The sequence below is a fragment of the Pseudomonas sp. RIT778 genome (assembly GCF_019718735.1).
GTDB classification, from domain to species: Bacteria; Pseudomonadota; Gammaproteobacteria; order Pseudomonadales; family Pseudomonadaceae; genus Aquipseudomonas; species Aquipseudomonas aphyarum.
Genome location: NZ_JAIHBA010000022.1, coordinates 1 through 54,755 on the forward strand (window position 1 = coordinate 1; position 54,755 = coordinate 54,755).

At 61.0% G+C, this 54,755-nt stretch carries 58 protein-coding genes (1 of these 58 running past the window's edge); 31 read left to right on the forward strand and 27 right to left on the reverse strand.

Annotated features, from left to right (window positions below; translation table 11 throughout):
* Window positions 1–472: transposase (locus K5E37_RS16140; RefSeq protein ID WP_221534473.1), on the forward strand; the 472-nt coding region annotated here is incomplete at its 5' end.
* A 96-nt stretch (window positions 473–568) separates the two neighbouring features.
* Here the strand turns inward: K5E37_RS16140 and K5E37_RS16145 are convergent.
* Window positions 569–1,879 carry an FAD-binding oxidoreductase gene (locus K5E37_RS16145; RefSeq protein ID WP_221534475.1) on the reverse strand — a complete coding sequence of 437 codons (1,311 nt, stop codon included), beginning with the start codon at window positions 1,877–1,879 and terminating at the stop codon, window positions 569–571.
* Window positions 1,880–2,024: 145 nt separating this feature from the next.
* Here K5E37_RS16145 and K5E37_RS16150 point away from each other — a divergent pair, with 145 nt between their 5' ends.
* On the forward strand, window positions 2,025–2,378 hold the full coding sequence (locus tag K5E37_RS16150) for a YkgJ family cysteine cluster protein (RefSeq protein WP_007954485.1): 354 nt from the start codon (window positions 2,025–2,027) through the stop codon (window positions 2,376–2,378).
* Window positions 2,379–2,382: 4 nt separating this feature from the next.
* On the opposite strand, the gene K5E37_RS16155 is transcribed toward K5E37_RS16150, so the two are convergent.
* The gene (locus tag K5E37_RS16155) at window positions 2,383–2,871 is read right to left on the reverse strand and encodes an Lrp/AsnC ligand binding domain-containing protein (RefSeq protein ID WP_003177284.1); all 489 of its coding nucleotides are present in this window, start codon (window positions 2,869–2,871) and stop codon (window positions 2,383–2,385) included.
* Between the two features lie 154 nt (window positions 2,872–3,025).
* Here K5E37_RS16155 and dadA point away from each other — a divergent pair, with 154 nt between their 5' ends.
* The 6 genes from dadA (at window position 3,026) to K5E37_RS16185 (ending at window position 9,118) form a co-directional block, all read left to right on the forward strand.
* Window positions 3,026–4,330: a D-amino acid dehydrogenase gene (gene dadA / locus K5E37_RS16160; protein ID WP_007954487.1), complete on the forward strand. Its 1,305-nt coding sequence runs from the start codon at window positions 3,026–3,028 to the stop codon at window positions 4,328–4,330.
* Window positions 4,302–4,655, forward strand: a complete 354-nt coding sequence (locus K5E37_RS16165) for a RidA family protein (RefSeq protein WP_039765240.1) — start codon at window positions 4,302–4,304, stop codon at window positions 4,653–4,655. The genes dadA and K5E37_RS16165 overlap by 29 nt, the downstream gene beginning before the upstream one ends.
* Before the next feature lie 95 nt (window positions 4,656–4,750).
* A complete protein-coding gene (alr, locus tag K5E37_RS16170) occupies window positions 4,751–5,824 on the forward strand; it encodes an alanine racemase (RefSeq protein WP_221534476.1) in 1,074 nt (357 codons plus the stop codon).
* A gap of 88 nt (window positions 5,825–5,912) precedes the next feature.
* A complete protein-coding gene (locus K5E37_RS16175) occupies window positions 5,913–6,461 on the forward strand; it encodes a cupin domain-containing protein (protein ID WP_003229444.1) in 549 nt (182 codons plus the stop codon).
* A gap of 181 nt (window positions 6,462–6,642) precedes the next feature.
* Window positions 6,643–7,059: a cytochrome c5 family protein gene (locus tag K5E37_RS16180; protein ID WP_085606091.1), complete on the forward strand. Its 417-nt coding sequence runs from the start codon at window positions 6,643–6,645 to the stop codon at window positions 7,057–7,059.
* Between the two features lie 136 nt (window positions 7,060–7,195).
* The gene (locus K5E37_RS16185; protein WP_221534478.1) at window positions 7,196–9,118 is read left to right on the forward strand and encodes an acetyl-CoA hydrolase/transferase C-terminal domain-containing protein; all 1,923 of its coding nucleotides are present in this window, start codon (window positions 7,196–7,198) and stop codon (window positions 9,116–9,118) included.
* A 139-nt stretch (window positions 9,119–9,257) separates the two neighbouring features.
* On the opposite strand, the gene K5E37_RS16190 is transcribed toward K5E37_RS16185, so the two are convergent.
* Window positions 9,258–9,830, reverse strand: coding sequence for a xanthine phosphoribosyltransferase (locus K5E37_RS16190; protein WP_003229440.1), 573 nt, complete (start codon window positions 9,828–9,830; stop codon window positions 9,258–9,260).
* Between the two features lie 57 nt (window positions 9,831–9,887).
* On the reverse strand, window positions 9,888–11,897 hold the full coding sequence (rep, locus tag K5E37_RS16195; protein WP_007954499.1) for a DNA helicase Rep: 2,010 nt from the start codon (window positions 11,895–11,897) through the stop codon (window positions 9,888–9,890).
* 264 nt (window positions 11,898–12,161) lie between these two features.
* On the opposite strand from rep, the gene K5E37_RS16200 reads away from it, so the two are divergent.
* Complete coding sequence (locus K5E37_RS16200; RefSeq protein ID WP_221534480.1) at window positions 12,162–13,832, forward strand: bifunctional diguanylate cyclase/phosphodiesterase; 1,671 nt, start codon at window positions 12,162–12,164, stop codon at window positions 13,830–13,832.
* Between the two features lie 107 nt (window positions 13,833–13,939).
* Here the strand turns inward: K5E37_RS16200 and K5E37_RS16205 are convergent, their stop codons facing one another.
* Entirely contained in the window at window positions 13,940–15,334 is a 1,395-nt protein-coding gene (locus K5E37_RS16205) for a NorM family multidrug efflux MATE transporter (RefSeq protein ID WP_085606085.1), read from the reverse strand.
* A 158-nt stretch (window positions 15,335–15,492) separates the two neighbouring features.
* Here K5E37_RS16205 and K5E37_RS16210 point away from each other — a divergent pair, with 158 nt between their 5' ends.
* Together K5E37_RS16210 and K5E37_RS16215 are read left to right on the forward strand one after the other, a co-directional pair.
* A complete protein-coding gene (locus K5E37_RS16210; RefSeq protein WP_085606083.1) occupies window positions 15,493–16,413 on the forward strand; it encodes a LysR substrate-binding domain-containing protein in 921 nt (306 codons plus the stop codon).
* A 180-nt stretch (window positions 16,414–16,593) separates the two neighbouring features.
* The gene (locus K5E37_RS16215) at window positions 16,594–18,570 is read left to right on the forward strand and encodes a methyl-accepting chemotaxis protein (protein ID WP_221534482.1); all 1,977 of its coding nucleotides are present in this window, start codon (window positions 16,594–16,596) and stop codon (window positions 18,568–18,570) included.
* Window positions 18,571–18,675: 105 nt separating this feature from the next.
* On the opposite strand, the gene K5E37_RS16220 is transcribed toward K5E37_RS16215, so the two are convergent.
* Window positions 18,676–20,169, reverse strand: a complete 1,494-nt coding sequence (locus tag K5E37_RS16220) for a YifB family Mg chelatase-like AAA ATPase (RefSeq protein ID WP_085606079.1) — start codon at window positions 20,167–20,169, stop codon at window positions 18,676–18,678.
* A gap of 488 nt (window positions 20,170–20,657) precedes the next feature.
* On the opposite strand from K5E37_RS16220, the gene K5E37_RS16225 reads away from it, so the two are divergent.
* The gene (locus K5E37_RS16225) at window positions 20,658–20,912 is read left to right on the forward strand and encodes a HigA family addiction module antitoxin (RefSeq protein ID WP_221534484.1); all 255 of its coding nucleotides are present in this window, start codon (window positions 20,658–20,660) and stop codon (window positions 20,910–20,912) included.
* A 759-nt stretch (window positions 20,913–21,671) separates the two neighbouring features.
* On the opposite strand, the gene K5E37_RS16230 is transcribed toward K5E37_RS16225, so the two are convergent.
* The gene (locus K5E37_RS16230; RefSeq protein ID WP_007920416.1) at window positions 21,672–21,932 is read right to left on the reverse strand and encodes an accessory factor UbiK family protein; all 261 of its coding nucleotides are present in this window, start codon (window positions 21,930–21,932) and stop codon (window positions 21,672–21,674) included.
* 398 nt (window positions 21,933–22,330) lie between these two features.
* On the opposite strand from K5E37_RS16230, the gene glnK reads away from it, so the two are divergent.
* The 4 genes from glnK (at window position 22,331) to sutA (ending at window position 25,114) form a co-directional block, all read left to right on the forward strand.
* Entirely contained in the window at window positions 22,331–22,669 is a 339-nt protein-coding gene (gene glnK, locus K5E37_RS16235; RefSeq protein WP_002555808.1) for a P-II family nitrogen regulator, read from the forward strand.
* A 37-nt stretch (window positions 22,670–22,706) separates the two neighbouring features.
* Window positions 22,707–24,044: an ammonium transporter gene (locus K5E37_RS16240; RefSeq protein WP_007951904.1), complete on the forward strand. Its 1,338-nt coding sequence runs from the start codon at window positions 22,707–22,709 to the stop codon at window positions 24,042–24,044.
* Between the two features lie 215 nt (window positions 24,045–24,259).
* A complete protein-coding gene (locus K5E37_RS16245) occupies window positions 24,260–24,685 on the forward strand; it encodes a secondary thiamine-phosphate synthase enzyme YjbQ (protein ID WP_011336526.1) in 426 nt (141 codons plus the stop codon).
* Between the two features lie 102 nt (window positions 24,686–24,787).
* Window positions 24,788–25,114 (forward strand): transcriptional regulator SutA, encoded by a 327-nt coding sequence (gene sutA, locus K5E37_RS16250; protein ID WP_007951900.1) that lies wholly within the window; start codon window positions 24,788–24,790, stop codon window positions 25,112–25,114.
* Window positions 25,115–25,179: 65 nt separating this feature from the next.
* Here the strand turns inward: sutA and K5E37_RS16255 are convergent, their stop codons facing one another.
* The 6 genes from K5E37_RS16255 to lptM are packed head-to-tail and all read right to left on the reverse strand — an operon-like array spanning window position 25,180 to window position 29,787.
* On the reverse strand, window positions 25,180–25,884 hold the full coding sequence (locus tag K5E37_RS16255) for an HAD family hydrolase (protein WP_221534485.1): 705 nt from the start codon (window positions 25,882–25,884) through the stop codon (window positions 25,180–25,182).
* Window positions 25,881–26,780: a tyrosine recombinase XerC gene (gene xerC, locus K5E37_RS16260; RefSeq protein WP_221534487.1), complete on the reverse strand. Its 900-nt coding sequence runs from the start codon at window positions 26,778–26,780 to the stop codon at window positions 25,881–25,883. The genes K5E37_RS16255 and xerC overlap by 4 nt, the downstream gene beginning before the upstream one ends.
* A 2-nt stretch (window positions 26,781–26,782) precedes the next feature.
* On the reverse strand, window positions 26,783–27,508 hold the full coding sequence (locus K5E37_RS16265) for a DUF484 family protein (RefSeq protein WP_007951894.1): 726 nt from the start codon (window positions 27,506–27,508) through the stop codon (window positions 26,783–26,785).
* Between the two features lie 13 nt (window positions 27,509–27,521).
* On the reverse strand, window positions 27,522–28,352 hold the full coding sequence (gene dapF, locus K5E37_RS16270) for a diaminopimelate epimerase (RefSeq protein ID WP_011336523.1): 831 nt from the start codon (window positions 28,350–28,352) through the stop codon (window positions 27,522–27,524).
* 4 nt (window positions 28,353–28,356) lie between these two features.
* Complete coding sequence (gene lysA / locus K5E37_RS16275; protein ID WP_007951889.1) at window positions 28,357–29,604, reverse strand: diaminopimelate decarboxylase; 1,248 nt, start codon at window positions 29,602–29,604, stop codon at window positions 28,357–28,359.
* Between the two features lie 9 nt (window positions 29,605–29,613).
* Complete coding sequence (gene lptM / locus K5E37_RS16280; protein ID WP_007951888.1) at window positions 29,614–29,787, reverse strand: LPS translocon maturation chaperone LptM; 174 nt, start codon at window positions 29,785–29,787, stop codon at window positions 29,614–29,616.
* Window positions 29,788–30,026: 239 nt separating this feature from the next.
* Between lptM and cyaY the strand changes: the two genes are divergently transcribed.
* From cyaY to rnk, 3 genes are all read left to right on the forward strand, one after another.
* Window positions 30,027–30,359 carry an iron donor protein CyaY gene (cyaY, locus tag K5E37_RS16285; RefSeq protein ID WP_007951887.1) on the forward strand — a complete coding sequence of 111 codons (333 nt, stop codon included), beginning with the start codon at window positions 30,027–30,029 and terminating at the stop codon, window positions 30,357–30,359.
* A 4-nt stretch (window positions 30,360–30,363) separates the two neighbouring features.
* A complete protein-coding gene (locus K5E37_RS16290; protein WP_045121669.1) occupies window positions 30,364–30,588 on the forward strand; it encodes a DUF1289 domain-containing protein in 225 nt (74 codons plus the stop codon).
* A gap of 128 nt (window positions 30,589–30,716) precedes the next feature.
* Window positions 30,717–31,127 (forward strand): nucleoside diphosphate kinase regulator, encoded by a 411-nt coding sequence (gene rnk / locus K5E37_RS16295; RefSeq protein WP_007951886.1) that lies wholly within the window; start codon window positions 30,717–30,719, stop codon window positions 31,125–31,127.
* Between the two features lie 6 nt (window positions 31,128–31,133).
* On the opposite strand, the gene K5E37_RS16300 is transcribed toward rnk, so the two are convergent.
* The 3 genes from K5E37_RS16300 to K5E37_RS16310 all read right to left on the reverse strand — a co-directional run bounded on the left by K5E37_RS16300 (window position 31,134) and on the right by K5E37_RS16310 (window position 34,894).
* Window positions 31,134–33,977, reverse strand: coding sequence for a class I adenylate cyclase (locus K5E37_RS16300; RefSeq protein WP_221534489.1), 2,844 nt, complete (start codon window positions 33,975–33,977; stop codon window positions 31,134–31,136).
* Window positions 33,978–34,171: 194 nt separating this feature from the next.
* Window positions 34,172–34,417, reverse strand: coding sequence for a TIGR02647 family protein (locus tag K5E37_RS16305; RefSeq protein WP_007951883.1), 246 nt, complete (start codon window positions 34,415–34,417; stop codon window positions 34,172–34,174).
* Window positions 34,418–34,609: 192 nt separating this feature from the next.
* Window positions 34,610–34,894, reverse strand: a complete 285-nt coding sequence (locus K5E37_RS16310; RefSeq protein ID WP_007951881.1) for a hypothetical protein — start codon at window positions 34,892–34,894, stop codon at window positions 34,610–34,612.
* A gap of 123 nt (window positions 34,895–35,017) precedes the next feature.
* On the opposite strand from K5E37_RS16310, the gene K5E37_RS16315 reads away from it, so the two are divergent.
* A complete protein-coding gene (locus K5E37_RS16315) occupies window positions 35,018–35,677 on the forward strand; it encodes a glutathione S-transferase family protein (RefSeq protein WP_221534490.1) in 660 nt (219 codons plus the stop codon).
* 43 nt (window positions 35,678–35,720) lie between these two features.
* Here K5E37_RS16315 and K5E37_RS16320 read toward each other — a convergent pair whose 3' ends face one another.
* The 5 genes from K5E37_RS16320 to argH all read right to left on the reverse strand — a co-directional run bounded on the left by K5E37_RS16320 (window position 35,721) and on the right by argH (window position 38,862).
* Entirely contained in the window at window positions 35,721–35,957 is a 237-nt protein-coding gene (locus K5E37_RS16320; protein ID WP_221534492.1) for a hypothetical protein, read from the reverse strand.
* Window positions 35,944–36,351, reverse strand: coding sequence for a hypothetical protein (locus K5E37_RS16325; RefSeq protein ID WP_221534493.1), 408 nt, complete (start codon window positions 36,349–36,351; stop codon window positions 35,944–35,946). Before K5E37_RS16325 ends, K5E37_RS16320 begins: the two co-directional genes overlap by 14 nt.
* Window positions 36,352–36,361: 10 nt before the next feature.
* On the reverse strand, window positions 36,362–36,709 hold the full coding sequence (locus K5E37_RS16330) for a hypothetical protein (RefSeq protein WP_221534495.1): 348 nt from the start codon (window positions 36,707–36,709) through the stop codon (window positions 36,362–36,364).
* A gap of 104 nt (window positions 36,710–36,813) precedes the next feature.
* Window positions 36,814–37,122 (reverse strand): hypothetical protein, encoded by a 309-nt coding sequence (locus K5E37_RS16335; protein WP_221534497.1) that lies wholly within the window; start codon window positions 37,120–37,122, stop codon window positions 36,814–36,816.
* Between the two features lie 345 nt (window positions 37,123–37,467).
* Window positions 37,468–38,862 carry an argininosuccinate lyase gene (gene argH, locus K5E37_RS16340; protein ID WP_085606067.1) on the reverse strand — a complete coding sequence of 465 codons (1,395 nt, stop codon included), beginning with the start codon at window positions 38,860–38,862 and terminating at the stop codon, window positions 37,468–37,470.
* Window positions 38,863–39,336: 474 nt separating this feature from the next.
* Between argH and K5E37_RS16350 the strand changes: the two genes are divergently transcribed.
* From K5E37_RS16350 to K5E37_RS16380, 7 genes are all read left to right on the forward strand, one after another.
* Window positions 39,337–40,083: a LytTR family DNA-binding domain-containing protein gene (locus K5E37_RS16350; protein ID WP_085606065.1), complete on the forward strand. Its 747-nt coding sequence runs from the start codon at window positions 39,337–39,339 to the stop codon at window positions 40,081–40,083.
* Window positions 40,084–40,221: 138 nt separating this feature from the next.
* The gene (gene hemC, locus K5E37_RS16355; RefSeq protein ID WP_007951874.1) at window positions 40,222–41,163 is read left to right on the forward strand and encodes a hydroxymethylbilane synthase; all 942 of its coding nucleotides are present in this window, start codon (window positions 40,222–40,224) and stop codon (window positions 41,161–41,163) included.
* Window positions 41,160–41,927, forward strand: coding sequence for a uroporphyrinogen-III synthase (locus K5E37_RS16360; RefSeq protein ID WP_085606063.1), 768 nt, complete (start codon window positions 41,160–41,162; stop codon window positions 41,925–41,927). The genes hemC and K5E37_RS16360 overlap by 4 nt, the downstream gene beginning before the upstream one ends.
* A 16-nt stretch (window positions 41,928–41,943) precedes the next feature.
* Entirely contained in the window at window positions 41,944–43,086 is a 1,143-nt protein-coding gene (locus K5E37_RS16365; RefSeq protein ID WP_221534498.1) for a uroporphyrinogen-III C-methyltransferase, read from the forward strand.
* Entirely contained in the window at window positions 43,083–44,321 is a 1,239-nt protein-coding gene (locus K5E37_RS16370; RefSeq protein ID WP_221534500.1) for a heme biosynthesis protein HemY, read from the forward strand. Before K5E37_RS16365 ends, K5E37_RS16370 begins: the two co-directional genes overlap by 4 nt.
* Window positions 44,322–44,541: 220 nt before the next feature.
* The gene (locus tag K5E37_RS16375) at window positions 44,542–45,093 is read left to right on the forward strand and encodes a disulfide bond formation protein B (protein ID WP_007951865.1); all 552 of its coding nucleotides are present in this window, start codon (window positions 44,542–44,544) and stop codon (window positions 45,091–45,093) included.
* 185 nt (window positions 45,094–45,278) lie between these two features.
* Window positions 45,279–45,737: an Rsd/AlgQ family anti-sigma factor gene (locus K5E37_RS16380; protein ID WP_007951863.1), complete on the forward strand. Its 459-nt coding sequence runs from the start codon at window positions 45,279–45,281 to the stop codon at window positions 45,735–45,737.
* Between the two features lie 60 nt (window positions 45,738–45,797).
* Here K5E37_RS16380 and K5E37_RS16385 read toward each other — a convergent pair whose 3' ends face one another.
* Entirely contained in the window at window positions 45,798–46,463 is a 666-nt protein-coding gene (locus K5E37_RS16385; RefSeq protein WP_007951860.1) for an FKBP-type peptidyl-prolyl cis-trans isomerase, read from the reverse strand.
* A gap of 192 nt (window positions 46,464–46,655) precedes the next feature.
* Here K5E37_RS16385 and K5E37_RS16390 point away from each other — a divergent pair, with 192 nt between their 5' ends.
* Window positions 46,656–47,837, forward strand: a complete 1,182-nt coding sequence (locus K5E37_RS16390) for an AlgP family protein (protein WP_221534502.1) — start codon at window positions 46,656–46,658, stop codon at window positions 47,835–47,837.
* Here K5E37_RS16390 and K5E37_RS16395 read toward each other — a convergent pair.
* Window positions 47,834–48,295 (reverse strand): TIGR02444 family protein, encoded by a 462-nt coding sequence (locus K5E37_RS16395; protein ID WP_007951857.1) that lies wholly within the window; start codon window positions 48,293–48,295, stop codon window positions 47,834–47,836. The two genes, K5E37_RS16390 and K5E37_RS16395, sit on opposite strands and share 4 nt — an antisense overlap.
* Before the next feature lie 50 nt (window positions 48,296–48,345).
* On the opposite strand from K5E37_RS16395, the gene K5E37_RS16400 reads away from it, so the two are divergent.
* The 3 genes from K5E37_RS16400 (at window position 48,346) to K5E37_RS16410 (ending at window position 52,427) form a co-directional block, all read left to right on the forward strand.
* On the forward strand, window positions 48,346–51,099 hold the full coding sequence (locus K5E37_RS16400; RefSeq protein ID WP_221534504.1) for an ATP-binding cassette domain-containing protein: 2,754 nt from the start codon (window positions 48,346–48,348) through the stop codon (window positions 51,097–51,099).
* Window positions 51,099–51,680 carry a mechanosensitive ion channel family protein gene (locus tag K5E37_RS16405; RefSeq protein ID WP_007951853.1) on the forward strand — a complete coding sequence of 194 codons (582 nt, stop codon included), beginning with the start codon at window positions 51,099–51,101 and terminating at the stop codon, window positions 51,678–51,680. The genes K5E37_RS16400 and K5E37_RS16405 overlap by 1 nt, the downstream gene beginning before the upstream one ends.
* 114 nt (window positions 51,681–51,794) lie before the next feature.
* Complete coding sequence (locus K5E37_RS16410; protein ID WP_007951851.1) at window positions 51,795–52,427, forward strand: LysE family transporter; 633 nt, start codon at window positions 51,795–51,797, stop codon at window positions 52,425–52,427.
* A gap of 124 nt (window positions 52,428–52,551) precedes the next feature.
* On the opposite strand, the gene K5E37_RS16415 is transcribed toward K5E37_RS16410, so the two are convergent.
* The 4 genes in view from K5E37_RS16415 to K5E37_RS16430 are tightly spaced (at most 36 nt apart) and all read right to left on the reverse strand, a layout consistent with a single transcriptional unit that may run on beyond the window.
* Complete coding sequence (locus tag K5E37_RS16415) at window positions 52,552–53,295, reverse strand: hypothetical protein (protein ID WP_007951850.1); 744 nt, start codon at window positions 53,293–53,295, stop codon at window positions 52,552–52,554.
* A gap of 3 nt (window positions 53,296–53,298) precedes the next feature.
* Window positions 53,299–53,886: a penicillin-binding protein activator LpoB gene (lpoB, locus tag K5E37_RS16420; RefSeq protein WP_007951848.1), complete on the reverse strand. Its 588-nt coding sequence runs from the start codon at window positions 53,884–53,886 to the stop codon at window positions 53,299–53,301.
* A 36-nt stretch (window positions 53,887–53,922) separates the two neighbouring features.
* Window positions 53,923–54,297: a YcfL family protein gene (locus tag K5E37_RS16425; protein ID WP_221534505.1), complete on the reverse strand. Its 375-nt coding sequence runs from the start codon at window positions 54,295–54,297 to the stop codon at window positions 53,923–53,925.
* A 15-nt stretch (window positions 54,298–54,312) separates the two neighbouring features.
* Window positions 54,313–54,755, reverse strand: partial view of a COG3014 family protein gene (locus K5E37_RS16430; RefSeq protein WP_085606055.1) — the 3' portion only. Its footprint extends 952 nt past the window's final position; 443 of the gene's 1,395 nt are visible here — the last part of the coding sequence; the start codon falls outside the window, past its right edge — the gene reads right to left on this strand; its stop codon occupies window positions 54,313–54,315.

Below are 54,755 nucleotides of genomic sequence, written 5' to 3' on the forward strand. Positions count from 1 at the left end.
GCATTTCAAACAGCTTGATCAGGCCATTCAGGAATTACTTCGCAAAGTCAGCCAAGAGGCCGGCATTAGCGAAAACATCAGACGCTGCAAAGCGATTGAAGGGATTGGTGAACTCACGGCAACGGGCTTGGCAACTACGTATATGCGAGGTGAGTTCGCCAGCGCCGATGCGTTCATCGCCTTTCTGGGAATGGATTTGAAGGCAAAGGACTCAGGCAAGAAACACAGTCCTCGCCACTTGAGCAAAAAAGGTGACGGGGAATTACGGCGTCTTGCACACAATGCAGCTATGGCAGCTTGTCGGTCCCCTGTTTGGAAACCGTTCTATGAATCCTATCTGGCAAGAGGTCTAGCCAGAACCCAGGCTTTGGTCATCCTCGCCCGTAAGCTTTGCCGGGTGGCATTCGCCCTTATGAAAAATCAGAGCGAATACCAACCCAATTTAAGGTTGCAGGGTTCCCCTGCAACATAGAATCTCCCACATTCGACCGTGTCTGGCAGGCAGATCGCGGTCAACTGTGGGAGCGAGCTTGCTCGCGAAGTCGTCTTCAGGGACGCTGAAAGTCCATCAGACCAACTCTTTAAGTCGGTGCCACAACATCCCCAACGCCAACAGCTGCGAACGCAGATGCTTGCCGCCGGGGAAGGTGATGTGTGGCACTTTGGCGAACAGGTCGAAGCCGCCGCTATGCTGGCCGCTGATGGCCTCGGCCAGCAGCTTGCCCGCCAGGTGCGTGGCATTCACGCCGTGACCGGAATAAGCCTGGGCGTAATACACATTCGGCTGATCCGCGAGCCGGCCAATCTGTGGCAGACGGTTGGCACCGATGCCGATCATCCCGCCCCACTGATAATCGATCTTCGCTGAAGCGAGCTGCGGAAACACCTCCAGCATCTTCGGCCGCATGTACGCGCCGATGTCTTTCGGATCACGCCCCGAGTAATGGCAGGCGCCGCCGAACAGCAGGCGACGGTCCGCCGAGAGGCGGTAGTAATCGAGCGCCACCCGCTGGTCGCAGACCGCCATGTTCTGCGGCAGCAGGGCGTGGGCCTGTTCTTCGCTCAGGGGTTCGGTGGCGATGATGTAGCTGCCGGCCGGCAGCACCTTGCCGCTGAGTTGCGGATTCAGATTGTTGAGATAGGCGTTGCAGCCTAGTACCAAGGTCTTCGCCCGCACCGAACCTTGCGCTGTATGCACCCGGACTTCCGGGCCGTAGTCGATACGGGTGACCGCCGATTGCTCGAACAGCTTCACCCCGAGTTGCTGCGCTGCTGCGGCTTCGCCGAGTGCCAGGTTCAGCGGGTGCAGATGCCCGGAACCCATGTCGATCAAACCGCCGACGTAGCGGTTGGAACCGACCACGGTGTGCATTTCGTTCGCTTGCAGCAGTCGGGTTTCGTAGCGATAACCGAGGCCGCGCAGCTCTTCGGCGTCCTCGGCAAAACCTTCCAGATCGGAAGGTTTGTTGGCGAGGTCGCAGTAACCCCAGGTCAGGTCGCAAGGGATCTGAAATTTTTCGACGCGCTGGCGGACGATTTCCACCGCTTCCAGCCCCATGAGTTTCATCTGACGCACGCCGTCGGCGCCGATCACGTTGGCGAACTGATCGAGGCCGTGACCGACCCCGCGAATCAGCTGCCCGCCGTTGCGGCCGCTGGCGCCCCAGCCGATCCGGTGCGCCTCCAGCAACACCACGCTCAAACCCCGTTCAGCCAGTTCCAGCGCGGTGTTCAGCCCGGAGAAACCGCCGCCGACCACGCACACGTCCGCGATCAGTTCACCTTGCAGCACCGGTTGGTCGGGCTGCGGCAGGCTGCTGGCGGCGTAATAAGAGGCAACGTGGGGTTGGCTCGCGGTGGCTTGGGCGCGGGCATTCATGGGCGTCATCCTGAGCGGGTGTCGAGAAAATTTGACGGAGCATAAGCCGCAGGCCCGAGGCCGGGCAACATTGGTCGGCCCGTGGTGTCTGGATCACGGCTTTTGCGGCACAATTACCGCCTATTTCGCTCCGGTTACCGCTGCAATGAGCTGCAACAGTCAGAAAATCCGCACCCTGCGTCAGCAGATTCCCACGTTCGAATGCGTGCCGGGCTGTCATGACTGTTGCGGGCCGGTGACCACCTCGCCCGAGGAAATGTCCCGCCTGCCGCGCAAGACCCGCGCCGAGCAGGACGCAGCGATGGAAGAGCTCAACTGTGTGCACTTGGGACCGAATGGCTGCACGGTGTATGACGAGCGGCCGCTGATCTGCCGGTTGTTCGGCACCACCCAGACCTTGCCGTGCCCCAACGGCCGGCGGCCGGTGGAGCTGATTCATCCACGGGTCGAGAAGCAGGTGTTCGAGTACATGGCTGAAAACCGGCAGGTGCTGGTCTGAGCGTTCAGTCCGGAATCGGCAGGCTCAGACTCTCTTTCACTTCTTCCATCACGATGTAGCTCTTGGATTCACGCACGTGCGGCAGCTTGAGCAGGATGTCGCCCAGCAGCTTGCGGTACGAGGCCATCTCGGAAATCCGCGCCTTCACCAGATAGTCGAAATCCCCTGACACCAGATGGCATTCCAGCACGTGGGGCAATTTCAGCACCGCACGTCGGAACTCTTCGAAAGTATCACCGGATTTGTAGTCGAGGCTGATCTCGACGAACACCAGCAGACTACCCTTCAAGTGCTGCGGATTCAGGCGGGCGTTGTAGCCCATGATGATCCCCTCGCGCTCCAGGCGCCGCACCCGCTCCGTGCATGGCGTGGTGGAGAGCCCGACCTTCTCGCCCAGCTCGGTGAATGAAATCCGCCCGTCCGCCTGCAGGATCCGCAAGATGTTGCGGTCGATCTTGTCCAGCTCACGTTTGGTCTGAGTGTTGGTACGCATAGGGGATGCGCCTCCGTGAAAAGGGTTTTTGCCGAGAATTGTCGCCAAATATAGGCGCTTATACAGTGAAAAGCACTGGCAAATCTTTTTTACACTGCGCGCATCATTGCTCTAACAACAGACGTACGCGGCACGCCGCGATGAGGGATACAAAATGCGCGTTATGGTCTTGGGTAGCGGCGTCATCGGTACCGCCAGTGCTTACTATCTGGCCCGTGCCGGGTTTGAAGTGGTGGTGGTCGACCGGCAGCCCGCCGCGGCCATGGAGACCAGTTTCGCCAACGCCGGCCAGGTTTCGCCGGGCTACGCCTCGCCGTGGGCTGCGCCGGGCGTGCCGCTCAAGGCCATCAAGTGGCTGTTGCAACGCCACGCGCCGCTGGCGATCAAGGCTACCGCCGACATCGACCAGTACCTGTGGATGGCGCAGATGCTGCGCAACTGCACCGCCAACCGTTACGCGGTGAACAAGGAACGCATGGTGCGTCTGTCCGAGTACAGCCGCGACTGCCTCGACGAATTGCGCGCCGAAACCGGCATCGCCTACGAAGGCCGCAGCCTCGGTACGACCCAGTTGTTCCGCACCCAGGCGCAACTGGATAACGCCGCCAAGGACATCGCCGTTTTGAAAGAATCCGGCGTACCGTTCGAAGTCCTCGACCGCGCCGGCATTGCCCGCGTCGAACCGGCGCTGGCCGGTGTCACCGACATCCTCGCCGGTGCCCTGCGCCTGCCGAACGACCAGACCGGCGACTGCCAGATCTTCACCACCCGCCTCGCCGAAATGGCCACCAAGCTCGGTGTGGAGTTCCGCTTCGGCCAGGACATCCAGCGCCTCGACTTCGCCGGTGACCGCATCAACGGCGTGTGGATCGACGGCAAGCTGGAAACCGCTGACCGCTACGTGCTGGCCCTCGGCAGCTACTCGCCGCAACTGCTCAAGCCGCTGGGCATCAAGGCCCCGGTGTATCCGTTGAAGGGCTACTCGCTGACCGTGCCGATCACCAACCCGGCGATGGCCCCGACTTCGACCATTCTCGACGAGACCTACAAGGTCGCGATCACCCGTTTCGACAACCGCATCCGCGTTGGCGGCATGGCGGAGATCGCCGGTTTTGACCTGTCGCTGAACCCGCGTCGGCGCGAAACCCTGGAGATGATCGTCAACGACCTTTATCCTCAGGGCGGCAATCTGGCCGAAGCGAGCTTCTGGACCGGCCTGCGCCCAACTACCCCGGATGGCACGCCGATCGTCGGCGCCACCCCGTTCAAGAACCTGTTCCTGAACACCGGTCACGGCACCCTCGGCTGGACCATGGCGTGCGGCTCCGGTCGCTTGCTGGCTGACCTGATGGCGAAGAAAAAGCCACAGATCAGCGCCGAAGGCCTCGATATTTCCCGTTACGGCAACACCACCCAGGAGTCCGCAAAGCATGGCAATCCAGCGCCAGCTCACCAATGAGCGCATGAGTCAGATCGTCAGCCACAACGGTACGGTGTATCTGTCCGGGCAGGTCGGCGATGACTTCAACGCCGGTGTCGAACAGCAGACCCGCGACGTACTCGCCAACATCGAGCGTCTGCTCGATCTGGCCGGCACCGACAAACAGCATCTGCTGTCGGCGACGATCTACCTGAACGATATCGAAGCGCACTTTGCCGGCATGAATTCGGTGTGGGATCAGTGGCTGCCCAAAGGCGCCGCCCCGGCGCGTGCCACGGTTGAAGCGAAGATGGCCAAGCCGAGCATCCTGGTCGAGATCTCCATCGTCGCCGCGTTGCCGTAACCCGTTGTAAAGATCCCTCTCCCGGTGCTGTTGGCGGTTCACGCCGTCAGCCAGCGCCGGTTTTTATTCCCATGACCGCCAAGAAGTCTGCTGCCATGCGTCCTGCCCGTGCCCTGATCGACCTTCAAGCCCTGCGTCACAACTACCGTATCGCCCGTGAAGTCACCGGTGCCAAGGCACTGGCAGTGATCAAGGCCGATGCCTACGGCCATGGCGCAGTGCGTTGCGCCCAGGCGCTGGAGGCTGAAGCGGACGGCTTCGCGGTGGCGTGCATCGAAGAAGCCCTGGAGCTGCGTGCCGCCGGCATCCGTGCGCCGGTGCTGCTGCTCGAAGGCTTTTTCGAGGCGGACGAGCTGGCGCTGATCGTCGAGCACGATTTCTGGTGCGTGGTGCATTCGCTGTGGCAGCTTGAAGCGATCGAGCAGGCGGCGTTGGGCAAACCGATCACCGTGTGGCTGAAGCTCGACTCGGGCATGCACCGGGTTGGCCTGCATCCGAAAGATTACCCGACGGCCTACCAGCGTCTGCTGGCCAGCGGCAACGTGGCGAAAGTCGTGCTGATGAGCCACTTCGCCCGGGCCGATGAGCTGCACGAGCAGAGCAGCGCCGATCAGGTCGCAGTGTTCGAAGCCGCGCGTCAGGGCCTGGCGGCCGAAGTCAGCCTGCGCAACTCGCCGGCGGTGCTGGGCTGGCCGCAGATTCACAGCGACTGGGTGCGTCCGGGCATCATGCTTTACGGCGCCACCCCGTTCGAAGAAGCCAACGCCGTGGCCGAGCGCCTGCAACCGGTGATGACGCTGGAATCGAAAGTTATCAGTGTGCGTGAACTGCCGGCCGGCGAGCCGGTGGGCTACGGCGCGAAATTCATCACCGACAAACCGATGCGCATCGGCGTGGTCGCCATGGGTTATGCCGACGGTTATCCGCGTCAGGCGCCGACCGGCACGCCGGTACTGGTGGCCGGCCAGCGCAGCCGCATTCTTGGTCGGGTGTCGATGGACATGCTGTGCATCGACCTGACCGACGTGCCGCAAGCCGGCCTCGGTTCGACTGTCGAGTTGTGGGGCAAGAACATCCTCGCCAGCGACGTGGCGAAGTGGGCGGACACCATTCCGTACCAGATCTTCTGCAACCTGCGTCGAGTGCCAAGGCTCTATTCCGAGGGTTGAAGCGCAAGCGGGGCCCAAGTGTTGTAAATACTGAACGCTGTCGCCATGATAACGCTCAATATTTCTACAGCATCAGGAGGCTCCAGCCTTGGACGTCGGTGAACGACTGCAATCGATCCGCAAGCTCAAAGGGCTTTCCCAGCGTGAACTCGCCAAGCGCGCGGGCGTCACCAACAGCACCATTTCGATGATCGAAAAGAACAGCGTCAGCCCTTCGATCAGTTCGCTGAGGAAAGTTCTGGGCGGGATTCCCATGTCCATGGTCGAGTTCTTTTCCGAAGAGATCCTGCAGGAAAAACCGACCCAGATCGTCTACAAGGCCAACGAGCTGATCGACATTTCCGACGGCGCCGTGACCATGAAACTGGTCGGCCGCGCGCACCCGAGCCGGGCCATCGCGTTCCTCAATGAAATCTACCCGCCGGGCGCCGATACCGGCGAAGAAATGCTCACCCACGAAGGCGAGGAAACCGGGATTCTGGTGGAAGGGCGCCTGGAGCTGGTGGTGGGTCTTGAAACTTTTATCCTCGAAGCCGGCGACAGCTACTACTTTGAAAGTACCAAGCCGCATCGTTTCCGTAATCCGTTCGATGCACCGGCGCGACTAATCAGCGCAGCCACGCCGGCGAATTTCTAAACAAAGAGGCGCCAGGCCATATGGCGAAGGCACCCGAAACGTTTTTCCACAGCGCGATATAACCCCTTCGACTTTGGGGTTGTTTCAGTGAAGCGGGCTAACCGCTATACTTGCGCCCGCCTGCGAACCGTGGCCGCAGGCGTGAATAGCCACCATTGAGGGTGAACGCGTGAACCTAATTATGAAAATGCTGGCTGCACCAGCAACCGTACTGGCCCTCTGGGCTGTCAGCGCTCAAGCTGCGACGAATGACGACATTGCCAAACGCCTCGAGCCGGTCGGCCAGGTGTGTGTTCAAGGGCAAGAGTGCAAGGGGATGGAAGTCGCTGCTTCGGCAGGCGGCGGTGGCGGCGCCAAGACGCCGGACGAAGTGATTGCCAAACATTGCAACGCTTGCCACGGCACCGGCCTGTTGGGCGCACCGAAAATCGGTGACGCCGCCGCCTGGAAAGAGCGCGCCGATCACCAGGGCGGCCTCGACGGCATCCTGGCCAAGGCCATCACCGGCATCAACGCCATGCCGCCGAAAGGCACCTGCGCTGATTGCTCGGATGACGAGCTGAAGGGCGCCATCCAGAAGATGTCCGGCCTGAAATAAGCTGCGCTTCTGACGAAAAAAACCGTCTCCGGACGGTTTTTTTGTGCCCGCGATTTGGGCCTGAGGCTGTTCTTTGCAGCAAACAACCGGCAATCTCGGTCGTACCTCTATTCACGGAACGGGCAGGAGGCTTCAGATGGTGCAGTTGTGTTCGATCGAACAGGCAGTGGACGACGTGCTGGCGCGGTTGCCGGCGCACATCCACATGGGCCTGCCGCTGGGGCTGGGCAAACCCAATCCCTTCGTCAACGCGCTGTACCGGCGGGTCGCCGGGTTGCCCGACCGGCAGCTGACGATCTACACCGCCCTGTGCCTCGGCCGTCCGGCCCTGGGCGACGGTTTGCAGAAGCGCTTCATCGAACCCTTCGTCGAGCGGGTGTTCGGTGATTACCCGGAACTGGAATTTCTCGCCGACCTGCACCGCGACAGCCTGCCGTCCAACATCCGCATCGAGCAATTCTTCATGCAGCCCGGCAGCCTGCTTAACAGCGCGCCGGCCCAGCAGGATTACGTCAGCAGCAACTACAGCCACGCCGCCCGCGACATCAACGCCGCCGGCCTGAACCTGGTGGCGCAGTTGCTCGCCAGCAGCAGCGAACATCCGGATCGGCTGAGCCTGAGCTGCAACCCGGACATCACCCTCGACCTGTTTCCAATGATCGCCAAACGCCGGGCGGCGGGGGAGACCATTCTGCTGGTCGGCCAGGTGCACACCGAGTTGCCGTACATGCCCGGCGATGCGGAAGTCGATATCGATACCTTCGACCTGCTGATCGACGAGAAAGACAGCAGCACGCTGTTTTCCACGCCAAACATGCCTGTCGGCTTTCAGGATCACTTCATCGGATTACACGCCAGTACGTTGGTACGCGATGGCGGCACCTTGCAGATCGGCATCGGTTCGATGGGCGATGCGCTGACCGCTGCGTTGCTGGCGCGTCAGGCGGACAACGCCGGATACCTGGACTTGCTGGCCGATGTGAACCTCAGCCAGTGGGCGCAGTTGATCGAACGCGAGGGCGGCATCGAGCCTTTCGCCAAAGGCCTGTACGGTTGCAGCGAAATGTTCGTCAACGGCCTGCTGGTGCTGGCCGAAGCCGGGATCATCCGGCGCAAGGTCTACCCGGATGTGCAGACTCAGGAGCAGGCCAACGCCGGGACTCTCGACGAGGCGGCGCAAACCGATGGCCTGTCGATCCACGGCGGTTTCTTCCTCGGGCCGCGCAGTTTCTATGAGCGCTTGCGTGAATTACCGCTGAGCAAACGCCTTGAATTCAACATGACCCGCATCAGCTACATCAACGAGCTGTACGGTCAGGAAGAGCTCAAACGCCTGCAGCGTCTGGATGCGCGGTTCATCAATACCGTGTTCACCATGACTCTGCTGGGGGCGGGGGTGGCGGATCAACTGGAGGATGGACGTGTGCTCAGCGGCGTCGGCGGGCAATACAACTTCGTTGCCCAAGGCCATGCGCTGCACGATGCGCGCTCGATCCTGCTGCTGCGCAGCTGGCGCGAATCCGGCGGCGATGTCAGTTCAAACATCGTCTGGGAGTATGGCCACTGCACGATTCCACGGCACCTGCGCGACATCGTGGTCACCGAGTACGGCATCGCCGATCTGCGCGGCAAGTCGGATGCGATGGTGATCGAGGCGCTGTTGAACATCAGCGACTCGCGCTTCCAGCAGGGCCTGATCGAGCAGGCGCAGAAAGTCGGCAAGCTGCCGAAGGATTTCCGCCTCGATCCGCGCTTTACCGACAACACCCCGCAACGCTTGCAGGCGATTGCCGCGCGGCATCCGAACCTGTTTCCGGAGTATCCGCTGGGTTGCGATTTCACTGAGGTCGAGAAGGATCTGTTGCGGGCGCTGAACTGGCTCAAGAGCAAATTCAAGCTGACGGAGATTCTGGAACTGGGCAAGGCAGCACTGGATGCGCCTGAGGCTTCGCTGTATCCGGAGCATCTGGCACGCATGCAGCTCACCAGCCCGGAAGGTCTGAAGGAAGACCTGTTTCAGCGGTTGCTCCTCACCGGCCTCAAAGCTACCGCGCAATAACTCCCGGCACAAAACCACTGTGGGAGCGGGCTTGCTCGCGAAAGCGGTTAGTCAGACACCGAAGATGGAGACTGAACTGACGCATTCGCGAGCAAGCCCGCTCCCACAGTTATTGCGGCAAGCTTGCGCCTTTCAGCGATTACTCGATGAAAGTCACCACACCATCCTTCAGCGACTTCACGCGAGCCAGCGACTCGACGCGGTAACCCTGCGAATCCAGCTCCGCACGGCCGCCCTGGAACGACTTCTCGATCACGATGCCCAAGCCCGCGACGGTGGCGCCGGCCTGTTTGATGATCGAGATCAGCGCCTGGGATGCCTTACCGTTGGCCAGGAAGTCGTCGATGATCAGCACGCGGTCGCTGCTGGTCAGGTGACGCGGGGAGATGGCCACGGTGCTTTCGGTCTTTTTGGTGAACGAGTAGACGGTCGCCGACAGCAGGTTTTCAGTCAGGGTCAGGGACTGTTGCTTGCGGGCGAAGATCACCGGCACGCCGAGGTTCAGACCGGTCATGATCGCCGGGGCGATGCCCGAGGCTTCGATGGTGACGATCTTGGTGATGCCCGAATCCTTGAACAGCGTGGCGAATTCGTCGCCGATCAGCTTCATCAGGGCCGGGTCGATCTGGTGGTTCAGGAAGGCGTCGACCTTCAGGACCTGGTCGGAAAGCACGATGCCTTGTTCGCGGATTTTCTGGTGCAATGCTTCCATGAAGCTGTCCTCATTTGACGCTTTGTGCGTCGAAGGTCTAGTAAAAAGTGGTCAATTCTAGCGCTTTAACATCGCGCGTATATCAGCCAATGCGCTGTTGCCCCGCACGGCTTTGACTTCGGTCGGTGTGTCGTCGTTGCCTTCCCAGGCCAGGTCGTCCGGCGGCAGTTCATCGAGGAAGCGGCTTGGCGCGCAGTCGATGATCTCGCCGTACTGTTTGCGCTTGGCGGCGAAGGTAAACGCGAGGGTCTGGCGCGCGCGGGTGATGCCCACGTAGGCCAGGCGGCGTTCTTCTTCGATGGTGTCGGCTTCGATACTGGAACGGTGCGGGAGGATTTCCTCTTCCATGCCCATGATGAACACGTAAGGGAATTCCAGGCCCTTGGACGCATGCAGCGTCATCATCTGCACGCCTTCGGCGCCGTCTTCCTCTTCCTGCTGACGTTCGAGCATGTCACGCAGGACCAGTTTGCCGATGGCGTCCTCGACGGTCATTTCGCCGTCTTCGTCTTTTTCCAGGGTGTTCTTCAAGGCTTCGATCAGGAACCAGACGTTGCTCATCCGGTAGTCCGCAGCCTTGTCGCTGGAGCTGTTGGTGCGCAGCCAGTTCTCGTAGTCGATGTCCATGACCATGCTGCGCAGGGCGGAGATCGGGTCTTCGCCGGCGCACTGCTCGCGCACCTTGTCCATGAAGCGCTTGAAGCGCGACAGGCGATCGGTGAAGCGGCTGTCCAGATGCTCGCCCAGGCCGAGTTCGTCGGTGGCGGCGTACATCGAGATCTTGCGTTCGGTGGCGTAGTTGCCGAGTTTTTCCAGGGTCGTCGAGCCGATTTCACGGCGCGGCACGTTGATCACCCGCAGGAAGGCGTTGTCGTCGTCCGGGTTCACGATCAGGCGGAAGTAGGCCATCAGGTCTTTCACTTCCTGACGGCCGAAGAAGCTGTTGCCGCCGCTCAAACGGTACGGCACCTGATGGTGCTGCAGTTTCAGCTCGATCAGCTTGGCCTGGTAGTTGCCGCGATAGAGGATCGCGAAATCGCTGTACGGGCGGTCGGTGCGCAAGTGCAGGCTGAGGATTTCCATGGCCACGCGCTCGGCTTCGGCGTCCTCGTTGCGGCAGCGGATCACGCGGATCTCGTCGCCGTGGCCCATTTCACTCCACAGCTGCTTCTCGAATTCGTGCGGGTTGTTCGAGATCAGCACGTTGGCGCAGCGCAGGATGCGGCTGGTGGAGCGGTAGTTCTGCTCCAGCATCACCACTTTCAGGGACGGGTAGTCGTCCTTGAGCAGCATCAGATTTTCCGGCCGCGCGCCGCGCCAGGCGTAGATCGACTGGTCGTCGTCGCCCACCACGGTGAACTGGTTACGCTTGCCGATGAGCATTTTCACCAGCAAATACTGGCTGGCGTTGGTGTCCTGGTATTCGTCGACCAGCAGGTAACGCACCTTGTTCTGCCACTTTTCGAGGATGTCGGCGTGCTCTTCGAAGAGTTTCACCGGCAGCAGGATCAAGTCGTCGAAGTCCACCGCGTTGAACGCCTTGAGCGTGCGCTGGTAGTGGGTGTAGACGATGGCGGCGGTCTGTTCCTTGGGGTTGCGGGCGTTTTCCAGGGCCTGGGCCGGCAGGATCAGGTCGTTTTTCCAGGCGCCGATCATGTTCTTGATCTCGTCGACGCCGTCGTCGCCTGCATATTCCTTCTGCATGATGTCGGTCATCAGCGACTTGACGTCGGTTTCGTCGAAGATCGAGAAACCGGGTTTGTAGCCCAGCCGTTCATGTTCCTTGCGGATGATGTTCAGGCCCAGGTTGTGGAAGGTGCAGACCGTCAGGCCGCGACCTTCGCCGGCACGCAGCAGCGTGCCGACCCGTTCCTTCATCTCGCGCGCGGCCTTGTTAGTGAAGGTCATGGCGACGATGTACTGGGCACGGATGCCGCAGTTCTGGATCAGGTGCGCAATCTTGCGCGTGATCACGCTGGTCTTGCCGGAGCCAGCACCGGCGAGCACCAATAGAGGGCCGCCGACGTAGTTCACGGCTTCTTGCTGCCGGGGATTGAGTCGGGACATACGAAAATTCGGGAGTCGTTGACGAAATGGGCCGGCATTTTAACAGGCTCAGCGATTTGTGCTGCTCTCTCCGACTTGTGACGCAGCACGCGATTCAAATTTGCCGGTTTTGTTACTTTCACGCAGGATGCGCGGTGATTTTGCGGCTAATGTTCTCATTCGTGACACAAAATAACGTTTTGATAACCGTTGTCGTTTGGTCATTGGTAGCCGCAACGGCATAATGCCTGCCGCCCACATCATTGCAGAGTCTAGGGAGTCAGCTTGACTACGCCTGTCGAACCCTTGCGTTTGCTGCTACTGGCCGAAGAGCCAGCGTGGACAGCGTTATTGCGCGAGTGTCTGGCTCCGTTGGGGAGTGCGGCGGTGCTGATCAGCGCGCCGAACTGGGAGTCGGTCAGCAGTCTGTTCGAAGACAACCGCCACGCGGTGTTGTTGACCGTTCCCGCGTTGCAGCCGGCGCCCGGCCGTTGCAGTCTGCCGACGGTATTGCTTCTGGAACACGAACCGGCGACCGCGCCCGACGGCGTCAGCGACTGGCTGGTATTCGATGCCCTCGATGCCGGCATGCTCCGGCGTTGCCTGCGGCATGTGCGCGAACGTGGCGTGCTGGAAAACACCCTGCAACGCCTGGCCGAACAGGATCCGCTGACCGGCATCGCCAACCGTCAGGGCTTCCAGACCCTGCTTACGGCGCGCCTCGCCGAAAACGACGGCCGCGGCCTGGCCCTCGGGCACCTCGACCTCGACAACTTCCGCCACGCCAACGACGCCCTTGGCCACCAGGCCGGCGACCGCCTGATCCTGCAAGTCGTCGCACGGCTGAAAAGTCAGCTGGAAGTCGGCGATCAACTGGCGCGCCTGGGCAGCGATGAATTCGCCCTGCTGATCGATACCCGCCGCGCCCCGCAACGGGCGGAATGGATGGCCGAACGGATCACCGAAGCTCTGGCTGAACCTTACTGGGTCGACGGCGAAAGCCTTTTGATCGGCTCCAGCCTCGGCATCGCCCATGCCCGCGCCCAGGGCGGCGCCGATCCGCTGATGTGGCACGCGCACATCGCCATGCAGCAGGCCAAGAGCACTCAGGGCTGCACCTTTCACATCTTCAACGAGCGGATCAACCGCAACGCGCGGAGCATGGCCGACCTCGAAAGCGAGCTGCGCCGGGCCTTGCGTCGCGATGAGCTGGAGCTGCATTACCAGCCGCGCCTGAATATGCAGGACGGCCAGATCGTCGGCCTCGAAGCCTTGGTGCGCTGGCGCCACAGCGAACGCGGCCTGCTACCACCGAGCGAATTCGTGCCGCTGGCCGAGCAGAGCGGCTTGATCGTGCCGCTGGGTTACTGGGTGATTTCCCGGGCCTTGCGCGATATGCAGGCGTTGCGCGAACGCGGATTGCCGGCGCTGCATATGGCGATCAACCTGTCGTTCCGCCAGTTTCAGGACAGCCAGTTGCTGCCGACGCTCAGCCGCTTGATCGCCGAGCGCGGTGTCGAGGCGCAATGGCTGGAATTCGAACTCACCGAAACCGCCGTGATGCGCCGCAGCGATCTGGTCAAGCAGACCATGGACGCTCTCGGTCGCCTCGGCGTGCGTTTCTCGCTGGATGACTTCGGCACCGGGTTCTCGTCGTTCGTGCACCTCAACAGCCTGCCGATCACCTTGCTGAAGATCGACAAGAGTTTCGTCGGCGGCATGGAGCAGCGCGAAGAGAACCGCAAACTGGTGCACGCGATGATCAACCTCGCGCACAACCTGCATCTGGAAGTGGTGGCCGAAGGGGTGGAAACCCGCGAGCAGCTGGATCTGCTTCGCGGGTTCGGTTGCGATCAGGTGCAGGGTTACCTGATCAGCAAGCCGTTGCCGTTGGCGGAACTGATTGATTATCTGGTGGCTGATGCCAGTCAGCCACCGCTGGGAATCGTGGTTTAGCCTCAAGACCCTGTGGGAGCGAGCTTGCTCGCGATGGCGGAGTATCAGTCGAACGATTAGTCACTGACACACCCTTATCGCGAGCAAGCTCGCTCCCACAGTGAAACTCACTCGGGCTGAGCGATCTTGAAGTCTTGAGGTTGCGGCTCGAGCCGAATCATCCGCTTCATCTTCCATTCGAACGCCAGCGTCAGGCTCACCGCCGCACACGCCAGCCCCAGCGCCAGGCCCCACCAGACGCCGGTCGGCCCCCAGTGCAGATGGAACGCCATCAGCCACGCCGCCGGCGCGCCGATCAGCCAATAGCAACCGAGCCCGACCAGGAATGTGGTCTTGGCATCCTTGAGCCCGCGAATGCAGCCCATGGCAATCGTCTGCGTGCCGTCGAACAGCTCGAACCACGCTGCCACGGCCAGCAGGCTCACCGCCAGACGAATCACCTCGGCAAACGCCGGGTCGTTATGGTCGAGGAACAAACCGACCAGTTGATTCGGCAACAACCAGAACACCATCGCAAACCCCAGCATCACCACCGCACCAAAGACGATGCCGACCCGCCCGGACATCCGCGCATCGCTCAATTGCCCGGCGCCGTAGTGCTGGCCGACGCGCATGGTGATCGCATACGACATCCCCGCCGGAACCATGAACGCCACCGAGACGATTTGCAGGGCGATCTGGTGCGCCGCCAGTTGCGTGCTGCCCATGGTGCCCATGCACAACGCGGCGAAGGCGAACAGCCCGACTTCCACCGCATAGGTGCCGCCGATCGGGAGACCCAGGCGCCAGAGTTCTTTCAGGTACTGCCGGTTCGGCCGCGACAGGCCTTCACGCAACGGGTACGCGTCGTAGGCCGGATGCCGACGGATGTGCCATGCCAGCGCCAGTGCCATGCAGTTGGCGACAATCGCCGTGACCAGACCGATACCGGTCAGCCCCAGTTTCGGCAGGCCGAACATGCCGGTGATCAGCGCGTAATTGAGCAGGAAGTTGGCCACCGTACCGGCGAGGCTGATGACCATCACCGGCGTTGCCCGGCCGATGGCGCTGGTGAAGCCGCGCAAGGCCATGAAGCTCAGGTAGCCGGGCAGGGCGAACGGCAGGGCGATCAGAAATTGCCCGGCGGCGTTGACATTGGTCTCGGTCTGGCCGAACAGCAACAGCACCGGTTTCAGGTTCCACAACAGCAGCCCGGCACCGAGCGCCATCAGCCACGCCAGCCAAAGCCCGGCCTGAGTCAGGCGGGCGGCGCCGATGATGTCGCCGGCGCCCTGACGAATCGCCACCAGAGTGCCGACCGCCGCGATCACGCCGATGCAGAAAATCGACACGAACGAATAGCTCGCTGCGCCCAGACCGCCACCGGCCAGCGCTTCGGGACTGAGGCGCGCCATCATCAAGGTGTCGGTCAGCACCATCAACATGTGCGCCAACTGCGAGGCGATCAACGGCCCCGCCAGCCGCAGGATGGCCCAGAGTTCGGTACGCACAGGACGCTGCATGGCGTTCACATCCTTATAAAAGAGGGAGCAAGAGACCGTCGATTCTCAGGGTTTGGCGCGGGTTGCACAAAGGGATAAAAAGGATGGGTGGCATGATTAAAACTCATCCTGCCGCGATTCTGCTAAGTTGGCGCAATCCCGCCATAGGAGCGCTGTGCATGTCCCGTCGTCTTCCACCCTTGTATGCCCTGCGCGCATTCGAAGCGGCGGCCCGCCACAGTTCGTTCACCCGGGCAGCCGAAGAGTTGTCGATCACTCAAAGTGCGGTGAGCCGACATATTCGTACGCTCGAAGAGCATTTCGCCTGCCGCTTGTTCCACCGCAGCGGGCGCAACCTGCAACTGACCGAGTCGGCGCGCCTGCTGCTGCCGGGCATCCGTGATGGCTTTGCCGCGCTGGAACGGGCCTGCAATACCTTGCGCGCCGAAGATGACATCCTGCGCATGAAAGCCCCGTCGACCCTGACCATGCGCTGGTTGCTGGCGCGGCTCAGTCGTTTCCGCCATTTGCAGCCAGGCAACGAGGTGCAACTGACCAGCGCGTGGATGGACGTGGATTCGGTGGACTTCAACAACGAACCCTTCGATTGCGCGGTGTTGCTGAGTGACGGGCATTTCCCGCCGGACTGGGAAGCCAGCCTGCTGTTTCCGGAGGAGCTGATTCCGGTCGGTGCGCCGAATCTGCTCAACGATCAGCCGTGGGATGTGGCGCGGCTGGCCAGTGCCGAGTTGCTACACCCGACGCCGGACCGCCGCGACTGGCGCAGTTGGCTGGAACACATGGGGCTGTCGGATCAGGTGTCGCTCAAGGGCGGGCAGGTGTTCGATACCCTGGAACTCGGGATGATTGCGGCAGCCCGGGGCTATGGGGTGTCCATGGGCGATCTGCTGATGGTGGCCGAGGATGTCGCGCAAGGACGCTTGAGTCTGCCGTGGCCGACGGCGGTCGCCAGCGGACTGAATTATTACCTGGTGTGGCCAAAGACCCGTCCGGGAGGTGAACGTTTGCGCCGCCTCAGCGACTTCCTGCAAGGCGAAGTCCGCGCCATGACGCTGCCGGCGGTCACGCGCTTGAGCTGAATCGTTCGAGCCTGCACAATGCCGGCCTTTCGCCATAACCCTGCTGTTCGCTCAAGTATTCGGTTTTACCGCCGAATACGTGCATGTGGAACCGTCGTGCCGGTTACCACGATTCACCCCCATTAGAAAATTACCCGAGCTGCGATCAAGGAGGATCGGAAGTTCGGCCAGGAGCTGTCCATGTCTCAACCTCGCGCTCGGATCGCCTCGCAGCTGGGCCTCGCGCTCGCCGTGATACTGGCGATAGTCATCAGCGGCAGTACGGTGTTCGCTCTGCGTTCGCTGGACACTGCCAACCTCGCCACCCGTGAAGAACACCTGGCCAGCGAGGCACGCCTGCTCGCCGACCAATTGAGCACCTTCCACGGCACGCTGCGTGAAAGCACCCAGCGCTTGAGCGGGTTGTTCGAGAAGCGCTTCAGTGCAGGTCTGAGCATTCATCCGAGCGAGCCGGTGACCGTGGCCGGCACCCAGACGCCGGGCCTGCACCTGGGCAGCGAAGTGTTGAACAACAACTTCAAGGAAGTCGACGAGTTCAAACAGATGACGGCGGGTGTCGCCACGCTGTTCGTGCGCAGCGGCGAAGATTTCATCCGCGTCAGCACCTCGCTGACCAAACAGGATGGCACCCGCGCCATCGGCACCGTGCTCGATCACGCTCACCCGGCCTATGCGAAGTTGATGGCAGGGCAGGGCTACGTCGGTCGCGCTCTGCTGTTCGATCGCTCCTACATGACTCAGTACACCCCGGTGCGAGACAGCAGCGGCAAGGTGATTGCGGTGTTGTTCGTCGGCTTCGATTACACCGACGCGCAAAACGCCCAGTTTGAAAACCTCAAGCGCTTCCGCATCGGCCAGACCGGTTCGCTGGCGCTGCTGGACGAGAAGAATCAATGGCTGGTCGCGCCGGCGGGCGTGCAGGCGCTGGATCAAGCGATTCCTGTGGTCAACGATTTGGCGAAGGCGCCGGGTAAAGGCCGGTTCTGGAGCGACAAGTCCGAAGACTTCTACAGCATCGCTGTGCCGTTCGACGGTGGTCCGTGGTCGGTGGTGGCAAGCATGCCGAAGGCCGAGATCCGCGCGGTGACCTGGAGCGTCGGCACCCAACTGGCCATCGGCAGCCTGCTGGCGATGTTGCTGGCGGTCGGCTCCGTGGTCTGGTTGCTGCGCAGCAAGCTGGCGCCGCTGGGCGATCTGGTGCGTCAGGCCGAAGCCCTGGGCGCCGGTGATCTGAGCGTGCGCCTGAGCGTGTCGAGCAACGACGAGATCGGTCAGCTGGCTCGCGCGTTCAACCAGATGAGTCAGGCACTGTCGACCATGGTCGAGCACATCCGCCGCGCTTCGGAAGAGGTCAACCGCCGGGCTCAAGCGCTGTCCGGTCTGTCCGGTGGCGCGTACGAAGGCATGGAGCAGCAGTCCGGCGAGATCACCAGCATGGCCGGCGCGGTAGAGGAGTTCTCCGCCACCTCGCTGAACATTGCCGACAACATGGGCAACACCCAGCGTCTGGCCCAGGAAAACGCCCAGCAGACTCAGATCGGTCGTACGTCGATGGAAGAGGCGTCTTCCTCGCTGGAGCAGATTGCCGGCGCACTGAACACCACCGCGACCGTGATCAATACGCTCGGTCAGCGCTCCCAGGAAATCGGCGGCATCGTCAGCGTGATCACCTCGATTGCCGAACAGACCAATCTGCTGGCGCTCAACGCCGCCATCGAAGCGGCCCGTGCCGGTGAGCAAGGTCGCGGGTTTGCCGTGGTGGCCGATGAAGTGCGCAATCTGGCGTCGCGCACCCGTCAGGCGACGGACGAAATCTCCGGGATGATCCACAGCATCCAGCAGGAAACCGGCAACGCCATCAGCACCATGGAACAAGGCAACGTGCTGATGCAGGAAGGCCTGTCGCGTAACGCCAATGTAGCTTCGGCGCTGGCGCGGATCGATGAGCAGAGCCGTTCGGCAGGGCAACAGTTTGCGGCGATCACCACCGCGACCCAGGAACAGAGCAGCACCGCGACGCTGTTGAGCAGCAATCTGCAGAGCATCGCGATGGCCAACAGCGAGCAGCGCGAAGTGGTGTCGAACCTGGCAATCACCGCCAAGGAGCTGGAAGGTCTGGCAGCCGACCTGCGCCAAGAGGTCGACCGCTTCCGTTGAGGCGCCTCTGAAATAGCGATCGCGAGCAGGCTCGCTCCCACAGGGTTTTTGTTGGACCTGTGAGAGCGAGCCTGCTTGCGTTTGGGCCCGCCACGACCTCGGCACTTACTGAGTCGCCGGCCGATACTGCAACGCTTCGGCCAGATGTTCGCGACTGATATCCGCGCGCTTCTCCAGATCCGCCAACGTCCGCGCGACCTTGAGCAGCCGATGCGCCGAGCGCAGCGACAAGGTCAGTCTTTCGCACGCCGTCTCCAGCCAGGTTTCATCGGCTGTGGATAACTTGCAGTGCTTCTTCAGTCCCGGCAAATCGAGAAACGCATTGGCGCAGCCCTGGCGCTTTTGCTGGCGCTCGCGGGCCTCGGCGACCAGCGTGGCCGCGCTGGCGCTGTCCTCTCCCGGTTTTACCGCAGGGTTCAGCGCTGTCGCCTCCCGCGCCACCGTCAGGTGTAAATCGATCCGGTCCAGCAACGGCCCCGACAGTTTGTTGCGATAGCGCTGCACCATGTCCGGCGTGCACGAACACTTGCCGCTCGGCTCGCCAAGATATCCACAGGGACAGGGATTCATCGCCGCCACCAGCTGGAATCTCGCGGGAAACCGAACTCGCTCCTTGGCTCGGGCAATCACGATGCAGCCGGATTCCAGCGGTTCGCGCAGAACCTCCAGCACCTTGCGATCGAACTCGGGCAGCTCATCGAGAAACAGCACTCCATGATGGGCGAGGGTAATTTCGCCGGGTTGCGGTTTTGAACTGCCACCGACCAGCGCTGGCCCGGAGGCCGAGTGATGCGGTTGGCGAAACGGGCGCTGCGGCCAGTGGGTCAACGGTGCGCCATTGGCAACGGATTGAATCGCCGCCACCTCCAGCGCTTCACTCTCGGCCAGCGGTGGCAGCAACCCCGGTAATCGACTGGCCAGCAACGTCTTGCCCGTCCCCGGTGGTCCGCTGAACAGCAGGTTGTGGGCGCCGGCGGCGGCAATCAGCAGCGCCCGTTTGGCGGCCAGTTGGCCCTGTACTTCATTCAGGTCGGGATAGGGTTTGGCGGCATGGATCAGCCCATCAGAGACGTAAGGCTCGACCGGTGTATGCCCGTTGAAATGCGCCACGGCCTCCAGCAGATGATCCACCGCGATCACCCTCAGCCCCGACGCCAGACAAGCCTCCTCGGCATTTGCCCGCGGCACCACCAGCGTCCGCCCGGCCTTGCGCGCCGCCAGCGCCGCCGGCAACACCCCACGCACCGCCCGAACTGCGCCGGATAACGCCAGCTCACCCAGACATTCCACATCATCGAGGGTCAACGTCGGCACCTGCACACTCGCCGACAGAATCCCCAGCGCAATCGCCAGATCGAACCGCCCGCCATCCTTGGGCAAATCCGCCGGCGCCAGATTCAACGTGATCCGCCGCGCCGGAAACTGCAGCCCGGAATTGATGATCGCACTGCGCACGCGGTCCTTGCTCTCCTTCACCGCCGCTTCGGGCAGGCCGACCATGGTCAGCGAGGGCAAGCCGTTGGCCAGGTGGACTTCAACGGTGACGGCGGGAGCATCCACGCCTATCTGGGCGCGGCTGTGGACGATGGCGAGGGACATGGTCGTTCCTTGAGTTGAATCGAGGGGCCGCTTCCTGCGGGTTGTTGAAGGGTAGTTGAGCGAGGTTCTAGCGTTTGAGTAGAGGTTTACAAGACGTATCAGAAAGCGGTTGTGCGGGCCTATGCGTTCATCTTCTGCCCGCTAACAGACCACTTGGCTCAAGCTCAGGTCCGCACGTAACGGCAACTTCAATAAACCTCCGTTGAATGGCTGACAAATTTCCAGCCAGTCGGAGTGCTTCGAGGTGTAGTTCAACAACCTGAAGTAGCTTTTTCTTTCTCTTTTTATCCTTCACAGAGACCTCCTTCCTGATGGGTGTCGCTAATGTAATGGCAGGCGTAAGGACAACATAAATAGGCGCAGACGCTGATTTTTGTAGGGGCGTGCCCTAATAGTTGTAGGACGCCAGCGAAAGCGACTCGACGGTCTTGTATCGCAAAGTCGGATGCTCCAGTTTGGCCGCTCAATGCAGCCTCTGGAGGCGAAAAATGGACCGCAATGGTATGCGCCCGACTCATCCGGGCGAGGTGCTGAATAAGGAATTCATGGAGCCGTTGGGCATGACGGTCATGGACTTGGGCATGCCCACAAACTGGCCTGAAACCGAGATCGAGAAGCTTGTGAAATGCCAACTCAGGATCTGCGCCGATCTGGCAATCAGGCTGGCCATCCACCTCAACACCACACCTGAGTTCTGGATGAATCTTCAGTCGACTTACGATTTGCGAAAAGCTGAAGTTTAGAGAGGAGCTTCGGTCCGTGATCAACTGGAGCGGCTGGCGCATTGCGCTTGATCTGAATCCAAGGTCGTACGGCGGGGAGCTGAACAGTTGCTGTGACTACTCCTCAGAAAACCGATTGTTGCAGATATATCGAGGCGAAAAAAAACCGCCTTGAGGAGACGGTTTTTTAGTTGCAGGCTTCGGTGAGGCCAAGGCCTGCGCATCCTTAGTGGACACACTCACGTTTGCTGAGGTTATGCAGGTTTGCTCCTGGATGCAAGCGTCAGGATCACTTGGCGCCCAGCAAGGCAGGGCTGAGAGATGACGTGTCTGATATGCCGGGAATACACGCTTAACGCCTTGATACAACTTGTTTAAATGAATTTTGTAGGGGCTGCAATACCATCCGTTGCGACGATGCCCACTCATGGAGTGTTCACAGAGTGTGGCCGGGAGCGTAAAGATTTCATGTCCCCCAACACGGTGTGAGAACCGTGCCGGTGCTTTTTTGGGGGATCCACACCCGGCCGCCTTGGTGGGCACACTCACGTGTAGTCCCGAAGGTGTTCGTACGCCGGAAAGAGCATCGGAGGTTTGGCCCCACGCAAGGAGGGCCAAAATATGTCTAAGTTTCTTAAACATATGTGGCGCCTCGTCAGGATCGTGCTATGGGCTTTTCGCCTGTACGAGATTCTGCGAGACCGTTGGAATAATTCGCTGTAAGAATTGAACCGACGGAAACCGTTCCTGCCTCGGCAGGAGCGGTTTTAGCTTCTCAATTCACTCAGCCGGCGGCGTCAGCTTCGCTTCCATCTCCGCCACCTTCGCCTCAAGGCTCTCGAGCCGGGCGCGAGTGCGCGCCAGCACCACCATCTGACTATCGAATTCTTCGCGGCTCACCAGGTCCAGTTTGCTGAAGGCGCTTTGCAGCAGCATCTTGAACTGGCTTTCGATTTCGGCTTTTGGCAAGGGCGTGTCGCCGCTGAACAGGCGGGAGGCGGTGCCGCTCAGGGCGTCGAGGAAGTCTTTGGGCGCGAGCATGGGATATGTCCTGGAAACAATGGCCGGCAGTGTATCACGCAGTGTCTATAGTCATTGGCGCAGGCACGGATGCACGCTTTTCGCGCAACTGGATGCACGGCCACGCACCGTTGTTGTGCGTATCCCGAGTGCCATTTGGGTGATGGCATCTGTGGCAGCGGCCAAGGGATTGAAATCAGTGGTTTTTGGCGAGATGGCAAGCTTTCTGCTTAGTCACCTTCGACCCATGCACTGATGCAGTCGCTGTGACGAATGCAGTGCGGCAGACGGAGCGGGGAGTTTCGTCTGGAGCGGTTAGCTGGCGTCGACAACGAAGCGTTACAAAGCCAGGCACTGCGCTTAGACTTGAGTCGGGTTTGTTTTCCTGGGGCAAGTCCACCAATTCGGGAGAGAGTTTCATGAAGCTAGTCACTGCCATCATCAAGCCGTTCAAGTTGGACGACGTGCGCGAGTCGCTGTCCGAAATCGGCGTGCAGGGCATTACCGTTACTGAAGTCAAAGGCTTCGGTCGGCAGAAGGGTCACACCGAGCTGTATCGCGGCGCGGAGTATGTGGTCGATTTTCTGCCCAAGGTGAAAATCGACGTTGCCATCGACGACAAGGATCTGGATCGGGTTATCGAGGCGATAACCAAGGCTGCCAACACCGGCAAGATCGGTGACGGCAAGATCTTCGTGGTCAATCTGGAACAGGCGATCCGCATCCGTACCGGCGAAACCGATACCGACGCGATCTAAACGCCGCCACAAACCCAACGCCCCAGGAGAAAACAATATGACTCTGCGTAAATTCGCAGGGCTAGGAGCCCTGTTGTCTATCGTAATGCCCGGCCTGGCCATGGCGGCAGACGAAGTGGCAGCTCCAGTCCTGAACTCCGGCGACACCGCCTGGATGCTCACCTCCACCGCCCTCGTGCTGTTCATGACCATTCCCGGCCTCGCGCTGTTCTACGGCGGCATGGTCCGGTCGAAAAACATTCTTTCCGTGATGATGCAGTGCTTCGCCATTACCGGTCTGATCAGCGTCCTGTGGGTCATCTATGGCTACAGCATCGCGTTCGACACCACCGGCATGGAGCAGGGCGTCGTCAACTTCAACTCGTTCGTGGGCGGTTTCGGCAAGGCGTTCCTGGCCGGCGTCACCCCAGCGAGCCTGACCGGCCCCGCGGCGCTGTTCCCCGAGGCGGTCTTCATTACCTTCCAGATGACCTTCGCGATCATCACCCCGGCGCTGATCGTCGGTGCGTTCGCCGAGCGGATGAAGTTCTCCGCGATGCTGATCTTCATGGGCATCTGGTTCACCCTGGTCTATGCACCGATCGCGCACATGGTCTGGTCCGGCAACGGCGGCCTGATGTGGGACTGGGGCGTGCTCGACTTCGCCGGCGGCACCGTTGTGCACATCAACGCCGGTGTGGCCGGTCTGATTGCCTGCCTGGTGCTGGGTAAACGCAAAGGCTTCCCGACCACCCCGATGGCGCCACACAATCTGGGTTACACCCTGATGGGCGCGGCGATGCTGTGGGTTGGCTGGTTCGGCTTCAACGCCGGTTCCGCTGCGGCCGCCAATGGCACCGCCGGCATGGCGATGCTGGTCACTCAGATCGCGACCGCCGCTGCTGCACTGGGCTGGATGTTCGCCGAGTGGATCACCCACGGCAAACCAAGCGCACTGGGTATCGCATCCGGCGTCGTTGCAGGTCTGGTTGCGATCACTCCGGCCGCTGGCACCGTGGGCCCGATGGGCGCTCTGGTGATCGGTCTGGCTGCGGGCGTGGTCTGCTTCTTCTGCGCCACCACGCTGAAACGCAAACTCGGTTATGACGACTCCCTTGACGCCTTCGGCGTGCACGGTATCGGCGGTATCCTCGGCGCGATCCTGACCGGTGTGTTCGCCGCACCGTCGCTGGGTGGCTTCGGCACCGTCACCGACATCGCCGCACAAGTCTGGATTCAGTGCAAAGGCGTTGGCTTCACCGTGATCTACACCGCCATCGTCACCTTCATCATCCTCAAGGTGCTGGATGCCGTGATGGGTCTGCGCGTGACCGAGGAAGAAGAATCGGTCGGCCTGGATCTGGCACAACACAACGAGCGCGGCTACAACCTGTAAGCACGCGCCGCAAAAAACTTGCCCGGCTCGCCGGGCATTTTTTTGTCTGGAATTTGTCTTCCCTGATACAGCTGAAAGGATTTTTCGTACTGCTTTGGTCGTGTTTACGACGAGTGTTTTTCTGCGGCCAAAGGCTTACATCATTGAAGGAATATTAGGGCCTTTGTTTTTTTCCAGAGCGCGCTAGAATGCGCCCCGAACGTGCGGAGAACTGTATGTGGCAACAGACTCTGATAACCCTGCGGGCACGGCCCCGGGGCTTTCATCTGGTGACGGACGAGTTGCTCGCCGGCCTGCCCGAACTCAAGGCATGCCGGGTCGGTCTGTTGCATTTGTGGCTGCAGCATACCTCGGCGTCGTTGACCATCAACGAGAACGCCGATCCGGCGGTACGTCGCGACTTCGAACGATTTTTCAATCGTCTGATCCCACAAGGAGCAGACGGCTATGAGCATAACGACGAAGGCCTGGACGACCTCCCGGCGCACTTCAAGGCCAGCGTGCTGGGCTGTCAGATCAGTTTGCCGGTAACGGCGGGCCGACTGGCACTGGGCACCTGGCAAGGCGTTTACCTGGGCGAGCACCGTGATCATGGCGGTGCCCGTAAAGTCCTCGCCACCTTGCACGGTGAAGGGGCATAAACCGTTGGTCACCAATGGTTACTGATTTTTTTCCGGCGACTTTCGACAGTCGCCAAAGCTGGTCTATAACTAATCTGCTTTTCGCAAGTCATGAGGTAGAACATGAGCGACGATGATCTGGAAAACGACGACCTCGAAGTAGGCGACGAAGACGAGGCCGAAGACGGTCTGGAAGCAGCAGCGGAAGACGTTGCTGAAGACGATGGCGGTGACGATACGCCGGCCCCGGCTGCCAAAGGCAAGGCCAAGGCTGCGGTGTCGGTCGACGAGTTGCCGAGCATCGAAGCCAAGAACAAGGAGCGCGATGCCCTGGCCAAGGCCATGGAAGAGTTTCTTGCGCGCGGCGGCAAGGTGCAGGAAGTGGAGGCCAACGTGGTCGCCGATCCGCCCAAGAAGCCGGACAACAAGTACGGCAGCCGCCCTATCTGAGGCGTGTCGCTTGCTTGCTGAAAAAGCCCGCCGTCGCTGCGGGCTTTTTCATGGGCGAAAGAAAATCAGCCGCGACTGTTCCAGCGGGCGAGCACGGCAGGCAGATCGTTCAGGCTGCGAATCTCGGCATCCGGCAGGCGTTCCGCTTCCCAGACCTTGCCTGTCGGGTTGAACCAGATCGCTCGCAGACCGGCCTGCTGCGCTCCGGCGATGTCATCCCCCGGGTGGTCGCCGATATGCACTGCCGCTTCGGCGCTCACGCCACCGCGCTGCAATGCTTCATGGAACAGTCGAGCATCCGGCTTGGCGATGCCGATGTCTTCGGCACACAGCGCAAACTTGAAGTAATCCGCCAGCCCGAGACGGCGGACATCGGCGTTGCCGTTGGTGACCACCCCGAGGGCGTAATGCTTGGCGAGAGTTTCCAGAATCGGCTCGACCTCCGGGAACACCGCGATCTGATGGCGCGCATGCAGAAACACTTCAAAACTCTTGTCTGCCAGATCCGACGCTTCGCTGTGGGCGTATCCGGCTTCCTCCAGCGCATGGAACAGCACTCGCCGGCGCAGTGCGCTGATGCGGTGTTTCAACCCCGGCTCGTTGGCCAGTACCCGCTCGCGAATCGACCACAGATGTTCCACCGGCACCGCGCCCAGATTCGGCGCATGTTCGCTCAGCCATTCGCGCAAAACCGCTTCGGCGCTGACGATCACCGGGGCGGTGTCCCACAGGGTGTCGTCGAGGTCGAAGGTGATCAACTGGATGCTCATGAATCGTCGCCTTTCATGCGTTTGGCCCGTGGATGGGCGCTGTCGTAGACCGCCGCCAGGTGCTGGAAGTCCAGGTGGGTGTAGATCTGGGTGGTCTTGATGTCCGAGTGGCCGAGCAATTCCTGCACCGCGCGCAGGTCCTGGGAGGACTCGAGCAAATGGCTGGCGAAGGAGTGCCGCAGCATGTGCGGGTGCAGGTTCTGCCCCAGTTCGCGCTCGCCGGCGAGTTTGACCCGCACCTGAATCGCTCGCGGGCCAAGACGTCGGCCCTGCTGGCTGACGAATACGGCGTCGTCCGCCGGATTGGTCAGCGCCCGCAGCGGCAGCCATTGCTCCAGTGCTTCCCGGGCCTTTTTGCCGACCGGCAACAGGCGTGTCTTGCTGCCCTTGCCGAGTACCTGAACCATGCCGTCGGCCAGATCGAGCTGGTCGAGATTGAGCCCGGTCAGCTCCGACAGGCGCAGGCCGGAGGAATAGAACAACTCCAGAATCGCCTGATCGCGTCGAGTGAGAAAATCGTCCTCGACTGCACCTTCAAGCAGTTGCAGGGCGCGGTCGGTGTCGAGGGTTTTCGGCAGGCGGCGTTCGCCTTTGGGTGGTGCTAGGCCGGTGGCCGGATCGTGATCGCAGAGGCCTTCGCGATTCAGATAATGATAGAGCCCGCGCACCGCCGAGAGCAGGCGCGCCAGACTGCGCGAGGACTGGCCCTGGGCATGCAGGCGGGCGACCAGGCTGCGCAGGCGCTGGATGTCCAGCGCCTGCCAGCTGCCAATGTTCTGTTTGTTGCACCAGCCGAGAACTTTGTCGAGGTCGCGTCGGTAGGCCGACAGCGTGTGCGGCGACACCTGCCGCTCACTGCGCAGGTGTTCGCAGTAAGCGTCCAGTTGTCGTTCCATGCTCAGCGTACCGAGCGCAGGGAGCTGTTGACCCGTGGCAGCACGCGACCCATGACTTCGGCGATGTAGCTGAGGAACAGCGTGCCGACCGAGCTCTTGTAGTGCTGCGGATCACGGCTGGCAATGGCCAGAATCCCGTGGATGCCCTGATGGCTGACGGCGACCACGGCAGTGGAGCCGATCTGCTTGCGCTGCTCTTCGCCGAACAGGAAGTCCAGCTCATGTTCACGCAGGCTGCCGCTGACGCTCTTGCCTTCGGTAAGCAGGCCGCCGATGGCGGTCTGCGCGTCGGCGTGGGTCACCCAGCGACCGACCGGGGCCGGGTTGTCGCCGAGCAGAATCAGGCTGACGAAGGGCACCTGAAAATCCTGGCGCAGGCTGTCTTCAACGCTGATCACCACGTCTTCCAGAGTGGCAGCGTCCATCAGCGCGAGGATCAGGCGACGGGTCTTGTCGAACAGGCGATCGTTGTCCCGGGCGACGTCCATCAAATGCGAGAGACGATGACGCATCTCGATGTTGCGGTCGCGCAGGATGGCCATCTGGCGCTCGACCAGCGAGACGGTATCGCCGCGCTGATGGGGGATGCGCAGGGACGGCAGCAGTTCTTCATGCTCGACGAAGAAGTCCGGATGAGCCTCCAGGTACGCGGCAACCGCTGCCGCCTCCAGGCTCTCGGACGCTGATTCACCGGACTGTCGGGCGGGTACCTGAGGCTTATCGGTCATGGCTTCTGCTCACTCAAAGACGCACTTGTCCTTCGTATACGCGCACTGCCGGGCCGGTCATCAACACCGGTTGGCCAGGGCCTGCCCACTCAATGGACAGGCGCCCGCCCGGCAGGTCGATCAGCAGTGGCGAATCCATCCACCCCTGACTGATCGCAGCTACAGCAGCAGCGCAGGCACCGGTGCCGCAGGCCTGGGTTTCCCCGGCGCCGCGCTCCCAGACGCGCAGTTGTGCGCGATGGCGGTCGATGACCTGGAGAAAACCGACGTTGACCCGCGCCGGGAAGCGCGGATGGTGTTCGATTTTCGGCCCCAGTTCATGCACCGGTGCAGTGTTGATATCGCTGACCCGCAGCACCGCATGGGGGTTGCCCATGGACACCGCCGCCAGATCCACCGGCGTACCGTCGACATCGACCTGATAACTCAGGGCCTGCTCCGGCGCCTGGAACGGAATGTCCGCCGGCACCAGACGCGGGGCGCCCATGTTCACGCCGATCTGGCCGTCGTTACGCACGTCCAGCTCGATGATGCCGCCCTTGGTCTCGACGCGGATCTGACGTTTGGCGGTCAGACGCTTGTCGAGCACGAAGCGGGCGAAGCAGCGCGCACCGTTGCCGCACTGCTCCACTTCGGAGCCGTCGGAGTTGAAGATCCGGTAACGGAAGTCCACATCCGGATTGCTCGGCGCTTCGACGATCAGCAACTGATCGAAACCGATGCCGGTGTGCCGGTCGCCCCACATTTTTGCGTGCTTGGGCTGAATATGCGCGTGCTGGCTGACCAGGTCGAGAACCATGAAGTCGTTGCCCAGGCCGTGCATCTTGGTAAAACGCAGCAGCATGGGGTTACTCCGGCAGCAGGCTTTCGCCGGCAAACAGCTCGGCCACGGTCTCGCGGCGACGCACTTCAAATGCCTGATCACCATCCACCAGCACTTCGGCGGCACGGCCGCGAGTGTTGTAGTTGGAGCTCATCACAAAACCGTAGGCACCGGCCGAATGCACGGCCAGCAGATCGCCTTCTTCCAGCGCCAATTCGCGTTCCTTGGCGAGGAAGTCGCCGGTTTCGCAGATCGGGCCGACGACGTCGTAGGTACGCGCAGCGGTCTCGCGTGGCTTGACCGGGGTCACGTCCATCCAGGCCTGGTACAGCGCCGGGCGGATCAGGTCGTTCATGGCCGCGTCGACGATGGCGAAGTCTTTGTGTTCGGTGTGCTTGAGGTACTCGACCTGGGTCAGCAGTACGCCGGCATTGGCAACGATGAAGCGGCCCGGTTCGAACACCAGCGCCAGATCGCGACCGACCAGACGCTCGCGCACGGCCTTGATGTAATCGGCGGCCAGCGGCGGCTCTTCATCGCGATAACGCACACCCAGGCCACCACCAAGATCGATGTGGCGCAGGTGGATGCCGCAATCGCCGAGGCGATCAACCAGATCCAGCAGGCGATCGAGGGCATCGAGGAATGGCGGCAGGGTGGTCAGTTGCGAACCGATGTGGCAATCGACGCCGACCACTTCCAGGTTCGGCAGGTGCGCGGCACGCACGTACACGTCTTCGGCGTCGGCGATGGCGATGCCGAACTTGTTCTCTTTGAGACCGGTGGAAATGTACGGGTGGGTGCCAGCATCTACGTCCGGGTTCACGCGCAGCGAGATCGGCGCACGAACGCCCAGCTCGGCGGCGACCACTTGCAGGCGCTCGAGCTCGTCGGTGGATTCGACGTTGAAGCAGTGCACGCCGACTTCCAGCGCACGGCGCATGTCGTCACGGGTCTTGCCGACGCCGGAGAACACGATCTTGTCCGGGCTGCCGCCGGCGGCCAGTACGCGTTCCAGCTCGCCACGGGAGACGATGTCGAAACCGGCGCCGATACGGGCCAGGACATTCAGGACGCCGAGGTTGGAGTTGGCCTTGACCGCAAAGCAGACCAGGTGCGGCATGCCGGCCAGCGCATCGGCGTAGGCCAGGTACTGGGCCTCGATGTGCGCGCGGGAGTAAACGTAGGTGGGAGTGCCGAAGCGATCGGCGATGGCGGACAGCGCCACACCTTCCGCGAACAGCTCCCCGCCACGGTAGTTAAAAGCGTCCATGGCGATCCCTTAGTAAACGTCGTGCTTGTGTGCCTTGGAGACAGGCTGCTTTTGCGAAGACTGGGCTTGCTCGGCCGGGTCCTGATCTTCATCGGGCAGGTACAGCGGGCCTTTTTGACCACAAGCCGAAACAAGGCAGGCAACCGCGACGAGCGCAGCAAGGGAAGAGATCAGGCGCTTCATGGCGAAATCCTTGAAAATGCGTTAATTGCGCCGGAGTATACCGGCCACCCGGCAGCTTGCCTATGCGACGGAACTCCCGTCCGGCGGGGCTCGGGCTGCGGCGCGGAAACTTTTCCCGCGTGGCGGGTGGATATTTCGTCGCCGGGCAGGGCGCTTGGTCGTTATCCTTTGCAATCGGCTGGCAGCGTCCGTATCTTGCGGCGCTTGAGCCTGATCAGACATTTTTTGAGGTTGCCGCAATGAGTTTGTCCGAAGCCCGTTTCCACGATCTGGTCGATGAAACCCAGGAAAAACTGGAAGACATCTTCGACGACAGCGACCTGGACATCGACATGGAGAACTCGGCCGGTGTGCTGACCGTCAAGTTCGAGAACGGCACCCAGCTGATCTTCAGTCGTCAGGAACCGTTGCGTCAGCTGTGGCTGGCCGCGGTGTCCGGTGGTTTCCACTTCGACTACGACGAAGAAAGCGAACGCTGGATGTGCGACAAGAGCGAAGAACAGCTCGGCGAAATGCTCGAGCGCATCGTCAAGCAGCAGGCCGGCACCGAATTCGATTTCGAAGGCCTGTGATTTCGTGACTGATACTGCGCCCGTCCGTCCGCCGAAGCCGCTCTACAGCAACGTCAGCCCGGCCGTCCCTTCGCCGTGCACCGGCGTGTGCCGGCTGGATGAGCAGAAGGTCTGCCTCGGTTGCATGCGCCATGTCGAAGACATCCGCGAGTGGCGTTCGGCCGATGACGAGCGCCGCCGGGTGATTTGTGCGCAGGCCGCTCAGCGCCGGCAGCTCGCCGGAGCGTAGCTTGTATATTTTTTGAGCTGTGATAGTGTCCGGAAACGCCTCAACCCATCGAGGCCTGGTGAAAACCCCGTCTTTTTTGGCGGGGTTTTGCTTTTTTTGTGTGCAGAAGAAAGGAGTCTGCCCGGATCATGACCGCACCTTCCATCACCCTTACCCGTCTGGACGTGCAACGTCTGGAGCGCCTGATCGACAGCCTGGATGACACGCTGCCGGGCGTGATCGCGCTGCAAACCGAACTGGACCGCGCCGATACCCTGGTCGGTCACGATGAAGTGCCTGCCGATGTCGTGACGATGAATTCCCGTGTGCACTGCCGCGAAGAAAGCAGTGGCAAGGACTACCACCTGACCCTGGTCTATCCGAAGCACGCCAACGCCGACGAAGGCAAAGTCTCGATCCTCGCTCCGGTCGGAAGTGCGTTGCTGGGCCTGAAGGTTGGTCAGCACATCGACTGGCCGGCTCCGGGTGGCAAAACCCTGAAGCTGACCTTGCTCGAAGTCGAATCGCAGCCGGCCAATGGCGGTGATTTCCCGGAGTAACCCGCCTCAGACCTGCTCGAGCGCCTCGTTCAGAGAGCGTTCCAGGTCGGCCTTGTAGCGCAGATACAGATTGCTCGAACTCTGCCCGTCACCGATCACACCCGACAGGTCCAGGTCGGTGATGTAGCAGCGGTAGCGCTCGGTTTCCCGGCGCTGCCCGACGATCTCCCGGGCGACCACGCTGAACAGCTGGTCGCCATGTTCCAGCTCGCTGAATTCCCGTTGATTGCAATACAGCGTGACCTGCACTTCGCCGGGTGCGGCTTTGCCGACGATCGCCTGCACGTCGTAGAACGGTTTGTTGACCGGCGTCTGCGGTGCCGGGCGCATTTCGACCCGTCGCGCGCGTCCGGGCCCTGATGGCAATAACTGGTAATACAAGATTTCAAGGCTGGCGGCATGGCCCGAATCCATCGGCAGCAGCGCTTCGCGGCGGAACTGGATCGATTGCAGGAACCGCTGCAACGGCACCAACAGGCTTTGCTCGTCGTGATAGGGCAAGTGCTGTTGCCACAGCGCATTGAACTCGTCGAGCACGTACAGCTCGGCCGTTTGCTCGGTGATCCGGTAGAACACCTGAATGCATTCAGGCTGGCCCATCGGCAGGATCAACGCCAGGTCGTGGTCTTCCAGCGCCATCGGGTCCAGGTGCAGCGGGCTGTAGCGCGGCTGTTCCTCGCCCAGGTAATCCAGCAGCGCCGGCAGGGTGGCGAGGGCGACATGGCTGACCTGACCCGGCACCAGCTCCAGCACGTGGTAATGCTGCTGCACCTGGATCAGGTAGCGGTGATTCAGATCGCTGAGCAACAGGGTCTGCGCGGTGTCGACAATTTCTTCCACCCGGCGGGCGATGAACTGCGCGCGGTTGTGACAGAAACAGCGCACTCGCAGCGATGGTTGTTGTGGTCCGCGCGGCAGGTTGTTGAGGTAATCGCGCAGGCAATCGAGCAGGGCGTGCGGGCCGTCGAAGCGGTTGACCAGCACTTCGTTCCAGCTGTTGAGCGTGACCTGATCCAGGGTCAGCACCAGGTTTTCGCGTACGCCGGCGTAGCTCAGAGAGTCCGTGCGTTCGGTGGTCATCAGAATGTTCAGGTCGCGGTGATGCTTGAGCGGGTCGACCCCGACATTCACCAGCATCAGCACTTCGCTCGGCACGGCGGCGCGCAGCAGCGGTTCTTCGGCAACGGTCGACAAGGGCAGGGCGATGCTTTGTTGCAGGCTGCCGAGGAGGTTGAACAGCTCGAACTCGCTCAGGTCGCTGGTGCCGGGATGCAGAGCGAGTCGGGTGCTGCTGTCGATCACGCCGTTGCGGTGGCACCAGGTCAGCAGTTCCAGCAACTCGCGGCTGCGCTTGATCGGCGCGAAGTGTTCCCACTCCAGCGCCGTCAGGCTGCCGTTGTACAGGCCCCACTGGGTTTGGCCCGGTTCTTTTTTGTTCGGCGATTGCACCAGGGTCAGGGTGTCTTCGGCCAAGTCCGGGGCAATGCCGGGATTGATGAACTCGACCTTGTCGGCCTTGCGTTCGAACGCGGCATACAGCCGCCGGCCGAGAACGTTGAGGTCGCGCTTGTTGATCAGGCTGACGGTCTGTTCGGTGCGGGCGAACTGGGTCAGGAAGCGGTAGCTGTAATTCAGTTCGTTGACCAGCGCCCGGCGTTCGGCGCTGACCTGTCGTACTTTCCACTGGCTGCGGCTGTCGAGCAGCGCCAGTTGCCGCTGGTCCCAGTGCCATTCGCTGGCCAGCCGTTCCAGCAGTGAACGTTGCCAGCTCTGGGTGCGGGTATTGCCGGTGAGCTTGCGGTTGACCTTGAGGTACAGCGCGCGGCGTACCAGCTCAAGCCGCTCTGGCTCATTGCGCGCAGTGAGGTATTCCTCGATCCGCCGGTAAACCACCATGTACGGATCCAGCTCGTCGAGATCCAGCCGGTTGGCGAACACCGCCTGCTTGAAGCGCAGGCTCAGGCATTGCACTTGTGGATGTTCGCTGGCGTAAACCTCGGTCAGCAGCAGCTTGAGCACCGATTTGTAAGGTGACTCGATGCCTTTGAACAGTTGCCACAGCCCGGCGCCGACGAACTCGCCCGGCGGAATGTGCGCCATCGGCCCCAGGTCGAGGGTTTCATCGTTGCGGATGAAACGCTTGGAAATCAGGGTGTGGGTGTACGCGTCGTAGGCGCGTTCTTCGTAGACCGGCACCAGCCACCAGATCGGCGTGCGCCCGGCCAGCCAGATCGCGGTGCGGTAGAACTCGTCCAGCAGCAGATAGTGCTGGGTGGTACCGCAATCTTCGGAGCTGAGCTGGGTATCGCGTTCGCCTTTGACGAAGCGCACCGGGTCGATCAGGAAAAAGTGCGCCTCGGCCCCCTGGCTGGCAGCCCAGGTTTCGAGCAACTGGCATTTCTTGCGCAGCTCGGCGAGTTCGCTGTCGCTCAGGTCGGGGGCGTGACAGACCCACACATCCATGTCGCTCTGGTCGGCCTGGGCCAGCGTGCCGAGGCTGCCCATCAGGAACAGCCCATGAATCGGCCGTGGCGGGTTGCTGCCGTGACGCGGCTTGTAGGAGAACGAGCGGGTCAGGCGCTGGGCTTCGGCAAGCGCATCGGCGTCCGGTTCGTAATTCGACAGCCCGGCCGGCGTGCTGCCCGAGACATAACCCGGCAGCAACGGATGATTGACGTGAAAAAACAGCGGCAGCAGCGTCAGCACACTTTGCTGACGCGTCGACAGGCCTTCGAGCGCCCGGTTCAGGCGGCCTTCATTGAGTTTGAGAAAACGTGCACGTAGCTGGCTGAGTACCTTGCGGTCGATGCCTTCGTCCAGGTCGGGGCGGATTTCATGGGTGCGGGTCATGTCGGCTCAAACCGGCGCGCAGGGCTCGGAGGCAAGGGGTCTCGGGTGTCCGGGAGTTTAGCGCCTGAGCGGCAGGAGTTTTAAGCTGAATTTGTTTTTTGACGTCAGATTTCTATCGCGCGGCGATGGGTGACGTTCATGGCTGGCCCGCGGAAATCCCGTGGCAGGGGTTTCCGTGGGCAAAGTCGGGAGGATCAGGCGGTTTGCTGCTCTTTGAGAATTGTCAGTACGGTTTGCACGTTCTGTGCGGCATCGCGACCGAGGCTGGTCAGGTAACCGCCATCAGGCTGGTCTGTCAGTTCTTTTTCGAACAGGCGTTGTGCGGCGGCAATGTGCTTCGGGGCAGCGGTCTGATGAATTTTCAGACCTTCCTGGGAACTGTCCAGGTTGAAGAGTGCGAGGACTTCCAGTTCGGCAACCAACTCAGGGGTAAGCGACATAAGGACTCCAGACTTTCTAGGAATTGGACGACAGCGCCCCTAAGGTGAACCTGCCGGCGCGGCCTGTCCAGTGCGCGTGTCAGGGTTTTTGTCCCGGGGTGGATTCCAGTGTAGTCAGGGGGCGGCAGAAGGCCGCGCAGATGGGTGACAAATTGTGTGGGAGCAGGCGTGCTCCCACAGGGCGGGGCCGTTTTACTGCTTTTCCGGTGGCAGTTCCGGCAGTGCGCGCAGCGCGGTTTCGTACCACTCGGTATCGAACGCGCGGTCTTCGTCGAGCATCGCGTCGATTTCACAGGCCAGCACGTGGGCCATCAGATTCAGGATGTCGTCACGCTCGTAACCGACCAGCGTCAGCTTGTTGAAGGTTGCCTTGGCCGCTGGCGGGTTGTCGCTTTCGATCTGGTTCTCGATCGCTTCGATCAGCGTCGATTCGGTGAACTCTTCTTCATCATTGTCGATGTCAGTCGGCTCGCTCATGGCAGGCTCCTCAAGGAAAGGCGCCAGTTTACCCGCATTCAGCGGCGTGATGCTGCTGGCGAGAATACCCGGAGCGATCTATAAACAGGCACTGCCCACCCCGCACGGCCTGGAGGCTATGTGATGTTCAAGCTCTATGGATTCTCCGTCAGCAACTACTACAACATGGTCAAACTGGCGCTGCTCGAAAAAGGCCTGCCGTTCGAAGAGGTCACGTTCTACCCGACGCCTACGCCTGAGTCCCTGGCCATCAGCCCGCGCGGCAAGGTGCCGGTGCTGGGAGCTGAAGGCGGGTACATCAACGAAACGATGGTGATGCTCGAATACCTCGAAAGCAGTCAGAAGGGTGTCCCGCTGTTGCCGACCGAGCCGTTTGCCCGCGCTCAGGTGCTGGCGGTGGCCAAGGAAATCGAGCTGTATATCGAGCTGCCGGCCCGTGCCTGTTACGGCGAAGCGTTTTTCGGCACGGCGTTGCCGGAGGCGATCAAGGAGAAAACCAAGGCTGAATTACTGCTGGGCTTTGCGGCGCTGGGACGTCACGGCAAGTTCGCCCCGTACGTGGCGGGCGACACCCTGAGTATTGCGGACTTGTACTTCCTCTACAGCGTGCCGCTGGCAGCTGCGGTGGGGCACAAACTGTTCAGTCTGGATTTGCTGGCGGAGATGCCGAAGGCCAAGGCGCTGCTGGAGCGGCTTGAGCAGAATCCGCACGTGCAGAAGATTGCGGCGGACAAGGATGCGGCGATGCCGGCGTTTTTGGCGATGATCGCCCGGAAAAAATAAGTTAACCGCCTATCGCTACTGAAAGTGGTAGGCGGCCAACCATTTATTTTTTGTTCGCTTTGTCTTGTGTGGGAGCGTTTTTGAGATTTTCTCGTTTTGTTGCAATTTCAATTGAATGGTTTTCAATTTTTTTAAGGTTTTTCCGGTATTGGTTTATGACTTCGGGATTGCCTTCACGAAGTTGGGTTCCTGCAATCCGGGAATAAGTTTTATTGGTTGCCGATGCGCCACGCAAGTAGTGCTCCAGAGCTTCTAACAAACCTTCATCAATTTCGTCCATTTTGTCTAACCTCATTGAGTTTGTTTATGATGATTCCAGCGCTTTCTGCAGGGTTCAAATGAACGTTTAGAGGATATATCTTCCAGGCTTTGCATGGTTCCTCTGTGGCTGTTATGTCTAAGTTGAAACCGATTTTTTCATCGATGAACAACAGGGTTGTCTTTTTGTTCAGGGTGCTCTGAAGTTCCTTTGTGGAGATTCGGTACTTTATATGTCTTGATTTAAGAACGCCTTTCAAAGTTTTCATAAAGATCATTTTCTGATCAAGGATGACAAGGTTTTCGGCAAAATCTCTATCAAGTATTGATAGTGCTATCTCAATATCATTGCCCGGCTCTATGTTTTTCCTTTTTAGCGACTCTCTTCGTTTCGTAAAATCTATAATGTTACTCATGGGTGACCTGCTATGCTCTTTTTTGCATGTCAGATATAAAGGCGTCAACCGGTAGTGTCGTATCTTGAGATCTGGATTTGTGTTGTTTTTCAATTTGCCTTAATTGGTCGCGTAATATTTTTTTTATTTCTGACTCGGCAAATCTGTTTAGTAAGTCTCTGATCATCGGTTGATAGCCAACATCATAATAGGAGGCAATGGATTTAAGATTTTTTAAAAGATCTTTCTGTAGTCGTATAGAAATTGCTTGTAATCCAAGAGATTCATCAATCTCCAAGTTTAAATTTACAGCTCCAACGTGCTCTTCGGAAGCGCCAAGTTCGCGATTATCCCAAAGTTCTACGTTATCTTTTTTCATTTCTGCCACCATATTATATCTTCTGATATAAGGGTCTCCGCGCTCATCGCGAAGGGGTTAAGGTAATAGGTCTGAACTCGGCTATTACCTTTAAAATTTCCTGTTTATTTTTTTTCGTGTTTTTCGTAAATATTTATTTCTTTTTCATTGGGGTCAAAAGCGCTTTTTATTTCCACCGTATGCTGATTTCCTGCATGCGGAGGGACAAAACAAACCTTCAATGCCCGCCCCTTGTTGGTTTCAGCGATAAACCAAAGGGTAGCAGGATCAGTCTTGTGCATTTCCCGGGTGTCATACAAAAAAATATGCTCTGGAAGCCTATTCTTGAAGCACTCGGAAACTTCCGAGATGGCCACACTGTGTTTTTCTTTCAGCTTTTGGATCACTTTTTCAGAACACTTTATCTCTGCCACGTTCCACCAGCCGCTGATCAGAAAATTGTATATACAGTATGGTCGCCTTTTATGAGGCGGTCAATTGAATGTAAGTTATTGAAAATAAAGGAATATTTTATTTTCTACTGATCGTTGTGGATTTTTGTATATACAAATTTCTACCGATTGGCGCAAAAGACCCTCTGCAGTGGTTTGGAGGCTCATCGTCTTCGCTGAAGCAGAGCGATAGGTACTGACGTAGAAGATCCGGTTCAAGGTTTGATCTGAAAATGTGTGCGTTCAAATAAAAAACCCTGCCGAAGCAGGGTTTGGGGAAGCAATTCTTCCTTTGGGCCGGAACTGCGTTGAGTCGCGGGCTTATTACTAGCGGCTGGCGATCAACGCCTGACCGCGAACCACGGCAGCCTTGACCTGCGCCGGCGCAGTGCCGCCGATGTGGTCACGTGCATTTACCGAGCCCTCCAGAGTCAGCACGGCAAACACGTCCTGCTCGATCTGGTCGCTGAACTGACGCAGTTCTTCCAGGCTCATTTCCGCCAGATCCTTGCCGGTGTCGACGCCGTACTTCACGGCATGGCCGACGATTTCGTGGCAATCACGGAACGGCAGGCCACGGCGTACCAGGTAGTCGGCCAGGTCAGTGGCGGTCGAGAAACCGCGCAGCGCCGCTTCACGCATGATCGCGTGCTTTGGCTTGATCGCCGGGATCATGTCGGCAAAGGCGCGCAGCGAGTCGCGCAGGGTGTCGGCGGCGTCGAACAGCGGTTCCTTGTCTTCCTGGTTGTCCTTGTTGTAGGCCAGTGGCTGGCCTTTCATCAGGGTCAGCAGGCCCATCAGGGCGCCGAACACACGGCCTGTCTTGCCGCGTACCAGCTCCGGCACGTCCGGGTTTTTCTTTTGCGGCATGATCGAGCTGCCGGTGCAGAAACGGTCCGGCAGATCGATGAACTGGAACTGCGCGCTGGTCCACAGCACCAGCTCTTCGGAGAAACGCGACAGGTGCATCATCGCGATGCTGGCGGCCGAGCAGAATTCGATGGCGAAGTCGCGGTCGGACACGTTGTCCAGCGAGTTGCCGCCGACGGCGTCGAAGCCCAGCAGTTGCGCGGTGTATTCGCGGTCGATCGGGTAAGTGGTGCCGGCCAGTGCGGCGCTGCCCAGCGGCATGCGGTTGGTGCGCTTGCGGCAGTCGACCAGGCGCTCGTAGTCGCGGCTGAGCATTTCGAACCAGGCCAGCATGTGGTGCCCGAAGGTCACCGGCTGAGCGGTCTGCAGGTGGGTGAAGCCCGGCATGATGCTGGCGGCTTCACGCTCGGCCTGCTCCAGCAGGCCTTTTTGCAGGCGGGTGATTTCGCTCAGGATCAGGTCGATCTCGTCACGCAGCCACAGGCGGATGTCGGTGGCGATCTGGTCGTTGCGGCTGCGGCCGGTGTGCAGCTTCTTGCCGGTGACGCCGATGCGGTCGGTCAGGCGTGCCTCGATGTTCATGTGCACGTCTTCGAGGTCGACGCGCCAGTCGAACTGGCCGGCCTCGATTTCGCCCTGGATGGTCTTCAGGCCATCGATGATGCTGTCGCGCTCGGCATCCGTCAGCACGCCGACCTTGGCCAGCATGGTGGCGTGGGCGATCGAGCCCATGATGTCGTGGCGATACAGGCGCTGGTCGAAAGTGACGGAGGCGGTGAAGCGGGCGACGAAGGCGTCGACGGGTTCACTGAAGCGGCCGCCCCAGGACTGATTGGTCTTGTCAGTGCTCATGAATTCGCTCGTATCGGCTTGAAGAAAGAAGGCGTGAAACGCTGGCGCGGATAATAACAGGGTTGCCAATCCTGTCGCTGACACTGGTCGATACGTTTTTTTCTCATGGCCTGATCCATAGTCGCCGGTGTCGCCGGGGGATTTGCGCAAGGATATTTTTCGATTGAGCAATATCGGCCCGACGAGCGTCTACAGTAGGACATAGGGGTCGACGTGGCGGCGGATCGCGCAAAGGTCCGGCCACCGACTATAAGAAGAGAGAGGGGTGGGTGTATTGGCCATTGGCATACCCTGCGTAAAACGCAGTCGGCGACGGGCGTCAGGCGGTACGTTGCAGGTGTCGGCAAATATTGCCGGCCGACGTACGGCACTTTTTGGCGCTCGCGCTAGTCTTAGCGTGGATCGCGGTGACGGACGTCACTCCACTTGTCTACGCTATCCTTGTGCGAGACTCACGCAGGAATCCAGCGCAATATGAATGTCCTGATCGTTGATGACGAACCACTGGCCCGCGAGCGACTCAGCCGAATGGTGAGCGAGCTCGAGGGCTACACAGTCCTGGAGCCCAGCGCCACCAATGGCGAAGAGGCGTTGGCGCTGATCGACAGCCACAAGCCGGATATCGTACTGCTCGATATCCGCATGCCGGGCCTCGATGGCCTGCAGGTGGCTGCCCGTCTGTGCGAACGCGAAACCCCGCCAGTCGTGGTGTTTTGCGCAGGTCCCGATGAATTTGCCGTGGAAGCCCTGCAGGCCAGCGCCGTGGGCTATGTGGTGAAACCCGTGCGAACCGAACATCTGCATGATGCCCTGAAACGGGCTGAACGTCCCAACCGGGCCCAGCTCTCGGCCCTGACCCGTCCTGCCGCCGAAAGCGGTAACGGCCCGCGCAGCCACATCAGCGCCCGGACCCGCAAAGGCATCGAACTGATCCCGCTGGATCAGGTGGTGTATTTCATTGCCGACCACAAATACGTGACCTTGCGCCACGAGGGTGGCGAAGTCCTTCTGGATGAGCCGCTCAAGGCGCTGGAAGACGAATTCGGCGAGCGCTTCGTGCGGATCCACCGCAACGCGCTGGTCGCCCGCGACCGCATCGAGCGTCTGCAACGTACACCGCTGGGCCACTTCCAGTTGTTCCTCAAAGGCCTCAACGGTGACGCGCTGATCGTCAGCCGCCGGCATGTGGCGGGCGTGCGCAAAATGATGCAGGGGCTTTAGTCCGCAGGCTCCGGGCGGTTCTTCGTTCTTTTCACCAGGCATAGCAGGCCAGGGAGGCCACGCCGTTTCTGATTCAGGTCAAAGTGGATTTGGCTGAGCTGTTATTATCCGCCGTATCTATTCAGTACGGATTGATCCATGTCCTCTCGCGAAATCCGCATCGCCACCCGCAAAAGTGCTCTGGCCCTCTGGCAGGCCGAATACGTCAAAGCCCGTCTGGAAGCAGCCCACCCGGGCCTGCTGGTGACGCTGGTGCCCATGGTCAGTCGCGGCGACAAGCTGCTTGATTCGCCCCTGTCGAAAATCGGCGGCAAGGGCCTGTTCGTCAAGGAACTGGAAACCGCGCTGCTGGAAAACGAAGCCGACATCGCCGTGCATTCGATGAAAGATGTGCCGATGGATTTCCCTGAAGGCCTCGGTCTGTTCTGCATCTGCGAGCGCGAAGATCCGCGTGACGCATTCGTCTCCAATACGTATTCCAGCCTCGATGCGTTGCCAGCCGGCAGCATCGTCGGTACCTCCAGCCTGCGTCGCCAGGCACAGTTGCTGACGCGCCGTCCGGATCTCGAGATCCGTTTCCTGCGCGGTAATGTCAACACCCGTCTGGCCAAGCTCGACGCCGGCGAGTACGACGCGATCATCCTCGCGGCAGCCGGCCTGATCCGCCTCGGCTTCGAAGACCGCATCACCTCGGCCATCAGCGTCGACGACAGCCTGCCGGCCGGTGGCCAGGGCGCCGTCGGTATCGAATGCCGCAGCGCCGACACGGAAATCCATGCCTTGCTCGCGCCCCTGCATCACGCCGACACCGCTGACCGTGTCACCGCCGAGCGTGCCCTGAACAAACATCTGAATGGCGGCTGCCAGGTGCCGATCGCCTGCTACGCCGTGCTCGAAGGCGATCAGTTGTGGCTGCGCGGTCTGGTGGGCGAACCGAGTGGCGGCAAGCTGCTCAGCGCGCAAGCCCGTGCGCCGCGTGCGGCAGCCGAGACGCTGGGCGTGCAGGTGGCCGAAGACCTGCTGAGCCAGGGCGCCGACGATATTCTCAAGGCAGTCTACGGCGAGGCAGGTCACGAGTGACCGCCTGGCGCCTGCTGCTGACGCGCCCGGCGGAGGACTGTTCGGCGCTCGCCGCCGTGCTGGCCGAACAAGGGTTTTTCAGCAGCTGTCTGCCGCTTTTGGAAATCGCGCCCCTGCCGGTCTCTGACACAATGCGCCGCACGATCACGCAACTGCCGCGTTACAGCGCGGTGATCGTGGTCAGCAAACCGGCGGCGCGGATCGCGGTGGATCTGCTCGACTCTTTGGGTCTGGCGACTCCGACGATGCCGTGGTTCAGCGTGGGTGCAGCGACCGCCACTATCCTTCGGGATCGGGGGCTGGATGTGAGCTTCCCGGACGCGGGCGACGATAGCGAAGCCTTGCTGCAATTGCCGCGTCTGCTGGCGGCGGTGGCCGTGCCCGGCTCGCAGGTGTTGATCCTGCGCGGGGAGGGCGGACGCGAGCTGCTGGCCGAGCGCCTGCGCGCGCTTGGTGCTAGTGTCGAATACTTGGAGTTGTACCGTCGCGACCTGCCGGACTATCCGCCGCAGGAGCTGCCCCGCAGGATTGCAGCGGAACGCCTGAACGGGCTGGTGGTCAGCAGTGGACAGGGTTTCGAGCACCTGCGCCAACTGGCCGGCGACAGCTGGCCTGCACTTGCGCAGTTGCCGTTGTTTGTTCCAAGCCCAAGGGTTGCCGAGCAGGCCAGTGCCGCCGGGGCCCGAACAGTTGTGGATTGTCGCGGCGCCAGTGCCGCGGCCTTGCTGACGGCGTTACGGGAGCATCCCGTGCCCGTTCTCTAATGCAAAGGATGGATACGTGAGCGAAACAGCCTTGCCTAAAGATGACGTTCAACCTGTGATCGATGCACCGGTTGATGCACCGCCACCGGCCGCGGAACCGCGCCGAGGCAACGGATTGGCCATTCTCGCGCTGCTGCTCGGCGCCGCCGGTGTTGCGGTGGGTGGCTGGGGTGTGTGGCAGGTACGACACCTGCAGACCAGCACTCAGAATCAGTTGAGTCAGGTTCAGGCGTTGAGTGATCAGGCTCAGACTCTGAAGCTCAACGAGCAACGACTGACCGAACGCCTCGGGCAATTACCCGGCGCCGATGAACTTGCCGATCGCCAGCGTCTGGTGTCGCAACTTCAGGGCGATCAGCAACGCCTCAATCAACGTCTGGAAACCGTCCTTGGCGCCAGCCGCAAGGACTGGCGTCTGGCCGAGGCCGAGCACTTGCTGCGTCTGGCCAGCCTGCGTCTTTCCGCCCTGCAGGACATCAGCAGCGCCCAGGCGCTGGTCCAGGGTGCCGACGAAATCCTGCGCGAGCAGAATGATCCCGGCTCGTTCGCTGCCCGCGAGCAAGTGGCGAAAACCCTGGTAGCGCTGCGCAGTACCGCGCAGCCGGATCGCACCGGGCTGTTCCTGCGACTGGGCGCCTTGCGTGATCAGGTCGTCGGCCTCACCGAGCTGGCGCCGGAATACAAGGATCGCGGTGATTCGCTGCTGGGCCTGACCTCCGAGGGCGACGGCGCCAGTCGCTGGGCGCAGTGGTGGGATCAGATCTCGCGCTACATTCGCATCGATTTCAACGCTGACAAAAACGTCCGGCCGCTACTCGCCGGCCAAAGCCTGAGCCAGGTGCGTCTGGCCCTGAGCCTTGCGCTCGAACAGGCGCAATGGGCCGCGCTCAACGGTCAGGCGCCGGTGTACACCCAGGCCTTGGCGGAGGCGCGTGACGTACTTACAGGCAACTTCAATCCGGACAACCCGCAGAGCAAAATCATGCTCGAGCAGGTCGCGGAATTGAGCAAGCAACCGGTTACCGTCAATACGCCGGATCTCGCCGGGACGTTGAGCGCGGTGCAGGCTTATCTTGAGCGCCGTAACGTCAACGCCGAAGACTCGGTGAAACCCTTCGCCAAACCGGCCGCCAGCACCGCGCAGGAGGCGACACCATGAAGCGCCTGTATGTGATCGTGTTTCTGGTGATCGCGGCAACGGCGGCTCTGGGCCTGGCGATTGCCGAGCATTCCGGTTACGTGCTGGTCGCCTACAAAAGCTTTCGTTATGAATCGAGCCTGTGGGCGACCCTGGCGGTGGTCGCGGTGCTTTGGCTGCTGGTCTGGGGCATCAAGGCGCTGGTCGAACTGGTGCTGACCTCGGGCGGTGTGGTCAATCCATGGTCCCGTCGCAACCGCAGTCGTCGCGTGCAAGTAGCGATCGAGCACGGTCAGCTCGACCTGGCCGAAGGTCGCTGGGCCAGTGCTCAGCGTCACCTTTATCGGGCCGCCGAAGCCGAGCGTCAACCGTTGCTCTATTACCTGGGCGCCGCGCGCGCCGCCAACGAACAAGGTCATTACGAGGAAAGCGATCGCCTGCTGGAGCGCGCCCTCGAGCGTCAGCCTCAGGCCGAGCTGGCGATCGCCCTCAGCCATGCGCAGTTGCAGACCGATCGTGGCGACACCGATGGCGCGTTGGTCACCTTGCAGGCGATGCACGAGCGCCATCCGCACAACGTCCAGACATTGCGCCAGTTGCAGCGCCTGCATCAGCAGCGCGGTGACTGGTCGTCCGTGATCCGGCTGTTGCCGGAGCTGCGCAAGGACAAAGTTCTGCCACCGTCCGAACTGATCGAACTCGAGCGTCGTGCCTGGGGGGAAAACCTGTCCCTCGCGGCCCAGCGTGAAGAGGACGGCGCAGTCGGTTTACAGTCGCTCAACCGCGCCTGGCAGCAACTGACGTCTGCCCAGCGCCAGGAGCCTGCGCTGGTGCTGGCCTACGCCGAGCAGCTGCGCCAGCTGGGCGCCCAGGTCGAGGCGGAAGAGCTGTTGCGCACGGCGCTCAAGCGCAAGTACGACAGCCACCTGGCGCGCCTTTACGGTCTGGTGCGCGGCAGCGATCCGGCGCGTCAGTTGCAGACGGCCGAAGGTTGGCTCAAGGATCATCCGGGCGATGCCAGCCTGCTGCTGACGCTGGGACGTTTGTGCCTGCAAGCCAGTCTGTGGGGCAAGGCGCGGGATTATCTGGAAAGCAGCCTGAGAGTGCAGCGCAATCCGGAAGCGTGCGCCGAGTTGGCGCGCCTGCTGGCTCAGTTGGGTGACACCGAGCGCAGCAATCTGCTGTTCCAGGAAGGTCTCGGCATGCTGGATGAACGCCTGCTGGCTTCGCCATTGCCCATAGCTGTTCGAGCGTGATCAGGAAGGGGGAGCATGCTCCTCCTTTTCTTTCCCGGTGACTGAATAGTTACCGGCAAATCCCCTCCCGAGCAAAGTCCTACAGAGGCTTACACCGAATCCTTCGGTGCCTGTCGGGATTTCCCTACACTTCTGCTGAAGTGTCGCCAGTGACCTGCCTTGAAAGCCCGAGGCCCTTTCCTCTACCGTAACTGCCTGTCTTTATTGTTACGGATAAGCCATGTCGTTGGCCTGCTCACGCTCCCTGTTCTTTATGGCTTTCACTGCGGGGATTCTGGCCCTGGGAGCTTCTTATTACCTCGAATACGCGGTCGGTCTGGTGCCTTGCAGTCTGTGTCTGGTCCAGCGTCTGTTCATGAGTGTCCTTACCCTTTTTTGTGGTGTGGCTGCGATCCATGGACCGCAACGTGTCGGTCTGTCGCTGTATTGGACGATGGCGTTGCTGACCAGCCTTGGCGGAATGACGGCGGCGTGGCGGCAAGTGCTGCTGCAAAGTGATTCTCTGCAAAGGCTGGCGCATTGCGGGCCCGGGCCGGAAGAAATGTTCAGCAGCCTGCCGTGGTTATGCGCCCTGATGCGTATGTTCAATGACACGGCCGATTGCGCGGAATTGTCCTGGACGCTGTTCGACCTGAGCATTCCGGAGTGGAGTCTGCTGTTTTTCGTGGGGATGTCGATCCTGGCTGTTTACCAGTTGCTGCGACAGGTCTGGATGGCTTTGCAGCAACCGCTCAGCGGCCAACCGTCGCACCCGGTGCTGGTCAGGGATTAAACACTTGTATGAACTTTCTCTCCTGCGTACCTTGAAGCCATAGGCGTGCGGGCATAATCTGGCCCGCACGTGTCATTGGAATTGTGTTGCTCGATGACGCTCTGCCTGGCCGCCTCTCAAAGCAATATTCACAAGAAGGGGCGCGGGTGTAGAGCAGCATGACCCACAAGGGAAGAGAGATCGCCATGCTCGAAAGTTGTCAGAATGCTCAGGAACGTTGGGGTGGAGTTCATCTGCTGATCGACCGCTGGCTGCAGGAGCGTGAGGAATTGATCGCTGCCTATGACAAGCTGGGCGCCAAACCTCAGGCGCTGTCCGAGGATCGAAAGCCCTTGCAGGAATTCTGCGGCGTGCTGGTCGATTACGTCTCGGCCGGGCACTTCGAGATCTACGAACAGCTGACGGGCGAGGCCAAGGCCTTCAACGACAAGCGCGGCCTGGAACTGGCCGAGACGATCTATCCGCGGATCGATGTCATCACTGAAAAGCTGCTCGCGTTCAACGACCTTTGCGATGAAGGCAAATGCGTTGCGGAGAAATTCAAGGAGCTGGGCGGCCTGCTCCACGAACGCTTCGAACTGGAAGACTGCCTGATCGAAGTGCTGCACACCGCACACAAGGAAGAGGATTCGGTTCAGGCCTGAATCGAACCTCGCAAGAACCAGAAACGGTGCGCCCCAGGCGCACCGTTTTTTATTGGGCGATCAACTGGTCGCACCGCGCAATTCCACTTCGAACACCAGCGGTGTGAACGGCGCGATCAAGTCGCCGGCACCGTCGGCGCCGTACGCTTGATCCGATGGAATCACCAGACGCCATTTCGCGCCGACCGGCATGTTCTGCAACGCAGTGCGCCAGCCGGCGATCACGCTGTCGAGATTGAACCACTGCGGCTGGCTGTTCTGATCGAACACGGTGCCATCCGGCAGTCGGCCGATATACAGCACCTGCACTTTTCCATCCGGGCCGGCCTTCGTGCCGTTCCCCGGCGCCAGCTCGGTCAGCAGGATGCCGTCGGCCAACTCCTTCACACCCGGTTTGGCTTTTTCGGCGGTGAGAAAACGTCGCTCATTTTCCATCGCCGCTTCAGTCGAAGGCATCGCCGCCTGCTCGGCTGTCTGCGATTCGTGATCGGCGAGGATCTGCTCGATGCGTGCCTCGCTCAATGCCAGCGGCTTGCCTTGATAGGCCTGTTGCAGACCTTCGATCAACGCCTGGATCTGGAGCTGCGGCACTTCCTGACGCAGCCGTTCACCGAGGCTGGCACCAAGGCTGTAAGCCAGATCGTGAGCGTCATTCGCGGTGGTTTTTTCGTCGGCCTGAGCCACGGAAAAAATCATGCAGAGGGATAAAAAAAGGTAGCGCGACATGGGCACTCTCCATCCTGAATTGCGGTGGATTATGCCAGCGCGAACGTCTGCAACGGTGAACTGCTTTTGCCAATGCGCAGAAGTTTTTCGCAAGCCTGCAACCGAGTGCTTTCGATACTGTCAACATGCCCTAGCGGCGGTAGCAGCAGAGGTCTAGTATGAGCCGCACTCACGTCAGCCAGGAGGTAAACCATGTCGGCCACCAAGAAGCCTGTAAACACTCCGTTGCATTTACTCCAACAACTCTCGGGCAGCCTGCTCGAGCATCTGGAAAACGCTTGCTCCCAAGCCTTGGCTGATGCTGAAAAACTGCTCGCCAAACTGGAAAAGCAACGCGGCAAGGCGCAAGAAAAACTGCACAAATCCCGCACCAAATTGCAGGACGCAGCAGCAGCCGGTAAAGCCAAGGCGCAGACCAAGGCCAAGGCTGCCGTGAAGGAACTCGAAGACCTGCTCGATGCGCTGAAGGATCGTCAGTCCGATACCCGCAGCTACATTCTGCAACTCAAGCGCGATGCCCAGGAAAGCCTGAAACTGGCCCAAGGTGTCGGTCGTGTTCAAGAGGCTGTCGGCAAGGCGTTGTCCCTGCGTTCGGCTAAACCTGCAGCGGCGCCTGCGAAAAAAGCGGCCGCCAAACCTGCTGCAAAAGCACCGGCCAAAGCGCCTGCTAAAGCGCCAGTGAAAGCCGCTGCAAAACCAGCCGCGAAGAAACCCGCAGCCGCCAGCGCTGCCAAACCTGCGGCTAAAACCACAGCGGCCAAACCGGCTGCTGCAAAACCAGCCGCCAAACCTGCGGCGAAAACCGCTGCTGCGAAAGCGGCTCCGGCAAGAACTGCCGCTGCAAAACCAGCTGCCAAGCCAGCCACCAAGCCTGCTGCAAAACCAGCCGTTAAAGCCGCCGCTAAACCGGCCGCCAAAACTGCTGCTGCCAAGCCTGCGGCGAAAGCCGCTGCCAAACCGGTTGCTGCCAAACCTGCAGCCAAAGCGGCGGCGAAACCAGCGGCCAAGCCTGCGGTAAAAGCTGCGGCCAAGCCTGCTGCAAAACCAGCGGCCAAACCGGCCGCCGCCGCGAAGCCTGCAACGACCGCCGCCAAGCCAGCGGCCGCTGCCAAACCGGCCGCCAAGCCAGCAGCGAAACCTGCTGCAAAACCAGCAGTGAAAAAACCTGCCGCTGCCAAGCCGGCTGCCGCCAAGCCAGCAGCAAAACCAGCTGCAGCAAAACCGGCCACTGCGCCTGCTGCCAAACCTGCAGCCCCGGCAACTCCGGCTCCGACCGCAGCACCGGCATCCGCCACCACTACCTCGACCACCACAACCACGCCATCCCCGGCGCCGGTATCGAGCGTCGCCAGCAACCCGTCCAGCGCTTCCTAAGCGCCGGTCGCCGCGACGCGCAGCACTTGCAGCGCGTCGCGGTTCAGGTTGGCCGCAGGGCCGGCCAGCACTTCCAGCCAGTCACTCGACTCCTTCGAATTACGCTTCCAGCCTTGCGCGGCACCTTCAAGTCGTGACAGCAGCGCACGCTCCGCCTCCAGCTCCAATCCCTTGATCTGCTCGCGCATCCCCTTGAGTACCGGATCGGTGTCGGCCAGGGTTTTCCACTGCATGCGCAATGCGCGTAACGGCTGCACCACTTCCCGGTCCCAGGGCTCTGTCAGTTCCAGAAGCTGTCGCGCACGCGCCTCTTCACAGGTCGCATCGCGTTGTTCCAGCCATAAACCGCACAGCATCAGGCACACGTTGGCCCCCGCCGATTGCAGGCGCAGGCAGGCATCCTCCACGCCGGGACGGGCGTAGACGGCAAGGGCAAAGCTCCACAGGTCAGAGGACATCGTGCTACTCGCGCCAGTTGCGGGGGAAGCTGGTAGACTCCGCCGCCATTATGATCCGACTTCAGAACCTGACTTTACAGCGTGGCCCGCAACGTCTGCTAGAAGACGCCGAGCTGACCCTGCACGCCGGCCACAAAGCCGGCCTCATCGGTGCCAACGGCGCCGGCAAATCCAGCCTGTTCGCCTTGCTCCGCGGTGAGCTGCACCCGGACTCGGGCGACTGTCTGCTGCCGGCCGACTGGCGTATCGCCCACATGCGCCAGGAGGTCGACACGCTCGAGCGCCTGGCGGTCGACTATGTGCTCGACGGTGACCTGCGCCTGCGCGAAGTGCAGCGTGAGCTCGCGGCAGCCGAAGAGGCCCACGACGGCACCGCGCTGGCCCGCCTGCACGCCGAACTCGACAGTGCCGACGGCTACACCGCCGATGCGCGGGCGCGCAAATTGCTGGCTGGCCTCGGTTTCACCAACGAGCAGATGGATCGTCAGGTAGGAGATTTCTCCGGTGGCTGGCGGATGCGTCTGAACCTTGCGCAGGCTTTGATGTGCCCATCAGACCTGCTGCTGCTCGACGAACCGACCAACCACCTGGATCTCGACGCCATCATCTGGCTCGAAGAGTGGCTGAAAAGTTACCCCGGCACCTTGCTGCTGATTTCCCACGACCGGGACTTCCTCGATGAAGTGGTCGATCACGTGGCCCACGTCGATCAGCGCAAGCTGACGCTCTACCGTGGCGGCTACACCGCGTTCGAACGCGCCCGTGCCGAGCGTCTGGCCCAGCAGCAACAGGCCTACGAGAAGCAGCAGGCGCAGCGTGCGCACATGGAAAGCTACATCGCCCGGTTCAAGGCCCAGGCCACCAAGGCCCGTCAGGCCCAGAGCCGGATCAAGGCGCTGGAGCGGATGGAGGAGCTGTCGGCGGCCCACGTCGATTCGCCGTTCGACTTCGTGTTCCGCGAGTCGACCAAGATCTCCAGCCCGCTGATCGACCTGTCCGACGCGCGCCTGGGTTATGGCGAGAAAACCGTGCTGGAGAAGGTCAAGCTGCAACTGACCCCCGGCGCGCGGATCGGCTTGCTCGGCCCCAACGGCGCGGGTAAATCGACCCTGATCAAAAACCTCGCCGGTGAGCTCGAACCGCTGGCCGGGCGCCTGACTCGCGGTGAGAACACCGTGGTCGGCTACTTCGCTCAACATCAGCTCGACTCGCTGGATTCCAAAGCCAGCCCGTTGCTGCACTTGCAGCGTCTGGCACCGACCGAGCGCGAGCAGACCCTGCGCGATTTCCTCGGCGGTTTCGACTTCCGTGGTGCGCGGATCGATGAGCCGGTGCTGAATTTCTCTGGCGGCGAAAAGGCCCGTTTGGCCCTGGCGTTGATCGCCTGGGAGCGGCCGAACCTGCTGCTGCTCGACGAACCGACCAACCACCTGGATCTCGACGCCATCATCTGGCTCGAAGAGTGGCTGAAAAGTTACCCCGGCACCTTGCTGCTGATTTCCCACGACCGGGACTTCCTCGATGAAGTGGTCGATCACGTGGCCCACGTCGATCAGCGCAAGCTGACGCTCTACCGTGGCGGCTACACCGCGTTCGAACGCGCCCGTGCCGAGCGTCTGGCCCAGCAGCAACAGGCCTACGAGAAGCAGCAGGCGCAGCGTGCGCACATGGAAAGCTACATCGCCCGGTTCAAGGCCCAGGCCACCAAGGCCCGTCAGGCCCAGAGCCGGATCAAGGCGCTGGAGCGGATGGAGGAGCTGTCGGCGGCCCACGTCGATTCGCCGTTCGACTTCGTGTTCCGCGAGTCGACCAAGATCTCCAGCCCGCTGATCGACCTGTCCGACGCGCGCCTGGGTTATGGCGAGAAAACCGTGCTGGAGAAGGTCAAGCTGCAACTGACCCCCGGCGCGCGGATCGGCTTGCTCGGCCCCAACGGCGCGGGTAAATCGACCCTGATCAAAAACCTCGCCGGTGAGCTCGAACCGCTGGCCGGGCGCCTGACTCGCGGTGAGAACACCGTGGTCGGCTACTTCGCTCAACATCAGCTCGACTCGCTGGATTCCAAAGCCAGCCCGTTGCTGCACTTGCAGCGTCTGGCACCGACCGAGCGCGAGCAGACCCTGCGCGATTTCCTCGGCGGTTTCGACTTCCGTGGTGCGCGGATCGATGAGCCGGTGCTGAATTTCTCTGGCGGCGAAAAGGCCCGTTTGGCCCTGGCGTTGATCGCCTGGGAGCGGCCGAACCTGCTGCTGCTCGACGAACCGACCAACCACCTCGATCTGGAAATGCGCCTGGCGCTGACCATGGCGTTGCAGGAATTCAGCGGTGCGGTGCTGGTGGTTTCCCACGATCGGCACCTGCTCAAAAGCACCACCGACAACTTCTTCCTGGTCGCGGACGGCAAGGTCGAAGAGTTCGATGGCGACCTCGAAGACTACGCCCGTTGGCTGGTCGAGTACCGTCAGCGCAATGCCCCGGTCAGCAACACACCGGTCAACCCGGACAAGACCGACAAGAAGGCCCAGCGTCAGGCTGCCGCTGCGTTGCGTCAGCAACTGGCGCCGCACAAGCGCGAGGCCGACAAGCTCGAAGCCGAGCTCGGCAAGCTGCACGAGAAACTCGCGAAGGTCGATGCCAGCCTTGGCGACAGCGACATCTACGAGCCGGCGCGCAAGAACGAATTGCGTGACCTGCTGGCCGAACAGGCCAAGCTGAAAGTCCGCGAAGGCGAACTTGAAGAAGCGTGGATGGAAGCCCTGGAAACGCTGGAAAGCATGCAGGCGGAGCTGGAGGCGTTGTCCTGATGGACGCCTTCAAACTTCCATTGCCGGCGATGTGGGTCGAGCCGATCTGGCTCGGCGTGCAGATTCTGTTGATCCTGCTGGCCGGTTACTTCGCCCAGCGCGTCGTCGCCCGATTCCTGACCCGCCTGGGCGAGAAGTATCCGTTCCCGCCGCAGCTGCTGATGCCGCTGCGTGGTGGTCTACGCTGGCTGATCATGGGCAGTGCGCTGATCTTCGTGCTGGAACGACTCGGGGTCTCGGCCACGGTGCTGTGGACCGCGTTGTCGGGTTTCGTCGCAGTGGCGGCGGTAGCGTTCTTCGCCATGTGGAGTGTGCTGTCGAACCTGCTCTGCGCGATTCTGATCTTCACCGTCGGCCCGTTCCGTCTCGGCGACGTGGTCGAACTGGTCGACACCACCGACAAGCCGGGCGTCAAAGGCCGGGTGGTGGCGATCAATCTGCTCTACACCACGCTGATCGAGGCTGAAGAACTCGGTACCGGCAGCGCCATGGTGCAAGTGCCCAACAGCCTGTTCTTCCAGCGCTCGGTGCGCCGCTGGCGCGGCACGGATATCTTCCCTTCCAGCGGTTTCGAAAAGTGATTGGACGCCGGCCACGTTGGTCGGCGGCCGCAACATCCTGCAAAAAATCGGTAGTCATCCAGCCAAATCCGCATTAGCTTTGAGGATTGTCACGAGTCCGAGTCGAGGTGTGCGATGGAGCTTCAAACATGGCTGGCGTTTTTTGCCGCCTGCTGGGTGATCAGTCTTTCTCCGGGTGCCGGCGCCATTGCGTCGATGTCCAGCGGCCTGCAATACGGTTTCTGGCGCGGCTACTGGAACGCCCTGGGCCTGCAAATCGGCCTGGCTGTACAGATTGCCATTGTCGGCGCCGGTGTCGGCGCGATCCTCACCGCTTCGGCCACTGCGTTCCATGCGATCAAATGGTTCGGTGTTGCCTACCTGGTTTATCTCGCGATCAAACAATGGCGCGCACTGCCGATGGACATGAGTGACGACGCGGCCGTTCGCCCGATCGGCAAACCGCTGGCTCTGGTGTTCCGTGGCTTTCTGGTGAACATCAGCAACCCCAAGGCGCTGGTGTTCATGCTCGCGGTGCTGCCGCAGTTCATCAATCCACATGCACCGCTGCTGATCCAGTACGTGGTGATCGGCGTGACCATGATCGCGGTCGACCTGATCGTCATGGCCGGCTACACCGGACTGGCTTCGAAGGTGTTGCGCCTGTTGCGTACACCGACCCAGCAGAAACGCATGAACCGCACCTTTGCCGGGCTGTTCATTGGCGCTGCGGCGTTCATGGCGACGCTGCGCAAAGCGGCCGCATAAAGCGTACAGGCACAAAAAAGGCGACCTTCTCAGGTCGCCTTTTTTTTGTGTCTGGAACGCAGAGCGTCCCGGGCTGCATTCCCACGCGGACGGTTCGACGCCTCGACGTGGGAACGATCATCGGTCAGTGAAGAATCACTGGCGCCGTATCACGCGGCAGATTGTTGCGCTGCTGCGGTTCGCGCGGCTGCTCGTAACCGCCACCACCGAGCTGCATGCTCAGTTGTCCGGCCACGTCTTCGCCCAGTGCCTTCGACACGTCACGCACCACCCGTGGGCGGTTGAGTGAGATCTTGATGTCGCGGTGGTTCACCAGTTTGGTGTCCTGCGCCTCACCCATCGCCGTGAAGGCCGAGGTGATTTCGTAGGTCTTGGTGTTGATCAGGCTGAAATCGGCCACCAGCGTCAGGCCCAGTACTGCCGAATAGCTGTCGGTGTGCGCCAGCTCGTTCATGTCCTGGGTGAAGTCGATGTCCGACACGGTGCCGAACAGCACGTAGTCGGCACCCTTGAAGTTGCCGGCCTTGATCCGCTTGATCACATCGTAGATGTCACCCTTGGACGACGCCGTGTACGGTGTGCCCTGAATCAACTGGAACATGCCGGTACGCAGGATTTCACCTTTGATGTCGCCGGTGAATTTACGCAGCTCGGCCTGCTCGATGTAGCTGGTGTTGGCTTCGAATTCGTCGTAGCTCGAAGAACCGCTGGAGCTGTAGTAGCCCTCGCGGTAGTTGTTCTTCGACGAAACGATGTGGATGTATTGCTCCACACGTTCCTGGTACGCCAGATCCGTCACCGCGACTTTCGGGGCCGCTTGCACGCTGAACGCGCAAGCCAGGGCCATCATGCCAATCCATGCGCGCATCGATTAACGCTCCGTGGTTTTGCGGATCTCTTTCTCGTCCATCCACTCGGCCAGACCGCTTTCAACGTCGATCAGTTGCAGGCTGAATTTGTAGAAGACGTCCTTGTAGTCGCTGCTGCGCTTGACGATCGAGCTGATCGAACCTTCAAGACGGTATTTGGCGGCGATCATGTTGCCAGTCTTGGCCACGGTGCTCTTCTTGTACAGGCCGCTCTGGTTTTGCAGCTTGAGCTGGTCGACCTGGCTCTGCATCGCGGTGTTGTCGCTGGCGAAACGGGCGGTGCCGGACTTCATCAGCTGGGTCTTGATGCTGGTGGTGATTTCGCGGGTGTCGATGTATTCGCTGGTCTTGTTCTTCACGTCGTAGACCTGCACCACAGGGCGACCCTGCAGGATGCCGGACTGGGCCAGGGAACGGGTCATCGACTCGGCGATCATCTGCAGGTCGGTCGAACCGAACTCGTTGGTCACGGTTTCAACGGCCTTGGTGTCGCCGTAGCTGATGTTCTTGCTGCCCAGGGTCGGCGAAGTGTTGGCGCAACCGGAGGCCAGCAGGGCGAGGACGGCGATGAAGGAAAAGCGTGCAAACATGGGAATGCTCTCTGAATCGGGAATAGGGTGTCGGGCTTAAGGCGTCTTGAGTTCCAGACGGAAATCCACGGCTTTCGGCGTCGGGGCGATGCCCTGGATGAAGCTGGTCTGGGCGCCGTACATCATCTGGCTCTTCCAGACTTCTTCTTCGGCGACCGGGAAACCTTCCGGCCCGAGCCAGGCGAAGCGGTAGTAGAACGTATTGTTGCTGTTGAGGGTGTTGCTCAACTGCACGTTGACGGTCATGAAGCCGTTTTCGCGGGCCACGCGCATCGCGCCGACCACGATGTGTTTCTGCGGGCCCATGGCCACGACCTTGCTCGCGGCACTGCCCGGCTCAGGTGGTGGCGGGGTGGCGCAGCCGCTCGCCAAAAGGGCGAGGGCGGCGACGGCGATGAGTTTGAAGCGCATGCAAAGACTCCGTTCTTAAGGTTGTTTGAGGCTGGCCACGGCGGTGGCGCCAGCACTCGGGGTAACGTGGGCGGCGAGGCCTGCGGCGAATACCTGATTGCCGACGGCGCGCAGGGTGATCACCTGGTAACGCTGATCGACGGTCACCTTGACCTGAGAACCACCAACGGCGCTCGGCAGAGTGACTTGGTGCTCGCCTTTCTTCAAGCGCAGACGTACCACTTGTGTGGTGTCCGGCAGGGTACGCCACGTACGGGTATCGGCACCTTCGAGCACAGCTGAAGAAATACCGACCGCCAGGCCCGCCAGCGGGTTGGTTTCGTTGATCTTCTTCTGCGCCACACCTTTGGTGATCGCACGCACGGTGGTGCGCAGGATGATCCCCGGCATGTCATCGCGCAGGGCGCGGCGGGACATGGCGGTGGTGCTGTTCAGTGCGGTCAGGTCGACCTGTTGGC

Excerpts from the sequence above, each read along its gene's own strand:
- K5E37_RS16145 (WP_221534475.1), bottom strand. The coding sequence starts at position 1,879 with ATGAATGCCCGCGCCCAAGCCACCGCGAGCCAACCCCACGTTGCCTCT.
- K5E37_RS16150 (WP_007954485.1), top strand. The coding sequence starts at position 2,025 with ATGAGCTGCAACAGTCAGAAAATCCGCACCCTGCGTCAGCAGATTCCC.
- K5E37_RS16155 (WP_003177284.1), bottom strand. The coding sequence starts at position 2,871 with ATGCGTACCAACACTCAGACCAAACGTGAGCTGGACAAGATCGACCGC.
- dadA (WP_007954487.1), top strand. The coding sequence starts at position 3,026 with ATGCGCGTTATGGTCTTGGGTAGCGGCGTCATCGGTACCGCCAGTGCT.
- K5E37_RS16165 (WP_039765240.1), top strand. The coding sequence starts at position 4,302 with ATGGCAATCCAGCGCCAGCTCACCAATGAGCGCATGAGTCAGATCGTC.
- alr (WP_221534476.1), top strand. The coding sequence starts at position 4,751 with ATGCGTCCTGCCCGTGCCCTGATCGACCTTCAAGCCCTGCGTCACAAC.
- K5E37_RS16180 (WP_085606091.1), top strand. The coding sequence starts at position 6,643 with ATGAAAATGCTGGCTGCACCAGCAACCGTACTGGCCCTCTGGGCTGTC.
- K5E37_RS16185 (WP_221534478.1), top strand. The coding sequence starts at position 7,196 with ATGGTGCAGTTGTGTTCGATCGAACAGGCAGTGGACGACGTGCTGGCG.
- K5E37_RS16190 (WP_003229440.1), bottom strand. The coding sequence starts at position 9,830 with ATGGAAGCATTGCACCAGAAAATCCGCGAACAAGGCATCGTGCTTTCC.
- rep (WP_007954499.1), bottom strand. The coding sequence starts at position 11,897 with ATGTCCCGACTCAATCCCCGGCAGCAAGAAGCCGTGAACTACGTCGGC.
- K5E37_RS16205 (WP_085606085.1), bottom strand. The coding sequence starts at position 15,334 with ATGCAGCGTCCTGTGCGTACCGAACTCTGGGCCATCCTGCGGCTGGCG.
- K5E37_RS16210 (WP_085606083.1), top strand. The coding sequence starts at position 15,493 with ATGTCCCGTCGTCTTCCACCCTTGTATGCCCTGCGCGCATTCGAAGCG.
- K5E37_RS16215 (WP_221534482.1), top strand. The coding sequence starts at position 16,594 with ATGTCTCAACCTCGCGCTCGGATCGCCTCGCAGCTGGGCCTCGCGCTC.
- K5E37_RS16220 (WP_085606079.1), bottom strand. The coding sequence starts at position 20,169 with ATGTCCCTCGCCATCGTCCACAGCCGCGCCCAGATAGGCGTGGATGCT.
- K5E37_RS16225 (WP_221534484.1), top strand. The coding sequence starts at position 20,658 with ATGGACCGCAATGGTATGCGCCCGACTCATCCGGGCGAGGTGCTGAAT.
- K5E37_RS16230 (WP_007920416.1), bottom strand. The coding sequence starts at position 21,932 with ATGCTCGCGCCCAAAGACTTCCTCGACGCCCTGAGCGGCACCGCCTCC.
- glnK (WP_002555808.1), top strand. The coding sequence starts at position 22,331 with ATGAAGCTAGTCACTGCCATCATCAAGCCGTTCAAGTTGGACGACGTG.
- K5E37_RS16240 (WP_007951904.1), top strand. The coding sequence starts at position 22,707 with ATGACTCTGCGTAAATTCGCAGGGCTAGGAGCCCTGTTGTCTATCGTA.
- K5E37_RS16245 (WP_011336526.1), top strand. The coding sequence starts at position 24,260 with ATGTGGCAACAGACTCTGATAACCCTGCGGGCACGGCCCCGGGGCTTT.
- sutA (WP_007951900.1), top strand. The coding sequence starts at position 24,788 with ATGAGCGACGATGATCTGGAAAACGACGACCTCGAAGTAGGCGACGAA.
- K5E37_RS16255 (WP_221534485.1), bottom strand. The coding sequence starts at position 25,884 with ATGAGCATCCAGTTGATCACCTTCGACCTCGACGACACCCTGTGGGAC.
- xerC (WP_221534487.1), bottom strand. The coding sequence starts at position 26,780 with ATGGAACGACAACTGGACGCTTACTGCGAACACCTGCGCAGTGAGCGG.
- K5E37_RS16265 (WP_007951894.1), bottom strand. The coding sequence starts at position 27,508 with ATGACCGATAAGCCTCAGGTACCCGCCCGACAGTCCGGTGAATCAGCG.
- dapF (WP_011336523.1), bottom strand. The coding sequence starts at position 28,352 with ATGCTGCTGCGTTTTACCAAGATGCACGGCCTGGGCAACGACTTCATG.
- lysA (WP_007951889.1), bottom strand. The coding sequence starts at position 29,604 with ATGGACGCTTTTAACTACCGTGGCGGGGAGCTGTTCGCGGAAGGTGTG.
- lptM (WP_007951888.1), bottom strand. The coding sequence starts at position 29,787 with ATGAAGCGCCTGATCTCTTCCCTTGCTGCGCTCGTCGCGGTTGCCTGC.
- cyaY (WP_007951887.1), top strand. The coding sequence starts at position 30,027 with ATGAGTTTGTCCGAAGCCCGTTTCCACGATCTGGTCGATGAAACCCAG.
- rnk (WP_007951886.1), top strand. The coding sequence starts at position 30,717 with ATGACCGCACCTTCCATCACCCTTACCCGTCTGGACGTGCAACGTCTG.
- K5E37_RS16300 (WP_221534489.1), bottom strand. The coding sequence starts at position 33,977 with ATGACCCGCACCCATGAAATCCGCCCCGACCTGGACGAAGGCATCGAC.
- K5E37_RS16305 (WP_007951883.1), bottom strand. The coding sequence starts at position 34,417 with ATGTCGCTTACCCCTGAGTTGGTTGCCGAACTGGAAGTCCTCGCACTC.
- K5E37_RS16310 (WP_007951881.1), bottom strand. The coding sequence starts at position 34,894 with ATGAGCGAGCCGACTGACATCGACAATGATGAAGAAGAGTTCACCGAA.
- K5E37_RS16315 (WP_221534490.1), top strand. The coding sequence starts at position 35,018 with ATGTTCAAGCTCTATGGATTCTCCGTCAGCAACTACTACAACATGGTC.
- K5E37_RS16320 (WP_221534492.1), bottom strand. The coding sequence starts at position 35,957 with ATGGACGAAATTGATGAAGGTTTGTTAGAAGCTCTGGAGCACTACTTG.
- K5E37_RS16325 (WP_221534493.1), bottom strand. The coding sequence starts at position 36,351 with ATGAGTAACATTATAGATTTTACGAAACGAAGAGAGTCGCTAAAAAGG.
- K5E37_RS16330 (WP_221534495.1), bottom strand. The coding sequence starts at position 36,709 with ATGAAAAAAGATAACGTAGAACTTTGGGATAATCGCGAACTTGGCGCT.
- argH (WP_085606067.1), bottom strand. The coding sequence starts at position 38,862 with ATGAGCACTGACAAGACCAATCAGTCCTGGGGCGGCCGCTTCAGTGAA.
- K5E37_RS16350 (WP_085606065.1), top strand. The coding sequence starts at position 39,337 with ATGAATGTCCTGATCGTTGATGACGAACCACTGGCCCGCGAGCGACTC.
- hemC (WP_007951874.1), top strand. The coding sequence starts at position 40,222 with ATGTCCTCTCGCGAAATCCGCATCGCCACCCGCAAAAGTGCTCTGGCC.
- K5E37_RS16370 (WP_221534500.1), top strand. The coding sequence starts at position 43,083 with ATGAAGCGCCTGTATGTGATCGTGTTTCTGGTGATCGCGGCAACGGCG.
- K5E37_RS16375 (WP_007951865.1), top strand. The coding sequence starts at position 44,542 with ATGTCGTTGGCCTGCTCACGCTCCCTGTTCTTTATGGCTTTCACTGCG.
- K5E37_RS16380 (WP_007951863.1), top strand. The coding sequence starts at position 45,279 with ATGCTCGAAAGTTGTCAGAATGCTCAGGAACGTTGGGGTGGAGTTCAT.
- K5E37_RS16385 (WP_007951860.1), bottom strand. The coding sequence starts at position 46,463 with ATGTCGCGCTACCTTTTTTTATCCCTCTGCATGATTTTTTCCGTGGCT.
- K5E37_RS16390 (WP_221534502.1), top strand. The coding sequence starts at position 46,656 with ATGTCGGCCACCAAGAAGCCTGTAAACACTCCGTTGCATTTACTCCAA.
- K5E37_RS16395 (WP_007951857.1), bottom strand. The coding sequence starts at position 48,295 with ATGTCCTCTGACCTGTGGAGCTTTGCCCTTGCCGTCTACGCCCGTCCC.
- K5E37_RS16400 (WP_221534504.1), top strand. The coding sequence starts at position 48,346 with ATGATCCGACTTCAGAACCTGACTTTACAGCGTGGCCCGCAACGTCTG.
- K5E37_RS16405 (WP_007951853.1), top strand. The coding sequence starts at position 51,099 with ATGGACGCCTTCAAACTTCCATTGCCGGCGATGTGGGTCGAGCCGATC.
- K5E37_RS16410 (WP_007951851.1), top strand. The coding sequence starts at position 51,795 with ATGGAGCTTCAAACATGGCTGGCGTTTTTTGCCGCCTGCTGGGTGATC.
- K5E37_RS16415 (WP_007951850.1), bottom strand. The coding sequence starts at position 53,295 with ATGCGCGCATGGATTGGCATGATGGCCCTGGCTTGCGCGTTCAGCGTG.
- lpoB (WP_007951848.1), bottom strand. The coding sequence starts at position 53,886 with ATGTTTGCACGCTTTTCCTTCATCGCCGTCCTCGCCCTGCTGGCCTCC.
- K5E37_RS16425 (WP_221534505.1), bottom strand. The coding sequence starts at position 54,297 with ATGCGCTTCAAACTCATCGCCGTCGCCGCCCTCGCCCTTTTGGCGAGC.